48 protein-coding genes, 1 tRNA gene and 2 pseudogenes (2 of these 51 running past the window's edge) are annotated in these 56900 nt (G+C 71.3%); 12 read left to right on the top strand and 39 right to left on the bottom strand.

Annotated features, from left to right (window positions below; translation table 11 throughout):
* Positions 1-574 carry the 3' portion of an SGNH/GDSL hydrolase family protein gene (locus E2170_RS10865; protein WP_133000667.1) on the top strand. The gene continues 179 nt to the left of window position 1, outside the view, so only the last 574 of its 753 coding nucleotides appear in the window; its start codon lies beyond the left edge, outside the window; its stop codon occupies positions 572-574.
* 130 nt (positions 575-704) lie between these two features.
* Positions 705-1217 carry a hypothetical protein gene (locus E2170_RS10860; protein ID WP_133000666.1) on the top strand — a complete coding sequence of 171 codons (513 nt, stop codon included), beginning with the start codon at positions 705-707 and terminating at the stop codon, positions 1215-1217.
* A gap of 78 nt (positions 1218-1295) precedes the next feature.
* Here E2170_RS10860 and E2170_RS10855 read toward each other — a convergent pair whose 3' ends face one another.
* The 10 genes from E2170_RS10855 to nudE all read right to left on the bottom strand — a co-directional run bounded on the left by E2170_RS10855 (position 1296) and on the right by nudE (position 10446).
* On the bottom strand, positions 1296-1961 hold the full coding sequence (locus tag E2170_RS10855) for a LysM peptidoglycan-binding domain-containing protein (RefSeq protein ID WP_133000665.1): 666 nt from the start codon (positions 1959-1961) through the stop codon (positions 1296-1298).
* 105 nt (positions 1962-2066) lie between these two features.
* Positions 2067-3302 (bottom strand): ABC transporter permease, encoded by a 1236-nt coding sequence (locus tag E2170_RS10850; RefSeq protein ID WP_133000664.1) that lies wholly within the window; start codon positions 3300-3302, stop codon positions 2067-2069.
* Positions 3299-4003, bottom strand: coding sequence for an ABC transporter ATP-binding protein (locus E2170_RS10845; protein WP_133000663.1), 705 nt, complete (start codon positions 4001-4003; stop codon positions 3299-3301). The genes E2170_RS10850 and E2170_RS10845 overlap by 4 nt, the downstream gene beginning before the upstream one ends.
* A complete protein-coding gene (locus tag E2170_RS10840; RefSeq protein WP_133000662.1) occupies positions 4000-5496 on the bottom strand; it encodes an efflux RND transporter periplasmic adaptor subunit in 1497 nt (498 codons plus the stop codon). The genes E2170_RS10845 and E2170_RS10840 overlap by 4 nt, the downstream gene beginning before the upstream one ends.
* Before the next feature lie 61 nt (positions 5497-5557).
* Entirely contained in the window at positions 5558-6856 is a 1299-nt protein-coding gene (locus E2170_RS10835; RefSeq protein WP_133000661.1) for a sensor histidine kinase, read from the bottom strand.
* Between the two features lie 17 nt (positions 6857-6873).
* Entirely contained in the window at positions 6874-7587 is a 714-nt protein-coding gene (locus tag E2170_RS10830; protein WP_133000660.1) for a response regulator transcription factor, read from the bottom strand.
* An 88-nt stretch (positions 7588-7675) separates the two neighbouring features.
* Positions 7676-7978, bottom strand: a complete 303-nt coding sequence (locus E2170_RS10825; protein WP_133000659.1) for an Mpo1-like protein — start codon at positions 7976-7978, stop codon at positions 7676-7678.
* Positions 7979-8014: 36 nt separating this feature from the next.
* Positions 8015-8839 (bottom strand): nucleoside triphosphate pyrophosphohydrolase, encoded by an 825-nt coding sequence (mazG, locus tag E2170_RS10820; RefSeq protein WP_279432868.1) that lies wholly within the window; start codon positions 8837-8839, stop codon positions 8015-8017.
* Positions 8840-9080: 241 nt separating this feature from the next.
* Positions 9081-9905, bottom strand: a complete 825-nt coding sequence (gene cysQ, locus E2170_RS10815; RefSeq protein ID WP_133000657.1) for a 3'(2'),5'-bisphosphate nucleotidase CysQ — start codon at positions 9903-9905, stop codon at positions 9081-9083.
* A complete protein-coding gene (gene nudE / locus E2170_RS10810) occupies positions 9892-10446 on the bottom strand; it encodes an ADP compounds hydrolase NudE (RefSeq protein ID WP_133000656.1) in 555 nt (184 codons plus the stop codon). Before nudE ends, cysQ begins: the two co-directional genes overlap by 14 nt.
* A gap of 38 nt (positions 10447-10484) precedes the next feature.
* Between nudE and bioA the strand changes: the two genes are divergently transcribed.
* Positions 10485-11912 (top strand): adenosylmethionine--8-amino-7-oxononanoate transaminase, encoded by a 1428-nt coding sequence (gene bioA, locus E2170_RS10805; RefSeq protein WP_133000655.1) that lies wholly within the window; start codon positions 10485-10487, stop codon positions 11910-11912.
* 293 nt (positions 11913-12205) lie between these two features.
* Positions 12206-12943 carry a 16S rRNA (uracil(1498)-N(3))-methyltransferase gene (locus tag E2170_RS10800; RefSeq protein ID WP_133000654.1) on the top strand — a complete coding sequence of 246 codons (738 nt, stop codon included), beginning with the start codon at positions 12206-12208 and terminating at the stop codon, positions 12941-12943.
* A gap of 18 nt (positions 12944-12961) precedes the next feature.
* Here E2170_RS10800 and E2170_RS10795 read toward each other — a convergent pair whose 3' ends face one another.
* The 3 genes and pseudogenes from E2170_RS10795 to E2170_RS14260 form a co-directional block, all read right to left on the bottom strand.
* Positions 12962-13447: a chemotaxis protein CheW gene (locus tag E2170_RS10795; protein WP_133000653.1), complete on the bottom strand. Its 486-nt coding sequence runs from the start codon at positions 13445-13447 to the stop codon at positions 12962-12964.
* 13 nt (positions 13448-13460) lie between these two features.
* A complete protein-coding gene (locus tag E2170_RS10790) occupies positions 13461-14906 on the bottom strand; it encodes a chemotaxis protein CheB (RefSeq protein WP_133000652.1) in 1446 nt (481 codons plus the stop codon).
* Positions 14899-17190, bottom strand: a pseudogene (locus tag E2170_RS14260) (response regulator); the annotation flags it as partial. The gene E2170_RS10790 and the pseudogene E2170_RS14260, both read right to left, overlap by 8 nt.
* Positions 17191-17357: 167 nt before the next feature.
* On the opposite strand from E2170_RS14260, the gene E2170_RS14255 reads away from it, so the two are divergent.
* The gene (locus tag E2170_RS14255) at positions 17358-18779 is read left to right on the top strand and encodes a pentapeptide repeat-containing protein (protein WP_425477876.1); all 1422 of its coding nucleotides are present in this window, start codon (positions 17358-17360) and stop codon (positions 18777-18779) included.
* 130 nt (positions 18780-18909) lie between these two features.
* On the opposite strand, the pseudogene E2170_RS14250 reads toward E2170_RS14255, so the two are convergent.
* The 5 genes and pseudogenes from E2170_RS14250 to pilG all read right to left on the bottom strand — a co-directional run.
* Positions 18910-21090: pseudogene (locus E2170_RS14250) on the bottom strand (FimL-related protein); the annotation flags it as partial.
* A gap of 11 nt (positions 21091-21101) precedes the next feature.
* Entirely contained in the window at positions 21102-23123 is a 2022-nt protein-coding gene (locus E2170_RS10780; protein ID WP_133000650.1) for a methyl-accepting chemotaxis protein, read from the bottom strand.
* Between the two features lie 30 nt (positions 23124-23153).
* The gene (locus tag E2170_RS10775) at positions 23154-23666 is read right to left on the bottom strand and encodes a chemotaxis protein CheW (protein WP_243708185.1); all 513 of its coding nucleotides are present in this window, start codon (positions 23664-23666) and stop codon (positions 23154-23156) included.
* A gap of 79 nt (positions 23667-23745) precedes the next feature.
* Positions 23746-24111 carry a response regulator gene (locus tag E2170_RS10770; RefSeq protein ID WP_133000648.1) on the bottom strand — a complete coding sequence of 122 codons (366 nt, stop codon included), beginning with the start codon at positions 24109-24111 and terminating at the stop codon, positions 23746-23748.
* An 18-nt stretch (positions 24112-24129) separates the two neighbouring features.
* On the bottom strand, positions 24130-24531 hold the full coding sequence (pilG, locus tag E2170_RS10765) for a twitching motility response regulator PilG (RefSeq protein WP_133000647.1): 402 nt from the start codon (positions 24529-24531) through the stop codon (positions 24130-24132).
* Between the two features lie 179 nt (positions 24532-24710).
* Here pilG and gshB point away from each other — a divergent pair, with 179 nt between their 5' ends.
* The gene (gene gshB / locus E2170_RS10760) at positions 24711-25670 is read left to right on the top strand and encodes a glutathione synthase (protein WP_133000646.1); all 960 of its coding nucleotides are present in this window, start codon (positions 24711-24713) and stop codon (positions 25668-25670) included.
* 25 nt (positions 25671-25695) lie between these two features.
* A complete protein-coding gene (locus E2170_RS10755) occupies positions 25696-26568 on the top strand; it encodes an energy transducer TonB (protein ID WP_133000645.1) in 873 nt (290 codons plus the stop codon).
* Between the two features lie 4 nt (positions 26569-26572).
* On the opposite strand, the gene tsaB is transcribed toward E2170_RS10755, so the two are convergent.
* The 4 genes from tsaB to mrcB all read right to left on the bottom strand — a co-directional run bounded on the left by tsaB (position 26573) and on the right by mrcB (position 32602).
* Complete coding sequence (tsaB, locus tag E2170_RS10750) at positions 26573-27310, bottom strand: tRNA (adenosine(37)-N6)-threonylcarbamoyltransferase complex dimerization subunit type 1 TsaB (RefSeq protein WP_133000644.1); 738 nt, start codon at positions 27308-27310, stop codon at positions 26573-26575.
* 162 nt (positions 27311-27472) lie between these two features.
* The gene (yoaA, locus tag E2170_RS10745) at positions 27473-29566 is read right to left on the bottom strand and encodes a DNA repair helicase YoaA (protein ID WP_243708151.1); all 2094 of its coding nucleotides are present in this window, start codon (positions 29564-29566) and stop codon (positions 27473-27475) included.
* A gap of 91 nt (positions 29567-29657) precedes the next feature.
* A complete protein-coding gene (locus E2170_RS10740; protein WP_133000643.1) occupies positions 29658-30194 on the bottom strand; it encodes a hypothetical protein in 537 nt (178 codons plus the stop codon).
* An 11-nt stretch (positions 30195-30205) separates the two neighbouring features.
* The gene (gene mrcB / locus E2170_RS10735; RefSeq protein WP_133000642.1) at positions 30206-32602 is read right to left on the bottom strand and encodes a penicillin-binding protein 1B; all 2397 of its coding nucleotides are present in this window, start codon (positions 32600-32602) and stop codon (positions 30206-30208) included.
* Between the two features lie 142 nt (positions 32603-32744).
* On the opposite strand from mrcB, the gene E2170_RS10730 reads away from it, so the two are divergent.
* Complete coding sequence (locus tag E2170_RS10730; protein ID WP_133000641.1) at positions 32745-34838, top strand: glycosyltransferase; 2094 nt, start codon at positions 32745-32747, stop codon at positions 34836-34838.
* Positions 34839-34847: 9 nt separating this feature from the next.
* Here E2170_RS10730 and E2170_RS10725 read toward each other — a convergent pair whose 3' ends face one another.
* Together E2170_RS10725 and E2170_RS10720 are read right to left on the bottom strand one after the other, a co-directional pair.
* Complete coding sequence (locus E2170_RS10725; protein WP_243708150.1) at positions 34848-36215, bottom strand: hypothetical protein; 1368 nt, start codon at positions 36213-36215, stop codon at positions 34848-34850.
* A gap of 38 nt (positions 36216-36253) precedes the next feature.
* Positions 36254-38359 (bottom strand): bifunctional (p)ppGpp synthetase/guanosine-3',5'-bis(diphosphate) 3'-pyrophosphohydrolase, encoded by a 2106-nt coding sequence (locus E2170_RS10720; protein WP_133001175.1) that lies wholly within the window; start codon positions 38357-38359, stop codon positions 36254-36256.
* 134 nt (positions 38360-38493) lie between these two features.
* On the opposite strand from E2170_RS10720, the gene E2170_RS10715 reads away from it, so the two are divergent.
* Entirely contained in the window at positions 38494-38976 is a 483-nt protein-coding gene (locus tag E2170_RS10715; protein ID WP_133000640.1) for a hypothetical protein, read from the top strand.
* On the opposite strand, the gene hrpA is transcribed toward E2170_RS10715, so the two are convergent.
* Positions 38969-43006: an ATP-dependent RNA helicase HrpA gene (hrpA, locus tag E2170_RS10710; RefSeq protein ID WP_133000639.1), complete on the bottom strand. Its 4038-nt coding sequence runs from the start codon at positions 43004-43006 to the stop codon at positions 38969-38971. The two genes, E2170_RS10715 and hrpA, sit on opposite strands and share 8 nt — an antisense overlap.
* A gap of 81 nt (positions 43007-43087) precedes the next feature.
* Between hrpA and E2170_RS10705 the strand changes: the two genes are divergently transcribed.
* Together E2170_RS10705 and recQ are read left to right on the top strand one after the other, a co-directional pair.
* Positions 43088-43648 carry a ferritin-like domain-containing protein gene (locus E2170_RS10705; protein WP_133000638.1) on the top strand — a complete coding sequence of 187 codons (561 nt, stop codon included), beginning with the start codon at positions 43088-43090 and terminating at the stop codon, positions 43646-43648.
* Positions 43649-43889: 241 nt separating this feature from the next.
* Positions 43890-45734 (top strand): DNA helicase RecQ, encoded by a 1845-nt coding sequence (gene recQ, locus E2170_RS10700; RefSeq protein ID WP_133000637.1) that lies wholly within the window; start codon positions 43890-43892, stop codon positions 45732-45734.
* A gap of 60 nt (positions 45735-45794) precedes the next feature.
* On the opposite strand, the gene E2170_RS10695 is transcribed toward recQ, so the two are convergent.
* Positions 45795-45870 (bottom strand) — tRNA-Lys (locus tag E2170_RS10695).
* 93 nt (positions 45871-45963) lie between these two features.
* Between E2170_RS10695 and E2170_RS13910 the strand changes: the two genes are divergently transcribed.
* The gene (locus E2170_RS13910; RefSeq protein ID WP_207914966.1) at positions 45964-46524 is read left to right on the top strand and encodes a group III truncated hemoglobin; all 561 of its coding nucleotides are present in this window, start codon (positions 45964-45966) and stop codon (positions 46522-46524) included.
* Here E2170_RS13910 and queC read toward each other — a convergent pair.
* From queC to napA, 13 genes are all read right to left on the bottom strand, one after another.
* A complete protein-coding gene (gene queC / locus E2170_RS10685) occupies positions 46512-47180 on the bottom strand; it encodes a 7-cyano-7-deazaguanine synthase QueC (protein ID WP_133000636.1) in 669 nt (222 codons plus the stop codon). The two genes, E2170_RS13910 and queC, sit on opposite strands and share 13 nt — an antisense overlap.
* Before the next feature lie 64 nt (positions 47181-47244).
* Positions 47245-47931, bottom strand: a complete 687-nt coding sequence (gene queE, locus E2170_RS10680) for a 7-carboxy-7-deazaguanine synthase QueE (protein ID WP_133000635.1) — start codon at positions 47929-47931, stop codon at positions 47245-47247.
* Between the two features lie 43 nt (positions 47932-47974).
* Complete coding sequence (ybgF, locus tag E2170_RS10675; RefSeq protein ID WP_133000634.1) at positions 47975-48814, bottom strand: tol-pal system protein YbgF; 840 nt, start codon at positions 48812-48814, stop codon at positions 47975-47977.
* A 92-nt stretch (positions 48815-48906) separates the two neighbouring features.
* Entirely contained in the window at positions 48907-49416 is a 510-nt protein-coding gene (gene pal / locus E2170_RS10670; protein ID WP_133000633.1) for a peptidoglycan-associated lipoprotein Pal, read from the bottom strand.
* A gap of 70 nt (positions 49417-49486) precedes the next feature.
* On the bottom strand, positions 49487-50830 hold the full coding sequence (gene tolB, locus E2170_RS10665; RefSeq protein WP_133000632.1) for a Tol-Pal system beta propeller repeat protein TolB: 1344 nt from the start codon (positions 50828-50830) through the stop codon (positions 49487-49489).
* Positions 50831-50936: 106 nt separating this feature from the next.
* Positions 50937-51887 carry a cell envelope integrity protein TolA gene (gene tolA, locus E2170_RS10660; RefSeq protein ID WP_133000631.1) on the bottom strand — a complete coding sequence of 317 codons (951 nt, stop codon included), beginning with the start codon at positions 51885-51887 and terminating at the stop codon, positions 50937-50939.
* Positions 51887-52327, bottom strand: a complete 441-nt coding sequence (gene tolR / locus E2170_RS10655; protein ID WP_133000630.1) for a protein TolR — start codon at positions 52325-52327, stop codon at positions 51887-51889. Before tolR ends, tolA begins: the two co-directional genes overlap by 1 nt.
* A gap of 4 nt (positions 52328-52331) precedes the next feature.
* Positions 52332-53135 (bottom strand): protein TolQ, encoded by an 804-nt coding sequence (tolQ, locus tag E2170_RS10650; RefSeq protein WP_133000629.1) that lies wholly within the window; start codon positions 53133-53135, stop codon positions 52332-52334.
* Positions 53132-53578 (bottom strand): tol-pal system-associated acyl-CoA thioesterase, encoded by a 447-nt coding sequence (ybgC, locus tag E2170_RS10645; RefSeq protein ID WP_133000628.1) that lies wholly within the window; start codon positions 53576-53578, stop codon positions 53132-53134. Before ybgC ends, tolQ begins: the two co-directional genes overlap by 4 nt.
* The gene (ruvB, locus tag E2170_RS10640; protein ID WP_133000627.1) at positions 53557-54591 is read right to left on the bottom strand and encodes a Holliday junction branch migration DNA helicase RuvB; all 1035 of its coding nucleotides are present in this window, start codon (positions 54589-54591) and stop codon (positions 53557-53559) included. Before ruvB ends, ybgC begins: the two co-directional genes overlap by 22 nt.
* Before the next feature lie 114 nt (positions 54592-54705).
* Positions 54706-55344: a cytochrome c3 family protein gene (locus tag E2170_RS10635; protein ID WP_133000626.1), complete on the bottom strand. Its 639-nt coding sequence runs from the start codon at positions 55342-55344 to the stop codon at positions 54706-54708.
* Positions 55341-55850, bottom strand: coding sequence for a nitrate reductase cytochrome c-type subunit (locus tag E2170_RS10630; protein ID WP_243708148.1), 510 nt, complete (start codon positions 55848-55850; stop codon positions 55341-55343). The genes E2170_RS10635 and E2170_RS10630 overlap by 4 nt, the downstream gene beginning before the upstream one ends.
* Positions 55851-55872: 22 nt before the next feature.
* Positions 55873-56900, bottom strand: the 3' end of a protein-coding gene (gene napA, locus E2170_RS10625) for a periplasmic nitrate reductase subunit alpha (RefSeq protein WP_133000624.1). 1471 nt of this gene lie beyond the right edge of the window; only the last 1028 of its 2499 coding nucleotides appear in the window; its start codon lies off the right edge, out of view; it ends in the stop codon at positions 55873-55875.

Here is a 56900-nt window from a genome sequence, read left to right as displayed (position 1 = left end):
AGCCGACATGGCGCGATTTGCGGACGAGGACGCCCGCCATCCGCCGCCGGAACGGCCCGTGGTGTTCGCCGGCAGCTCCTCGTTCAGGATGTGGGCGTCGCTGGCCGATGACTTCCCGGGCGTGCCGGTCATCAATCGCGGTTTCGGCGGCTCCCAGGTCCGCGACCTCGCCTGGCACGCCGATGCCGTCGCCATCCGCTACCGCCCGCGGATGGTGCTGCTGTACGCCGGCGACAACGACATCGACGCCGGCCGGAGCCCCGACCAGGTGCTGGCCGACACCCGTGTGCTGGTGTCGCGCCTGCGCGCCTCGCTGCCGCAGGCGACGATCGCCTGGGTGTCCATCAAGCCGAGCCCGCTGCGCATCGACCAGCTCCCCGCCCAGCGCGAGGCGAACGCCCTGGTCGAAGCCTGGCTGCGCACGCAGCCCGGCACGGTCTACATCGACATCACCACGCCGATGCTCGACGCGGACGGCCGCCCGCGCGAGGAACTGTTCATCGCCGACCGGCTGCACATGAACGCCGACGGCTACGCGATCTGGCGCGAGGTGGTGGCGCCCGCCCTGCGCTGAACGGCGTTCACTCCGCGCGCAGGCAACGGCTGCCACGATGCCGCATACACACTGCCGTACCGGGAGCCCGCGCATGCGCAGACCCGCTGCTATCCTCGGATCGATCACCGCACTCGCCATGGGAGTCGCAATGAACCCTTCGTTCGCACAGGCCGCGCCGCAGCCCATGCACGCCGGCGAACCCGGCTACGACATCGTGCTGGAGGCCGCGATCGCGCCGCTGCGCGAGGCCCTGGACGACGCCCGCGTCGAGCTCGACGTCGAGCGCATGGACCGCATCGGCAACTGGGTGTTCCTGCTCGGCAACATGCGCGCGCCCGGCGGCGGGCGCCCCGACTTCTCCGGCACGCGCTTCGCCGATGCCTCGGAACAGGGCGCGATGTCCGACCTCTACGTGACCCTGCTCCGGCGCGAGCCCGATGCGGCATCGACTGGCTCCGATGCCTCCGAAGCTCCTGCCGAGGCCGCGGCGCAGGACCAGGCCGGCCTCCAGCCCGGAGAGGCAGCGCCGGCAACGGACGATGCGGGCTTCCCGGCCGGCGGCACCTGGGTCGTACTCGACCACGCGATCGGCCCCGGCGACGTGGCCTGGCTGGCATGGCCGCAGGAACACGCCGCGCCCCGCGCCCTGTTCGGATTCTGAGGCCGGTTTTCGACCCCGCCTGGAACGACAAAAGGCCGGGGGTAACCCGGCCTTCCGTCACCCGCCCCTGGTCGGAATTCAGCGCGGCGGCGTGATGATCTCGTAGTTGCCCGAGGCACCGCCCCAGCTCACGCGCTGCGAGCCGTCGGCGTTGACGTTGTTGGAGCCGATGAACTTCGGCTGCCCGTTCTCCATGCCCGCGAACAGCACCACATGCGACTGCCCGTCACGCTGCATGAGGACCACGTCACCGGGGCGCGCATTGGCCAGCGACACCGTCTGCCAGCCATCGCCCTTGAGGTTGCTGGCCAGCTGGTCGACCGAGGCGCTGGCCTGGCTGGCATCGATCAGCCCGGCCTTCTGCAGGCAGGCCGAAACGAAGTTCGCGCAATTGACGTTGTTCGGCACCCAGCTCTGCATCGGCAGTTCGTCGCTGTGCTTGAGTTCGCCCGCGTTGCGGCCGATGAACTGCTCGGCAATCGCCGCAGCGTTGTTGCCGCTGACGCTGGAGCTGCCACTGACGCCCTCGGTGCCCGTCGTGCCCGTCGTGCCCTCCGGGCCGCCCGCGCCACCACCGCCCTGGGTGCCGGTCACGCCCGGGATGTTGAGCGAATCCCCGGCGTAGATCAGGTTGGCATCCTTGATCTGCGAGTTCGCGCCCATGAGCGCGTCGATCGTGGTGCCATAGCGCTGCGCGATGTGCGAAAGCGTGTCGCCCCAGGAAGTATTGTGGATGGCGGTCATCTGGTGTCTCCCTCCCGCTGCGCGCGGTGGTTGCGATGAACCGAGTCTCCAGCCCGACGCCGCCGCGGCCAACCCGGGGCCTGCCCCTATGGGGTAGACCCGAGGTCACTGCGAGCGCAGCGCCTCGATCGGATCCAGCAGCGACGCCTTGCGCGCCGGGTAATAGCCGAAGAACAGCCCCGTCGCCACCGAGAACCCGGCCGCCAGCCCCACCACCTGCCCGTTCAGCACTACCGGCAGGTCGCCGAAGCGCCCCACCAGCACCGCGCCGACGACGCCGATCACGATGCCCAGCGCGCCGCCGACCAGCGACAGCAGCATCGCCTCGGCCAGGAACTGCCGGCGCACGTCCGAGGGCCCCGCACCGACCGCCATCCGCAGCCCGATCTCGCGGATGCGCTCGGTCACCGACACCAGCATGATGTTCATGATGCCGATGCCGCCGACGATCAGCGAGATGGTGGCGACCGCGCCGAGCAGCAGCGACATCAGGCGGGTGGTTGCAGTGCGCGTGGCGACGATCTCGGAGATATTGCGCACGCTGAAGTCGTCGTCCGCACCCGGCGCAATGCGGTGGCGCTGGCGCAGCAGCGACTCCAGTTCGCCCTGCACGTAGCCCAGGTCGTCGGCATCGGTGACGGTCAGCGCGATCTGCATCACCGCGCCGGGCGGCAGGCCCATCGAACCCAGCAGCCGGCGGCGCGCGGTCTGCATCGGCACCATCACCACGTCGTCCTGGTCCTGGCCCCAGCCGCCCTGGCCCTTGGGCGCAAGCACGCCCACGACCACGAAGGGCACGCGGCCCAGGCGCACGGTCTGGCCGATCGCGGGCTCGTCGCCGAACAGCTCGCGGCGCACGGTCTCGCCCAGGATCACTTCCTTGGCCGCACCGCCGTAGTCCTGGGCATCGAAGGCCTCGCCCTCGACGAGGGTCCAGGCGTTGATGTCGAAGTAGTCGGGCTGCACGCCCTGCCAGCGGCTGGACCAGTTGTTCTCGGCGTAGACCACCTGGGTGCTGCCGTTGAGCGAGCCGGAGACGTACTGCACCTCGGGGATGTCGCTGCGGATCGCCTCGACGTCGCCTTCGGTGAGCGTGTAGAAGCTCGACGCGCTCTGGCGCACGCCGCCCGGGCCGCGCCGCGAGCCCGGCGAGATGTCCAGGCGCTGCGATCCCAGCCCCGACACCATCTTGTCGATCTCCGACTGGGTGCCCTGCCCCACCGACACCATGACGATCACCGCGGCGATGCCGATGATCACGCCCAGCGAGGTGAGCACGCTGCGCATCCAGTTGCCGCGCAGGGCGTGCACGGCGGTGCGGATGACGTCGCTGAACTTCATGCCGCGGCCTCCGCGTGTTCCGGATGCAGCTCGCCGTCGCGGATCACGTAGGTGCGGTCGGCATGCGCCGCGACCTCGGCATCGTGGGTGATCAGGACCACCGTGTGGCCCTCGTCGCGCAGCCGCTTGAACAGCGCCAGGATCTCCTCGCCGGTCTTCGAATCCAGCGCGCCGGTGGGCTCGTCGGCCAGCAGCAGCGGCGGACGGTTGACCAGCGCGCGGGCAATCGCCACGCGCTGCTGCTGGCCGCCCGAGAGTTCGTTCGGCCGGTGGCCGCTGCGGCCGCCCAGCCCCACCGCCTCCAGCACCTCGGCGGCCATGCGCGCGCGCTCGTCCGGGGGCACGCGGGCATAGGCCAGCGGCATCGCCACGTTGTCGAGCGCGCTCATCCGCGGCAGCAGGTGGAAGCCCTGGAAGACGAAGCCGATCTTCTCCCGGCGCAGCGACGCCAGCTCTTCCGCGTCGAGCGTGGAGACATCGACGCCATCGCAGTGGTAGGTGCCGGTGCTTGGCGTATCGAGACAGCCGATGAGGTTCATCAGCGTCGACTTGCCCGAACCCGACGGACCCATGATCGCGACGAACGCACCGCGATCGATGCGCAGGTCGACATCCTTCAGCGCCACCACCTCGGCCTCGGTGCCCGCCGAATATACCTTGCCCAGGGCGCGGGTCTCGATGATCGGGACGGCGGCAGTCATCGCGCCGCGCGCTCGCCGGTCACCAGCACGTCGCCGGCCTGCACGCCGCCGGAGATCTCGGTCATGGTGCCGTCGGACGCGCCGACGCGGACCATGACGGGCTCCGGGCTGCCGCCCGACAGGCGGTACACCGTCGTCCGCGTGGCGCCGACCAGGCTGGCCACCGCCGCGTCCCAGCGCCGCGCCTGGTCCTCGTCGAGGCTGGCGCGGAAACCGGCGAAGTCGTCGCGGTAGCGCTGCAGCATGCGCTGGCGGATCTGCGAGGACATCGCCGCCGAAGGCGCTCCGCCACCGCCGCGCGGGCCGAAGCCGGGGCCGCCGCCGCTCGGCGCCGCGGGAGCCGCCTGGCGCGCCTCCTGCCGGGCCTGGATCGCGGCGATCGCCTCGTCGAAGGCCGCCTGCTGCGCCGGCGCCAGCGCCAGGGCGGCGGCTTCGCGGCGCAGGTCGTCGGTGACGCCAGCGCGCGCGCCGCGGCCCGACGCCGCGGCCACCGGGCCCTCGGCGCTGGTGGGCTTGTAGCGCAGCGCGGCGTTGGAGACCTTGAGCACGCCGTCGCGGCGGCTGACCTCGATCTCGGCGTTGACCGTCAGCCCCGGCAGCAGCGTGCCGTCGCTGTTGTCGACGGTGACCACGACGGGATAGGTGACCACGTTGCTGGTGTTCGTCGCGGCCAGCCGCACCTGCTCCACGACGCCGGAGAACTCGCGGTCGGCGAAGGCGTCGGCGGTGAAGCTTACCCGCTGCCCGGCCTGGACCTGGCCGATGTCGGCCTCGTCCACGGCGAGCTCGATCTTCATCTTCGACAGGTCTTCCGCGATCGTGAACAGTTCCGGCGCCTGCAGGCTCGCGGCCACGGTCTGGCCCGGCTCGATCGTGCGCGTGAGCACCACGCCGTCCACCGGCGAGCGGATCACCGTGCGCTCGAGGTTGATGCGCGTGGTCTGCGTGGCCGCCATCTGCTGGCCGATCTGGGCCTGCGCCGAGGCCACCTGCGCGCGCGCCTGGTCGAGCGCCGCGCGCGCCAGGTCGACGTCGCTCCGCGCGACCAGCTGGCGGTCGCCGAGCTCCGCCTTGCGGCGGTAGTCGAGCTCGGCGTTCTTCAGGCTGGCCTGGGCCTGGGCCAGGCTGGCCCGGGCGTTGGCGATCTGCGCCGAGCCCTGTTCGATCTGCGCCTGGTAGCTGCTGGGGTCGATCTTCGCGATCACCTGCCCCTGTTCGACCTTGTCGTTGAAGTCGACCAGCACGTCGGTGACCTGGCCCGAGATCTGGCTGCCCACGACCACGGTAGAGATCGCGCTCAGCGTGCCGGTGGCGGAGATCGCGACGCGGATGTCGCCCTGTTCGACCTCGACGGTGCGCCAGGTGCCGGTATCGGCGCCGGCGTCGCGCTGGACGAGGTACCAGGCACCCGCTGCCACGGCCAGGACCACGGCAACGACGACGGCGATCGGCTTGCGGGAGCGCCTGTCGGCGCGCTTGGGACGTGGGCTCATGCGGTACGGGGTCCGGCTGGGGTCAGAAAGCCTAACGCACCAGTGCGGCGGCGGTTGACCGCTAGCGTGCGCGCGGAAACTTCAGCGTGACCCGGGTGCCCTGCCCGGGCGTGCTGTCGATCGAGATCGTCCAGTTGAACCGCCCCGCGAGGCGGCGCACCACCGCGAGGCCGAGGCCCCGGCCGCCCACGTACTGGTCGGCGCGGTAGAACGGTTCGAAGACGCGTTCCAGCACGTCGCGATCCATCCCGACGCCGGTATCGTTGACCTCGACGCGGTCGTCGCCGACGACGACTTCGATGCGGCCGGCAGCGGTGAAGGTGCAGGCATTGCGCACCAGCTGCTCGAGGATCACCGCCATCGCCCGCCGCGACCCGGACAGGACCGGCGCGGCGCGCTCGACCAGCGCCAGGTCGACGACCGCGGAGCTCCCGAGCTCGTCGAGCAGCGTGGCGCCGATGCGGATGGCTTCCGCCGCCACCTCGAGCACCTCGATTTCCTCGGTCGCGACCGGCTCGTCCTCCCGCGCCAGGATCAGCAGGGCATCGACGACCGCCTCCATGTCGCGCGCGGCCACCTGCACCCGGTCCAGCGAGCGCTGCATCCGCGGCGGCAGCTCGGGATCGCGGCGCAGCATGTCGGTCGCCACACGCACCACGGTCAGCGGCGTGCGCAGTTCGTGGCTCGCCTCCCGGGTGAAGTCGCGCTCGCGGCGGATGAACGACTGGCTGCGCTCGGCCAGGCCGCGGATGGCACCGCCCAGCAGCCGGACCTCGCGTCCGACTTCGCCCGGGAGCTGTCCCGGTTCGATGGCACCGAGGTCAGGCTGGCGCGGATCCCAGCGCGCGACCTCGCTCGCCATCGCGGTCACCGGGAGCACCATCCGGCGCGCGATCCGGTAGCTCAGCCAGCTGACGGCGCCGATCGCCCCCATCGCCACCAGGGCCGCGATCACCAGCGACCAGCTGCCCACGCGGTCCATCAGGTGGAAGGTGACCCGCAGGTAGAGCCGGCCGCCGGGACCGTCCTGGACCAGCAGCCGCTGCGACGGCCCGGGTTCGCGCAGCAGGTGGCGGCCGGGCCCTGCCTCGACGAAGGCGGCGGGCACCCCCAGCGCCAGCGCATCGGCGCCCTCGGGCACGAAGTAGCCGTTCACCGACTGCGTCCAGGGCGGCGGATAGGCGGGATCCCGCGCGAGTTCCTGCCAGAAGCGGTCCGCTTCGGCCTGCATCCAGTCGGACGCGATCTGGCCGCGCGCGAACACGGTCGCCACGTACATGCACGTGACGACCGCGATGATCGCCAACACGGCCTGCAGCACGAACACGCGCCGCAGCTTGCGCGGTAGTCCCTGGGGCATCAGCGGATCCGCCGCCCTCAGGCGGGCGGCTGTTCGATGTCGGCGATGCGGTAGCCGGCGCTTTGCACGGTGTGCAGCAGGGGCTTGTCGAAGGGCTTGTCGATGGTCTTGCGCAGGTTGTAGAGGTGGCTACGCAGGGTGTCCGAGTCGGGCAGGCTGTTGCCCCAGATCTCGCGCTCGATCTCCTGGCGGTTCACCACCCGCGGCGATTCGCGCATCAGGATGGTCAGCAGCTTCAGGCCGATCGGCGACAGCTGCAGCTCCGTGCCCGAGCGCGTGGCACGCAGGCTGGCCGGGTCGAGCACCAGGTCGGCGACCTTCAGCACCTCGGATCCCACCTGGCGGCGCTCGCGGCGGATCAGGGCGCGCAGGCGCGCCTCCAGCTCCTGCACCGCGAAGGGCTTGACCAGATAGTCGTCGGCGCCGGCGCCGAGGCCGGTCAGCTTCTCGTCGAGCGTGTCGCGCGCGGTCAGCATCAGCACCGGCGTCGACTTGCGCGCTTCCTCGCGCAGGCGCTTGCAGACTTCGATGCCGTCCAGGCGCGGCAGCATCAGGTCGAGCACCACCACGTCGTAGTTGTTCTCGCTGGCCAGGCGGTAGCCGTCCAGGCCATCGGCGGCGTAGTCGACCTCGAAGCCGCGGCTTTCCAGGTACTCGCCCACCATCTCGGAAATGTTGCGGTTGTCCTCGACGATGAGGACCAGGCCACCGGGTTCCTGCGATCCACGCATTGTGTCCTCCAACGGACGTCTTCAGCTTTGTGAAAGCGTGACCGGAAAACCGTCGAGGCGGCGTGAAGAAAGCGTTGCGGACCCGGGTTCAGAACGGGATCCGGCCGGTGAGGATGTCCTTGAACATCACCCAGTCGCCGGCGAAGGAATAGAAGGGATGGCGGAAGGTGGCCGGGCGGTTCTTCTCGAAGAAGAAATGGCCGACCCAGGCGAAGGCGTAGCCACAGGCCAGGGCGGCCAGCAACCACCACGCGTTGGCGGTTGCCACGGCGATGGCGGCGAACGCCAGCGCGCCGCAGCTGCCGATGAAGTGCAGACGACGCGAGGTGCGATTGCTGTGCTCGTCCAGGTAGAACGGGTAGAACTCGCGGAAGCTGGCGAAGCGGGCCATGGTGCGGTTCCCGGCGGGCCTGCCTCGCATCATGCCTCAGCCGGCGGCGGCGCGCTCGGCGTCCTTGGTACGGCTCCAGTACGCGTCCTGCGCTTCCAGCGGCAGCGAACGCAGCCCCTTGCCTTCGGCCGAGGCCAGCGCCTCCATCGCGCGGAAGCGGCGCTCGAACTTGTGGTTGGCGCGGCGCAGCGCGGCGCCGACATCGACCTTGGCATGTCGCGCGAGGTTCGCGGCCACGAACAGCAGGTCGCCCAGTTCCGCCTCGAGGCGGTCGCGGGCCCCGGCGTCATCCGGCGCGGCAGCGACCGCGTCGAACTCCACGCGCACCTCCTCCAGCTCCTCGAGCAGCTTGTCCATCACCGGCGCCGGCCCCGGCCAGTCGAAGCCGACGCGCGCCGCCCGGTCCTGCAGCTTCACCGCGCGCTGCCACTCCGGCAGCCCGCGCGAGATCCCGGCCAGCGCGGACGTGTCCTCGTCGCCGGCGGCGGCGCGTTCGGCGAGCTTGATCTCCTCCCAGCTCGCGCGCACCGCCTCGGCGTCTTCGCGATCGGCATCGCCGAACACGTGCGGATGCCGCCGCTCCATCTTGTCCGAGATCGCCCGCGCCACGTCATCGAAGCCGAACTCGCCGGCCTCGTCGGCCATCTGCGCATGGAACACCACCTGCAGCAGCAGATCGCCCAGCTCGTCGCGCAGACCGTGCATGTCGCCCCGGTCGATCGCATCGGCCACCTCGTAGGCCTCCTCGATCGTATACGGCGCGATCGTCGAGAAATCCTGCGCCAGATCCCAGGGACACCCGCCCTCCGGATCCCTCAGCCGCGCCATGATCCCCAGCAACCTTTGCAACTGTTCGGACACTTCGGGACTCCTTTGAAAGCTTTTGCCACGGATGGACGCGGATGAACGCGGATTTGCACGGATAAAGCGGAAAAGGCTGAAAAAGCGAAGAGCATTTTTTGCCACGGATTTGCGCGGATTACGCGGATCTGGCTGAGGCCAGTGCCTACACCGTGCTCCGGACCTGCTTATCTCCTTCAGACTGGCTTCCTGCAACAAGACTTGCCTCGGCAAGATCCGCGCAATCCGCGCAAATCCGCGTTCATCCGCGTCCATCCGTGGCAAAACGCTCTTCGACCCACTCTCGCCAAGGCAACCCGGGATCGCCAAGCGCGATGAAGTCGCCGTTGAGGAGGGTGTCGCGCTGGTTGTAGCGGAAGGGGCGGCCCTGGAGGTCGAGGACGCAGCCGCCGGCGGCTTCGAGGATGGCCTGGCCGGCGGCCGTGTCCCATTCGCTGGTCGGGCCCATGCGCGGGTAGGCGTCCATGCCACCTTCGGCAAGCAGGCAGAACTTGAGCGAGGAGCCCAGGCCGATGCTTTCGTGGTCGCCGATACGGGCCAGCAGCGCCGCGGTGCGCGGGTCGAGGTGGGAGCGGCTGGCGGCCACGCGCAGCGGTGTGGTGGCAGGGCGGCGGGTGGCGATGGCGCGCTCGGCGTCGCCGTCGCGGCGGAAGGCGCCCTGCCCCGGCACGCCGTGCCAGATGGCGCCGCTGACCGGCGACTGGATCACGCCGAACACCGCCACGCCATCGTCGATGAGGGCGATGTTGACGGTGAATTCGCCGTTGCGCTTGAGGAACTCGCGGGTGCCGTCGAGCGGGTCGACCAGCCAGTAGCGCGACCAGGCGCGGCGCTCCTCCAGCGTCACTGCGTGCGTCGCTTCCTCGGACAGCACCGGGATATCCGGCGTCAGCTTCGCCAGCCCGGCCACGATGCAGCGGTGCGCGGCCAGGTCGGCGGCGGTCACCGGGCTGTGGTCGGCCTTGGCGCGCACGGCCAGGTCGTCGTCGTGCACGGCCATGATCGCGGCGCCGGCCTCGCGGGCGATGGCGATCACGCCCTCGCGCAGCGCCTCAGCCAGCGGCATGGTGTTCCAGCCAGTCGCGGGCGATGAACAACGCCGCGATCGAGCGGCCTTCGGAGAAGTCCTCGCGCAGGATCAGCTCATGCAGGCGGTCGAGCTTCCATGGCACCACCTCCAGCTCCTCCGGCTCGTCGCCGGGCAGGCGCTCGGGATACAGGTCGCGCGCGACCACGAGGTGGGTGGAGTGGCTCATGTAGGTCGGCGCCAGGGTCAGGCTGCGCAGCACGTCGATGCGTCGCGCGCCGTAGCCGGCCTCTTCCTTCAGCTCGCGGTCGGCGGCCTGCAGGGGGGTCTCGCCGGCGTCGATGCGGCCCTTGACCAGGCCCAGCTCGTAGCGGTGCACGCCGGCGGCGTATTCGCGCACCAGCAGCACGGTCTCGTCGTCGATCAGGGGTACCACCACCACCGCGCCGTGGCCGCGGCCGTGCAGTCGCTCGTAGCGACGACGCTCGCCGTTGCCGAACTCCAGGTCCAGGCGTTCCAGGCGGTAGGGGCCGGCATCGGACTCGGTGACGCCGTGGATTACGGGCAGGCGGCGACTCATGCCCGCGCCCGAGGCGCCCCAGGGGCGATAATGCGGCGATGTCCAACAAATCTTTCCACGATCCCGCCATTCTAGCCGAGGGCGACGCCTGGCGATCCCGCGACCTGTCCGTGCTCTGGCACCCTTGCACGCAGATGCGCGAACACCCCGACACGCTGCCGCTGCTGACGATTTCGCACGGCGACGGCGCCTGGCTGGTCGGCCACGACGGCCGCCGCACCCTTGACGCGGTCAGCAGCTGGTGGACCAACATCCACGGCCACGCCGAACCGCGCATCGCCGAGGCCATCGCGCGGCAGGCACGCAGGCTGGAGCACGTGATCCTGGCCGGCGCCACCCACGAGGGCGCGGTCGAGCTGGCCGAGCGGCTGCTCGCGATCGCGCCGCGCCAGCCCGGCCGCGAGCCGCTGGCCAAGGTGTTCTACGCCGACAACGGCTCGGCCGGGGTCGAGGTCGCGCTGAAGATGGCCTTCCACTGGTACCGCAACCGCGGTGACGAGCCGCGGCGCACGAAGTTCGTCGCGCTCACCAACGGCTACCACGGCGAGACCATCGGCGCGCTCTCCGTCGGCGACATCCCGCTGTACCGGCGCATCTACGCGCCGCTGCTGATGGAGGCGATGTTCGCGCCCTCGCCCGACGCCTGGAACGCGCGACCCGGGCAGTCGGACGAAGCCTGCGCCGAGGAGGCCGCCGATGCGCTCGCGCGCCTGCTCGACGAGCATCCCGGCGAGGTCTGCGCGCTGATCCTGGAGCCACGGCTCCAGTGCGCCGGCGGCATGCGCATGCACCACCCGGTGTACCTCAAGCGCGCGCGCGAACTCTGCGACGTGCACGGCGTGTTCCTCATCGCCGACGAGATCGCCACCGGCTTCGGCCGCACCGGCACGATGTTCGCCTTCGAACAGGCGGGAGTGATGCCCGACCTGATGTGCGTGTCCAAGGGCCTCACCGGCGGCTTCCTGCCGCTGGCCGCGGTGCTGGCCACGCAGTCGATCTACGACGGCTTCCTCGACGACTCGCGAGAGCGCGCCTTCCTGCACTCGCACAGCTACACCGGCAACCCCCTGGCCTGCGCCGCGGCGCTGGCATCGCTCGACATCTTCGAATCCGACGACGTCATCGCCCGCAACCGCGCGACCGCCGCGAAGCTGGCCGAAGCCGCCGCGCCCCTGGCCGCCCTGCCCCACGTCGCCGAGGTCCGCCAGGCCGGCATGGTCGTCGCCTTCGAGCTGGCCCGTGACGGCGACCGCACCACCCCCTTCGCCCCCTCCGAGCGCATCGGCCTGCACGCCTACCGCACCGCCCTCGACCACGGCGTCCTCCTCCGCCCGCTGGGCGACACCCTCTACTGGATGCCTCCCTACTGCATCGACGACGCCCAGATCGGGCTCCTCGCCAGCGCGACGGAGGCGGCTATCGTGGGGGCTACCGGAAAAGCTTTTGCCACGGATTTGCGCGGATGAGGGCGGATTTACGCGGATAGAGCAAAGGCGGGAGAAAAAGCTTTTTGCCACGGATTTACGCGGATTTCGCGGATCTGGCAGAGGCGAGTGCCAGCGCCACGCTCCGCACCTGTTCTCCTTTCTGGATGGGCTTCTCGCAACAATCTTGCCTCGGCCAGATCCGCGAAATCCGCGTAAATCCGTGGCAAAAAAGCTCCTCGCTCTTCAAGCTTTTTCCCTCTTCCCGCCCTTCCCGCTTTATCCGTGCAAATCCGCCCTCATCCGCGTAAATCCGTGGCAAAAAAGGATCTCCCATGCGCCAGAACCGTGAGTACATCGACGCAGCGCTGACGACCGGCGCACGGGTCGCGTTGCCCGAGGCGGCGGCGGCGCATCTGTTGCGGGTGCTGCGGCTGGGCGTGGGCGATGGCTGCGTGCTGTTCAACGGGGATGGCTTCGACTACGACTGCCGGGTCGTGGCCGCGGGCAAGCGGGGCGGCGAGGTCGAGGTGCTGGGTGCGCGGGCGGTCGACCGGGAGTCTTCGCTGCGCATCGTGCTGCTGCAGGGCGTGGCGCGTGGGGAGAAGATGGACTGGATCCTGCAGAAGGCGACCGAACTGGGCGTCGCGGGCTTCGTGCCGGTGAACAGCGAGCGCAGCGAGGTGCGGCTGGACGAGGCGCGCGCGGCCAAGCGGCTGGCGCACTGGCAGGGGGTAGTGGCTTCGGCCTGCGGCCAGAGCGGGCGTGCGGTGGTGCCGCCGGTGGCAGCGCCGACGGGGCTGGCCGAGGCCGCGGCTGCGCTGTCCGTCGATGCGCTGAAGCTGAAGCTGGACCCGACGGCGGACACCAACGTCCGCGGGCTGGCGGATCCGCAAGGGCGCGAGGTGGTGATCGCGATCGGCCCCGAGGGTGGCTGGTCGCCGCGCGATCGCACGGTCCTCGCCGATGCCGGCTTCACCGGGCTGCGGCTGGGGCCGCGCATCCTGCGCACCGAAACCGCGGGCATCGCCGCGATCAGCGCGCTGCAGGCCGCGTTCGGGGATCTCGCCTGAGGACGGAAACGGCGGCGCTCAGGCCGCCATCGCCTCGCGGATCGCGCCTTCGATGGCGTCCACGTCCGGAAGCAGCGCGTGCTCGTTGTTGAGCAACACGCGCATCAGCACCCCCAGCGGCAGTTCGGCCGCGCCTTCGGCGTCGCCTTCGCCGGCGTCGGCCACCAGGGCATCGCGCGACACCGTGACCAGGCGCGGGAAGCCCTTGGTCAGCAGCGCGACGTAAGGCAGGTGGGCGTCGCCGCCCAGGGCCTTCAGTACCACGACCTTGCTGCCCAGGCCGCCGGCTTCCTCGGCGATGCCGGCCAGGCGCGAGAACGAGGCCAGCGGCAGCTGCCAGCCGCGCCAGCGGATGCGGCCCAGCAGCCAGTCCGGCGCGTCGGCCACCGGCTCGGGATCGGCATAGGACAGCACCTCGGCGATCGTGGCGTTGGGCAGCAGCAGGCGCGCGCCCTCGACCTGGATCAGCACGCCGCGGATGTCCTGGATGGCAGGGGAATTCATGGTCGGATCCTCGTCAGGGCCAGCGGTCGATCAGGGCCTGGGCCAGGTCGCCGGGTTCGGCTGTCACCGCACCGCGCCCCACCAGCGCATTGACCGCCGCGGCGTCGTAGCAGCTGTCGGGTGCCTGTGCGAGCACCAGCGCACCGGCCGCGGCCAGCGCCAGCGCGCTGTCGACGTGGCCGGCGTCGGCACCGCTCAGGAACACCAGGGCGCTGTCCGTGGCGACCAGCGAATCGTAGTCGGAACGACTGCCTTCACCGGCGATCGCGAACCGCAGCTTCGAGCGCTCTTCAACCAGCGCGACGTCGGGCGGCAGGAAGTACACCGTCCCGCCCGCGGCCACGCCGTCGGCTTCGGCCAGCGCCACCGGGAGCTGGCTGGCGCGCTGCATCTGCTGCACCAGGCGCTCGTAGCGGCCGCCGTCGAGCTGCAGGCGCACCAGCACCGCGCGCGGGAAGGCTTCGCCCAGGCCGGCCAGGAGCTGGCGGACCGCGTCGGGACCGCCCAACCCCGCTTCGACGACCACTGCGCCGCGCAGCTGGCCGTGGCCATAGCTGTCGGGATCGGCCAGGGACAGGCCGTCCAGACGGGACTCGAAGGCACCGGGATCGACTTCGGCCGCGGGTTCGCGGCTCGTGATCGGAGCATCGTCGTCGACCAGCGAAAGGCCGGACAGACGCGCGTCGAGCGCTTCCAGGTCGATCGCGCCGGTGTCGCTGCGCGTGGCCAGCGGGGAGTCGTCCTCGGCCAGGGACATGTCTTCCAGGTCCGCCACCGGGGGCGGCGCGTCGTCGTCGCCCTGGAGCGCGGCGGTCGAGGACGCAAGCAGTTCGGCCAGGGCTGGATCGTCCGCCAGGCTGCCTTCTTCGCTGTCTGCGGACGACGACCAGTCCATGTCCTCGGCGGCCAGCAGGCCAGCAGGCGGTTCCTGCGGGTCGTCCATCGATTCCGGCGCCGCATCGAAGGATTCGCCACGCGGCACTTCGGCGGCGAGGTCCTGCGCGGCGCCGGCCATCGCGGTGAAGTCCACGCTTCCCGGATCGAAGTCGCGTTCGGGCAGCGCGCCCGGTTCAGGGTGCACGGCATCCGAGGATTCGGTGCCCGGCGGCAGCACATCCTGATGGCCATTGAGCTTGGCAGCCAGGTGGCGCGCCCAGCGCGCGGCGTCCCAGCCGTCGCGGGATGCGGCGACCTCGGCCTCGTCGAACATCACCAGCACGGCGGGGTCCGACAGCAGCGCGTCGTAGCGTTCCAGCGCATCCTCGATCGCCGGTTCGAGTGCGACCAGTACCGCACCGGGCCGCAGCGCGAGGATATCGCCGGGATCGCCTTCGGACGGGTCGACCGAACGCACAAGGTCGGCGCCCGCGTCGGCCAGGGCCGACTCCAGGCGCTGGCGCGCTTCGCCCGCGCGCGCCAGCAGCAGCACCCGCACCGGATTGGCAGCCTGCTCAGCCATGGCGCGCGGTCTTCAGCAGGTCGTTGACGTTGCGCAGGAGTTCGTTCTCCTGGTACGGCTTGCCCAGGTAGCGCTCCACGCCGATGTCGAAGGCGCGCTGGCGGTGCTTCTCGCCGGTACGCGAGGTGATCATGATGATCGGGACGTTGCGCAGGCGCGGGTCGGCCTTCATCGCGGTCGCAAGCTCGTAACCGTCCATCCGCGGCATCTCGATGTCGAGCAGCATGAGGTCGGGCACGCGCTCGACCATGCGCTCCAGCGCGTCGATGCCGTCCTTCGCGGTCGAGACCTCGAAGTTGTTGCGCTCCAGCACGCGACCGGTGACCTTGCGCATGGTGATCGAGTCGTCGACCACCATGACCAGGGGCACCCGGCGCTGCTCCGACTGCTCCACCGGCGCGGCATCGCGCGGCACGGCGACCTGCTGGCGGCGCACCAGCGGCGCGACGTCCAGGATCACGACCACGCTGCCGTCACCCATGATGGTGGCGCCGAAGATGCCCGGCACCGACGCGACCTGCGGGCCGACCGGCTTCACCACGATCTCGCGGTTGCCCATGATCTGGTCCACGGCCACCGCCACGCGCAGGTCGCCGGAGCGGATCAGCAGCAGCGGCATCTGCAGGTGGCCCTCGGCGCGGGCGGCGGCATGGCCGACCAGACCACCGAGGTCATGCACGGCATAGTCTTCGCCGCCGTAGGAATAGCTCGCGGCTTCCTTCTCGAAATCCTCGCGCGCGATACGGCCCACGCCACGAACCGAGGCGATCGGCACCGCGAAGCTGGTTTCGCCGATCTTGACGAACACCGCCTGGGTCACCGCCAGTGTCTGCGGCAGGCGCATGGTGAAGGTGGTGCCCCTGCCGCGCTCGGTGGCGATGTCGAGCGCGCCGCCGAGCTGGCGGACTTCGCTGGCGACCACGTCCATGCCGACGCCGCGGCCAGCCAGGCGACTGACTTCGTCGGCGGTGGAGAAGCCAGGCTGGAAGATCAGGGTGTCCAGGTCGCTGTCGGCCAGCACCGCGTCGTCGCGAATCAGGCCGCGCTCGATGCCGCGGCGACGGATCGCCTCCCGGTCCAGGCCAGCGCCGTCGTCGGCGACCTCCAGCACGACTTCGGAACCTTCGCGGCGGACCGCGATGCGCACCGAGCCTTCGTCGGCCTTGCCGGCATCGCGACGCTGGCCCGGCTTCTCGAGACCGTGGGCCACCGCGTTGCGGAGCATGTGCTCCAGCGGCGCGGTCATGCGCTCGAGCACGTTGCGGTCGAGTTCGCCCTGGGCGCCGTCGAGCTTGAGCTGGGCGTGCTTGCCGGTCTCCGACGCGGCCTGGCGGACCACGCGGCGCAGGCGCGGCACCAGCGAGTCGAAGGGCACCATGCGCGTGCGCATGAGGCCTTCCTGCAGGTCGGAGCTGACGCGCGACTGCTGCAGCAGCAGGGTTTCGTACTGGCGGGTCAGGTCGTCGAGCGTGCCCTGCAGGCTCGAAAGGTCGGCCGCGGACTCCGCCAGCGCGCGCGAAAGCTGCTGCAGGGTCGAGAAGCGGTCGAGCTCGAGTGGATCGAAGGTCGCGTCCGCGGTTTCCTGCTCGCGCTGGTAGCGGGCGATGATCTGCGCTTCGGTCTCGATGTCGAGGCGGCGGAGCTGGTCGCGCAGACGCATGTTCGTCTGCTCCATCTCGCCCATCGCGCCGCGGAAGGCACCGAGCTGCTGCTCCAGGCGGGCGCGATAGATGGCGACCTCACCGGCGTAGTTGACCAGGCGGTCGAGCAGGTCGGCGCGAATGCGCACCTGTTCCTGCGGCGCGCGGATGGCGATGTCGTCGTCGTCGACCAGGGGCGCGTCGCTGATCGGCGCGGTGAGCGGCGCAAGCTCGACCTTCGGCGCCGGCACGCGCGCGCCGGGCGAGGCGATCGCCTCGGGCGTCAGGTCCTCGCCGCGGGCCCGGGTGTCGAACGCGTCGATCAGGGCCTGCGAGGGACTGATCGCGCGACGTTCGCCGACGCGGGTGAGCATGGCATGGAGGCGATCGAAACCGCGCTCCAGCAGCGGAACGTCGCTGCGGGCGAGGTCGAAGCGCTGCTCCGACACTCCTTCCAGCAGCGACTCCATGGAGTGCCCGAGTTCGCCGATCGCGAACAGGCCCGCCATGCGCGCGCCGCCCTTGAGGGTATGCAGGTCGCGCTGCAGGCCCACCAGGGATTCGCGGTCGTCGGCGGATTCCCGGAGGTTGGCGAGCAGGCCGTCGGAGTGGTCGAGCAGGTCGCGCCCTTCCTCCACGAAGATGTCGACCAGTTCGGCATCCAGGCCAGTGAAGTCGAACTCGGCGTCGGGATCCTCGTCGGTCGGGATGGCGGCCAGCATCGCGGCGCTGGCCGCGGCGACGGCGCGATCCTGCTCCATGCGTTCGTGGGCGAGGCGTTCGGCTTCGGCGCGCTCGGCATCGAGGCGCTCTGTTTCGAGACGTTCGGCTTCTGCGCGTTCGGCTTCTGCGCGTTCGGCTTCTGCGCGTTCGGCTTCGAGGCGTTCGGCTTCGAGGCGTTCGGCTTCGGCACGCTCGGCTTCCAGGCGCTCGGCCTCGAGACGCTCGGCTTCGGCACGCTCGGCTTCCAGACGTTCGGCCTCCAGACGCTCGGCTTCGGCACGTTCGGTTTCCAGGCGCTCTGCTTCGAGACGCTCGGCCTCCAGACGCTCCAGCTCCAGGATCTGTGCTTCCAGTTCAGCCAGTTCAATACGCTCGGCTTCAACGCGTTCGGCTTCGAGACGTTCTGCTTCAACGCGTTCCGCTTCGAGGCGCTCGGCTTCGACACGCTCCGCTTCAAGACGCTCGGTCTCGAGACGCTCTGCTTCAACGCGTTCCGCCTCGAGGCGCTCGGCTTCGAGACGTTCTGCTTCAACACGCTCCGCTTCAAGACGCTCGGCCTCGAGACGTTCTGCTTCAACACGCTCCGCTTCGAGGCGCTCGGCTTCGAAACGTTCAGCCTCAACACGCTCCGCTTCCAGGCGCTCGGCTTCGAGACGTTCTGCTTCAACGCGTTCCGCTTCGAGGCGCTCGGCTTCGACCCGTTCTGCTTCAACGCGTTCGGCTTCGAGACGCTCAGCCTCAACACGCTCAGCCTCAACACGCTCAGCCTCAAGACGCTCGGCTTCAACACGCTCCGCTTCGAGACGCTCGGCGTTTCCACCATCCACGTCGCCCGCGCCGACGAAGCCGGCGTATGCGGTCATGTCGACATCGACCAGTTCCGGCGTCGCGGCTTCCAGCGCGGCAACCGGTTCTTCACCCGCGTCCTCGCCCGCCAGCGCGGCGAAGTCCATCGGAGCCGGCTCCGGCAGGCCGTCGCGCAGCGCCACCAGGCGCGCAGCCAGTGCCGCGGCCACAGGAACCTGCGGGGTCGCCGACTGCAGGCCGGCAATCGCGGCGCGTGCCACGGTGGCGAGCTCGCCAATGGCAGCCACGCCTTCGGACGAGGCCGGGCTGCCGGCAGCGACCATGCGCCGCACGTAGCCTTCGCCGGGGGTCAGCGCCTGCGCGACCGTCGGCAGCTCGGTCATGGCGAAGGCGCCGTTCATCGTGTGCAGCGCACGCAGCAGTTCCTCGGAGGCCTGCGCCTGTCCCGCGGACGCACGGGTCACCCATGCATCGACGGTCACCAGGTGGCCGGCGACCTCCGCGTCGAGGATCTCCAGAAGCAGGGCGTCGACCGAGGCCGGCACCATGTCCAGCTGCGCCGCCTCCGCATCCGTCGTGGCGTCGGCCACCGGCTCGGTGGGTGTCTCGACCGGTGTGGCGAACGCCTCGACCGGCATGGGAGCATCCGGCTCGACGGGCGCTGGCGCCATCGGCGCCGTTGGCGCCACCGTTGCGAGACTGACAACCTCCTCCGGCATGCCCTCGTCGCCGTCGGCGATGCGGTCCGCGGAGGCATGCATGCGCTGCAGGTCCGCCTGCACGGCACCGTCGCCGCGCAGGGCCGCCTGCAGCTGCGGCAGGGTGTAGAACGCCTGGTCGACCATGGCGACCACGGCGGGGCTCGCCGGACGCGTGCCATCGAGCACGCGGTTGAGCATGTTCTCGACCTTCCAGCTGAACTCGCCCAGGGTGCGCGCGCCGACCAGGCGGCCGCTGCCCTTCAGGGTGTGGAACACGCGGCGGATCGGGCGCAGGCGCTCCAGGTCCTCCGGCTGTGCACGCCACAGCGGCAGCAGCTGGTCGAGGTTGTCGATCTCCTCGGCGAACTCCTCGAGGAAGACCTCGCGGATCTCGTCGTCGATCTCGTCGCCGGTGATCTCGAAACCGTCCTGCCCCGAGGGCGCAGGCGCTGCGGGAGCCTCGGCGGACGGCTCCGGCGCGGTGGCGGCATCGGCGCCGCCGCGGTCGATCAGCGCGGCCACCGTGCGTTCGATGTCGGCCTCGCTCACCACCGGCGGTGGCGGCGGCGCTTCGGCCGCCAGCGGGGCCTGTTCCGGCAGGCGCTCGGCCGGCAGCGGCCAGTAGCCCAGGCTTTCCAGGCTGTGGCGGCTGACGTCGAGGATCTCGTCGCGGTTGAAGCGGTTCTCGCGCAGCGCCTCAAGGTAGTACTCAAGGCTTGCCAGCGCGTCGGCGAAGGTGTCGAGCTGGCGGCCGTTGGGCACGCGGCGGCTGCCGATCAGCTCATCCTCGATGTAGCGACGGACGCCGGTCAGGTAGGCCGCTGGCTGCGGCAGTTCGAGCATCTGCAGCGCACCAGACACCTCGCGCAGCAGACGCGGCACCTCGGCGAGCTCGCCGTGGTCCCAGCCGGTCTCGATGAAGGCCACGAAGGCCTGCCGGGCGTCGGCGAAGTTGGCGATCGCCTCGCGCGCGAGCACGTCGAGCACCTTCCCGGCCTCGCCGGCGGCGAGGTCGCCCTGCTCGGGCGCGTCCTGGTCGCTGGCGCCAAGGCGCGCGACCTGGTCGTCGAGGGTGGCATCGACATAGAGCAGCGCGCCGGCGACGTCGAGCAACGCGCCCTCGTCGGCGGGCTTGCGGCCGTCGACGATGTCGGCCATGGCCGTGCGCTGCTGGTCCACCACGCCACGGGCCACGCCCAGGCCGAGCATGCCCAGGGTGTCGGCGACGCGACCCAGGGCCTCGACCTGCGGCGAGAGCCGCGACAGGTCGGATTCGCCCGTGCGCAGGTGCAGGTCGAGCGCGTCCTTGACCCGGAGCAGGTCTTCCTTGACCGCGGCGGCCACGGTGTCGAGCAGCGCGCGGTTGCGGCCGCTCATGCTGCCCTGGGCGTGGCTGATCTCGGAATCGGTCGGCAGCTGCTGCTGCAGGTCGAAGGTGTCGTGCAGCGCGCGCAGCGCGGCATGGTCGGTGCTGGCGTGTGCGACGTGGTACAGCAGCTGTCGGGTCGGCTCGAGCGCGGACTCCGCGCGCGGGACCCCGAAGCCGTCGTCTTCGAACAGGCGACGCGATTCGCGCTCGACGCTGCCGAAGGCCTGGCGCAGCGCCGGCGTCGCGTCCACCGCGCCATCGGCCACGGCCGTGGCCACCGACGAGGCTACCCACAGCATGCGGCGGGCCTGTTCGGCCTCGACGTGCGGCAGCAGGGCGTCGAGCGCCGATGCCAGGGCAGCGGCGTCGGCGGGCGCGCCGCCCTCGGGCCAGGCACCCATCGCGGCACGCAGGTCGGCGAGCAGCGGCTGTGCGCGCGCGTTGCGGACCGGGGCCGGGTCGTTGGCGACTGCGGCCGGCGCCAGGTCGCCCGGCAACGGACGCTGCAGGTCGGGCGCGAACAGCACGCTTTCCGACAGCCCCGCTTCACCGCGCGCGGCGCGCAGGTCGTTGAGCAGCGGCAACAGGACGATCGGGATGTCCTTGTGCCCGCTCTGCAGGCGCTCCAGGTAGTCGGGAAGCAGCACCACGCCGCGCATCAGCATCGCGCAGGCGCTGTCGCGGTCGGCCACGGCGCCTTCCTGCAGCGCCTGGGCCAGCCGCTCCATTTCCTCGGCCACCATCGCCGGCGCATACAGCTCGACCATGCGCAGCGTGCCCTGCACCTGGTGCAGGTAGCCCGCGCAGAAGCGCATGCGGCTGGTGTCGGTGGGGTCGGCGGCGAAGTCCTCGATCTCGATCCGCGCCTGGCGCAGGGTCTCGTCGAGCTCCGGCTTGACCCAGCCGAGCGTGGTGTAGTCGATCGCGTCGCGCAATGCGGTCATCGGTCTGCGCTTCAGGCCGGCAGCTTGAAGTCGGCGACCGAGCGACGAAGGTCGGCCGCGAGTTGCGCCAGGTTTCCAATCGACGCAGCGGTCTGGTTGGCACCCTGCGAGGTCTGCGCGGTGATCGACTGGATGGTGTTCATCGTCTCGGTGATGTTCGACGCCGCGGCGGACTGCTGCTGCGAGGCGCTGGAGATGCCTTCAATCAGCGCCGCGAGGCTGGTCGACACGTTTTCGATCTCGCCCAGCGCGGTACCGGCGTCCTCGGCCAGGCGCGCACCGGCGACCACCTCGGAGGTCGTCTGCTCCATCGAGCTGACGGCCTCGTTGGTATCGGCCTGGATGGTCTCGACGAGGGTTTCGATTCGCTTGGTCGCGTTGGAAGCGCGTTCGGCGAGTCGCTGCACTTCGTCGGCCACGACCGCGAAGCCGCGGCCCGCCTCGCCCGCCGACGCCGCCTGGATGGCCGCGTTCAGCGCGAGGATGTTGGTCTGTTCCGAGATGTCGTTGATCAGTTCAACGATCGAGCCGATCTCCTGCGAGCTCTCGCCCAGGCGCTTGATGCGCTTGGAGGTTTCCTGGATCTGGCCGCGGATCGAGTCCATGCCGGCGATCGTCTCGCGCACCACGCCCGCGCCCTTGGTCGCGATCTGCACCGAGCGCTGCGCCACGTCCGCGGATTCGGCGGAGTTGCGCGACACCTGGTTGATGGACTGCGCCATCTCGTTGATGCGGTCGGAGGCGGAGTTGATCTCCTGCGCCTGGTGCTCGGCGGCCTCGGCCAGGTGCATGGCGGTGGCCTGCGTCTCCTGGGCGCTGGACGCGACCTGCACCGAGGTGTCGTTGATGGTCTGCACCAGGCTGCGCAGCTGCTCGACGGCGAAGTTGATCGAGTCCGCGATGGCGCCGGTCATGTCCTCGGTCACCGTCGCCTTGACCGTCAGGTCGCCTTCCGCGAGCGAGCCCATTTCGTCCAGCAGGCGCATGATCGCCTCCTGGTTGCGGTTGTTGAGCTCCATCGTGGTTTCGTAGCGCTCGCGGCGGTCGCGGCTGAGTTCGCGCATCAGGCCGACCAGGGCGGCGGCGGCGAGCACGAGGAAGGCGATCGAGATCCAGATGTTGCCGAGGATCGAGGTGTCCTTCAGCGAACCGAAGGCGGTAAGGGCCTGGAACAGCGACTCGCTGTCGGAAAGCAGCTTGTCGGAGCCGGTGGTCAGCGACGCCGACGCGGACTGCGCGCTGAAGAGGTTCTGGGAGCTGGACAGGATCGCGTCCAGGTCCTTCTTCATTTCCTCCCACTGCGAGTTCGCCTGGGCCAGCGCGGCCAGCGCGGCGGAGTTCGACAGCGGCTGCACGTTCATCGCCTCGTCGCCCGAACGCAGGCCGGTAAGCACCTGCTCGAACACGCCCGCGTCGCGGGCCAGCGCGTCGCCGGCCACGGAGGCGCCGGCACCGCCGGCCTGGATCTCGGTGACGCGGCGCGCCATGGTCGAGGCCAGCACCACCTCGCGCAGGGCGATGTAGATCTGCGACGACGGCGAACCGCTGGCCGACATCGCGCGCACCACCTCGTCGAGCTGTGCCTGCAGCTGCGGCACGCCCTGGGTGAAGCGCTGGGCGTTGCCGGCGAAGGCCACGACCGCGCCTTCGCTGGCGATCACCTGCTCGGCGTTGGCCGCCAGCGGCTCCCAGGTCGCGGCGACGGTGCGGATCTCGCCGGCGACGTCGGCGGTGCCGCCGAAGTTGTTGACCAGCTGCGCGATATCGCTGTCGATGGCGGCCTTGGTGGCCTTGAACGCCGCGTAGGACTCGGTGCTGCCGTCGACCGCCTCCCGGCCCTGGTTGGCCAGCCGCTGCGAGTTCACCTGCAGGGCCGAGGCGGCCGTGCTGGCGCCACCCAGGCGCGACGCCTTCGTCATGGCGTAGATGGTGTTGCCTGCGAATATGGCCAGCGAGACCACCAGCAGCCAGATCCAGACCTTGGCGCCGATGGTCCGGCCCTTGCCGGTCTCGTTGTCGATGACGTTGCTCATGGGTTTACCTCTGGCCTGTCTGTTGCGGCATCAGGCCGCTGCTTGTCTGAATTCGGGAGTGCGGGACAGCCGGTCGAGGCTGAACACGCCCCAGGCATGGCCGCCCACCTTGTAGGCGCGGTCGATGAAGCCGGAATAGCGGCCTTCCGCAATGGCTTCGTGGGCCGACTGCTGCTCCTCGAGGAAGCTGCGCTGGCCGAAGAGCTCGTCGATGGTCACCGCGACGTTGCCGCCGGGCTGCCGGACCACGAGCACGCGCTGCCCCTCGTGGATCACCGTGCGCTCGCCCTCGAGGAACAGGCGCAGGTCGACGACCGGCAGCAGGGTGCCGCGGATGTTGGCCACGCCGAGCATCCACGACTGCGCGCCGGGCACCGGGGTCAGCTGCGGGAGCGGCAGGATCTCCAGCACCTCGTCGAAGCCGGAGGCCAGCAGGTGCGAACCCACGCGGTAGCCGACGCCGCGCCACAGGCCCGGTGCATCGAGCTGCTCGGGCAGGCCGACCACGTGCGCGAGGCTGCGCTCCTCGAAGCCGGCCAGCACGTCGAACGGCTGTTCCGGCCCCGCGTGCGATGGCGCCTGCGCCTGCGCGGATCGCCGATGGGCGTTGCGCTTGCCCACTTCAGCCGCCCAGCAGCGCGTTGATGCGCTCGACGAGGTCGGACTCGACCGGCGGCTTGACCACGTAGCCCCGGGCGCCCTGGCGCATGCCCCAGGCCTTGTCGGTCTCCATGCCCTTGGTGCTCACGATCAGCACCGGGATGGCGGAGGTGGCGGCGTCGCGGGACAGCGCGCGGGTGGCCTGGAAGCCGTTCATGCCGGGCAGCACCACGTCCATCAGGACGAGGTCGGGCAGCTCGGCGCGCGCGGTCTCGATGCCGTCCTCGGCGTTGGAACGGGACAGCACCTCGTGCCCGTTGCGCTCCAGGAGCTGGGTCAGCACCGCGGTGTCTGTCGGCGAATCCTCGATCAACAGGATTTTTGCCATGTGTACCTGTCCCCCCGGTCAGGCGTTGACGTGCGTTCGGATCGCGTCGAGGAGTTCCTCGCGCGTGAAAGGTTTGGTGACGTACTGCTCGGAGCCGACGATGCGGCCGCGCGCCTTGTCGAACAGGCCGTCCTTCGAGGACAGCATGATCACCGGCGTCTGCTTGAACAGCTGGTTGTTCTTGATCAGCGCGCAGGTCTGGTAGCCATCCAGGCGCGGCATCATGATGTCGACGAAGATGATCTGCGGCCGCTGGTCGGCGATCTTGGCCAGCGCTTCGAAGCCATCGGTGGCAGTGACCACGTCTGCGCCTTCGCGACGCAGCAGGGTCTCTGCAGTGCGGCGGATGGTCTTCGAGTCATCGATCACCATCACGCGCAGGCCGTCGAGATTGCCGGCGCGGCTTTGGTCCTGCGTCATCGTGTCTCCCCGGTGCATGTGGCCTACACTTCGCGGCCCATTGCGAGCGCCCTATCTTGCAGCCCGCTGCTGCGGTGTCAAGCACGATTTCCAGCGTTCTGCGCAAGCGATCAGGTTATCGGCGCCCGGGGCCGATGCCAGCTGATAACATTTGTCACTAACTGCCGTGGATGGCCCATATGCCGCTTGATGTCGTCGTCGTGATGGATCCGATCGGGTCGATCAAGATCGCGAAGGACTCGACCTTCGCCATGCTCCTCGAGGCACAGCGCCGCGGCCATCGGCTGCACTACGTTGTACCGGGCGGACTGTCGATGGACGGGGGCCGCCCGCGCGCCCTGGCCGCGCCGCTCGAGGTCCGCGACGACGCCTCAAGCTGGTTCGAACTGGGAACTGCGTCACATCGCGAGTTCACGACCGGCGACGTGGTGCTGATGCGCACCGACCCCCCGGTCGACGCCGACTATATCCACGACACCCAGATCCTCGACATGGCGCGCCTGGCCGGCGCCAACGTGGTCAACGACCCGCGCGGCCTGCGCGACCTGAACGAGAAGCTCGCGGCCCTGCTGTTCCCGCAGTGCTGCCCGCCGACCCTGGTCAGCCGCGAGGCCGCCGCGCTCAAGGCCTTCGTCGCCGAGCACGGCCAGGCGGTGCTGAAGCCGCTGGACGGCATGGGCGGGCGCTCGATCTTCCGCGCCGCGGCCGGCGAAGCGAACCTCAACGTGATCCTGGAGACGCTGACCGGCGGCGGCCGCCACCTGGCCATGGCCCAGCGCTACCTGCCGGAGATCAGCGAGGGCGACAAGCGCATCCTGCTGATCGACGGCGTGCCGGTGGACTACTGCCTGGCGCGCATCCCGCAGGGCGACGAGTTCCGCGGCAACCTCGCCGCCGGCGGCCGCGGCGAAGGGCGCCCGCTCAGTGATCGCGATCGCTGGATCGCCTCGCAGGTAGGCCCGGAGATGGTCAGGCGCGGCATGCGCTTCGTCGGCCTGGACGTGATCGGCGACTGGCTGACCGAGGTCAACGTCACCAGCCCGACATGCATCCGCGAGCTCGACGCGCAGTTCGGGCTGAACATCGCCGGCCTGCTGTTCGACGCCATCGAGCGCGGCGCACCGGGCGCCGCCGCCTGATGCAGCCGCGGGCGGGACATCTGGAGTGAGCACGGCGACGGCACCGGGCGGGGTCGGCGAGCGCGAGCGCCTGGGCGCGACCATGGTGCTGTCGGTGCTGCTGCACGGCATGCTGGTGCTCGGCGTCGGCTTCGCGCTTGAGGACGCCGCGCCGGTGCTGCCGACGCTGGACGTGATCCTCACCCGCACCACCAGCCCGCTGACCCAGGCCCAGGCCGACTTCCTCGCCCAGGCCAGCAACCAGGGCGGCGGCGAGGACGATCTCAGCAAGCGGCCGCGCGACGCCCAGGCCGGGCAGCTGCCGCAGGACGAAGCCGGGGTCGCCCAGCGCGCTGCGCGCGCACAGTCGCCGGACGTGGCGCCGCCGCCCGAGGCGCGCGTGGTCGCCAGCCGCCGCGGCGAAGAAGCGGTGCCCACGCCCGAGGCCACCCCGCAGGTCGAGGAACGCGTGCTGCCGCGCGGGCCGGAGAAGATCGAGCGCGACCTCGCCATGGCCCGCCTGGCCGCCGAGATCCACCTGCAGTCCGAGCGCTACGCCAAGCGCCCCAAGCGCAAGTTCGTCTCCGCCAGCACCCAGGAATGGGCCTATGCGACCTACCTGCGCGCCTGGGTGGACCGGGTCGAGCGCGTGGGCAACCTGAACTACCCCGACGAGGCGCGCCGCCGGCAGCTGTCGGGCACCCTGGTGATCAGCGTCGCCATCCGCCGCGACGGCTCGGTGGAGCGCGCCGAGGTGATCCAGTCCAGCGGCATCCGCCTGCTCGACGACGCCGCGCTGCGCATCGCCCGCCTGGCCGAGCCCTACCCGCCACTGCCGCGGACCGAGGAGGAGATCGACGTCCTCCACGTCACCCGCACCTGGAACTTCCTGCCCGGCGGCGAGCTGGTCGACGACTGAGGGCTCAGCCGCGGCCCTCGCGCGCGGCGGCCTGTTCGGCGAGGGTCAGGGCGACGTTGTTGCGCAGGTAGGCTGGTTCGACCAGCTCCGGTGCGACCGCACCGCCCGCGGCCAGTGCGAGCGCGCCCAGGCGCGCGAGATCCGCGGCGTGCGGCAGCGCAGCGGCATCGACCGAGGCCAGGCGATCGCCGAGATGCCGGGCCAGCGCGCCTTCCGCTGCGGCGAAGCCGGTCCCGGCCCCATGCCAAGGGCCTGCGTGCGGCAGTTCGACCACGTCCGGCGCCACCACCACTTCGGGCGAAAGCGCGCGCACGCCGTCGCCGTCGCGCGCGAAGGCGCCGGCATAGACCTCGCCCATGCGCGCATCGATGGCGGCAAGGATGTCCCCTACGCCCCCGAGTCCGCCTGCGGCGTCCCCGCCGTCCAGCGCGCGCACCCGTCCGAGCGCGAGGACGGCCAGCGTCGACACCGGCACCAGCGGACGGTCCAGCGCCAGCGCGATGCCCTGGGCGATCGAGATGCCCAGGCGCACGCCGGTGAAGGCGCCCGGGCCGCGGCCGACGGCGATGGCGTCAAGATCCCCGCGGCGCAGGCCGGCTTCGGCCAGCAGCGCCTCGGCCCAGGGCAGCGCCAGCTCCGCGTGCCGCCGCGGCGCCAGCTCGACGCGTTCGCGCACCTCGCCGTCGACCATCACGGCGACGGAGCAGGCTTCGGTGGATGTCTCGATGGCAAGCAGGTGCATGGGTGACGGCGGGGGTCGAGGACGGGACAGGGTACCCGGAAGTGGGAGCCGGACAGCACGGATGCCGGCTGGGCATCCCTTGCAGCCATGGCGGGTGCCGCAGCACCGATCGCGGCTGTAGCCGCTCCCACGGATCGGGGTTGCTGCTACCGCTGAACGAGGTCAGTCGGCTGCGAAGAATGCGACGGCGTCGGCGACCTCGCGGGTACGCGGGAACGGCGGCAGCGAGTCGAGGAAGCGCCGGCCGTAACCCTTGCCGAGCAGGCGCGGGTCGCAGAGCACCAGCACGCCGCGGTCGGTCTCGGTGCGGATCAGGCGGCCCACCCCCTGCTTGAGCGCGATCACGGCCTGCGGCACCTGCTCGTCGCGGAAAGGATTGCCGCCGGCCCGGCGGATCGCCTCCAGCCGGGCCTCGAACACCGGATCGTCGGGGGCGGCGAAGGGCAGCTTGTCGATCACCACCACGCTCAGCGCGCCGCCGGCCACGTCCACGCCCTCGCGGAAGCTGGCCGCGCCCAGCAGAACGCCGTTGCCGGACTCGCGGAAGCGTTGCAGCAGCACGTGGCGCGGCGCCTCGCCCTGCACGAACAGCGGCCAGGGGCCACCGCGCAGCGTTTCCGCCGCTTCGCGCAGCGCCCGGTGCGAGGCGAACAGCAGGAAGGCGCGGCCGCCGGAGGCCTCCAGCACCGGGCGCACGGCATCCGCGATCGCGGCGGTGTAGCTGCGCGAGGACGGTTCCGGCAGGCCCGGCGGCAGGTAGCACAACGCCTGGCTGGCCCAGTCGAAGGGGCTGGGCACGAGCAGGGTCCGCGGCTCATCCAGGCCCAGCCGGCGCGAGAGGTGGTCGAAGCGGCCCTCGACCGCCAGCGTCGCCGAGGTGAACACCCAGGCCGCGCGCGAACGCTCGCGGTGCACGCGCAGGGGGCCCGAGACATCGAGCGGAGTGCGCTGCAGGCGGAAGCCCCGGGGGGACAGTTCGTACCAGCGCACGTCGTCGTCGCGCGTGGGGGCGGCGTCTTCGGCGCCGTCGCAGTCACCCGCCGCCACGCCGGCTTCGCCCTCGTCGTCCTGTCCGGCGTCGCGGCCGCCGTCGTCGAGGTCACGCCAGCGCTCCAGCCGACCGCGATGGTCGCGCGCACGCAGCAGGCAGGCCTCCAGCCCCGGCGCGGCGTCGGCCAGCGGCGCCAGGGCATCGGCCAGTGCCAGCAGGGCGGCCGCCAGCGCGTCCAGGCCCTCGGCCACTTCAGGCACCGCGAGCAGCTGCGGCCGGGTCCCACGCACCGGCAGCACGTCCATCGCGGCGCGCAGCAGGCGCGTGGCCTGCTCGACCGCGCGGGCGGGCTCCTGCAACGCGGCCAGCGCGCCGTCGACGCCACGGCACTCGGCAATGGCGTCGCGCGAAAGCTCCACCAGCGGCCGTGCCGACAGGCCTTCGCCGAAGAACTGCGCCGCCAGCTCCGGCAGCTGGTGGGCCTCGTCCACCACGAAGGCCTCGGCGCCGGGCAGGATCTCGCCGAAACCCTCCTGTTTGAGCGCGAGGTCGGCCAGCAGCAGATGGTGGTTGACCACCACCACGTCGGCCTCCTGCGCGCGCTGCCGCGCCTGGACCACGAAGCACTCGCCCCAGAACGGGCACTCGCTGCCCAGGCAGTTGTCGCCGGTGGAAGTAACCATCGGCAGCAGCGGCGAATCCTCGGGCAGGGACTCGAGTTCGGCGAGGTCGCCGAAGCGGGTGCGCCCGCCCCAGGCGACGATGCGCTGGAAGTGTTCGGCCTGGGCCGGGGTCTGGAAGCGGTTCTCGCCGCGCGCGCGCTCCAGCCGGTGGCGGCAGAGGTAGTTGGCGCGGCCCTTCAGCAGCGCGGTGCGCAGGCCCTTGCCGAGCGCATCGCGCACGCGCGGCAGGTCGCGGTGGTAGAGCTGGTCCTGCAGCGCGCGGGTGCCGGTGGAGACGATGGTCTTGCGCCCCGACAGCAGCGCGGGCACCAGGTAGGCGAAGGTCTTGCCGGTGCCGGTACCGGCCTCGGCCAGCAGGGCGGCGCGGTCTTCGAAGGCGGAGGCGACCGCGACGGCGAGGTCCTGCTGCGCGCGGCGCGGGCGGAAACCGGGCAGCACCCCGGACAGGGTGCCGCCTTCGGCCAGCGCCCCGCGGCTGTCGCGCGCGAGCGCGCACTCGCGCGCGGCACCGGCCGGCAGCGGCCCGGGGGCAGGATCGACCGGGACGGCGGGTTCGGCCGCCATGGACTCGGGAAGGCTCATCAGGCCGCCATGATCGCCGCAAACCGCGGCCGGCGGGGTCGTCGGATGGCGGATGCGGTCGTCAGGCTTGTCGCCCACACCCCGCCGCGCGTCACCAGCGCGGCGGGCGCGCCACCCGGCAGGCTTCGATCGCGGCCTTCGCCTCGGCGGCACCCGCGGCATCGCCCTGCACCAGGCTGACCTGCTCGCGGGTGGCCTGGTGGCGGCGGCACAGCGGGCCCACGCCCGAGCCCAGGGCCAGGGCGCGTTCGGCAAGCTCGCCGGCCTGCGCGTACTCGCCCAGGAACAGGGCGGCCTCGGCGCGCTCCTGCAGCAGCGCCGGGTCGTCGGCGACCAGCGCGATGGCCTGGTCGAGCGCCGCGGCGGCATCGGCGTGGTGGCCCTGCTGCTGCAGCCGCTCGGCGCGCTGGCGCAGGTCCTCGACCTGGCTGTCGCGCAGCGGTTGCACGTCCAGTTCACCGTCACCGTCGCCGGCGGCGGCGCGGACGTGCTCGACCATCTGCGCGGGAGTGGCCGAGGTCAGCGGCGGCACGGTCGGCGCGTCGGGCGTGGTCGTGGCGCAGCCGGCGAGCGCCAGCACGAGGGCGATGGCGGGAAGGCGCGGCGCGTGGGGGAAACGGTGGTTCATGCGGTCAAGACTCATCGACGGGGGTTCTGCGGTTCCTGGCTGGACGGCTGCGGCTGGGCGGCGGGATCGCGGCCGCGGCCGATGCCGAACCATTCGCGCCAGCCGCCGCTGGACTGCTCCTCCGGGGGCGGTTCGCGCACGCAGGGTTGCCACGGCGGCGCGAAGCCCTCGGCGAAGGCGAAGCGACGCGCGCCCTCGCAGTCGGCATCGGTGCTGTTGCCGCCGGCCACCCAGCTCCACTCCAGGCCCTTGGCCTGCACCCGCAGCGGCGCGGTGGGCAGGCGCGCGAACATCGCCGACCAGATGCGCATCGCGCCGGTGGCGCCGTACAGGCCGGTCTGCTCGTTCTGGTCGTTGCCGACCCAGACCACGGCCAGGTGGTCGCCGGTCCAGCCGGCGAACCAGCTGTCGCGGCCGTCGTTGCTGGTGCCGGTCTTGCCTGCGGCATTGAGCCGGCCCAGGCCGTCATTGACCAGTTGCCGCCCGGTGCCGGAACTGACCGCGTGCTGCAGGGCCACGGTCACCAGCCGCGCCGCGGTGCGGTCGCCGTCGTCGGGCTGTGGCGGTGCCTTGTCGTAGCGCTTGAGCACGCGGCCTTCGGAATCGAGCACGCCGCGCACGGTGTACAGCGGCTGGATCTCGCCGTCGGAGGCCAGGAACTGGTAGAGCTGGGCCATCGCATACGGGCTCTGGTCGACCGAGCCCAGGATCAGCGCTGGATTGGCCTCGGCCTTGATGCCGGCGAGCTGCTGCACCAGGTTCGCCAGCCGCTCGGGGCGCACCGCCATGCCCACGCGCACCGTGGCCTGGTTGTACGAACGCGCCAGGGCGTCGATCAGGCGCACCGTGCCGTGGCTGCGGCCATCGGAGTTGCCCGGGTTCCAGCGCTTGCCGTTCTGCAGGGTCACCGTGACCGGCGAGTCGTCCACCCACGACGCCAGCGAGTAGCGATCGGGCAGCGCCAGCGCCAGCAGGTAGACGAAGGGCTTGAGCAGCGAACCCACCGGCCGCTGCGCCTCCACCGCGCGGTTGAAGCCGGGCATGGCGACGTCGCGGCTGCCGACCACGGCCACCACTTCGCCGGTGTGGACGTTGGTGACCACCAGGCCCGACTCGAGCGCCGGCCGCTTGCCGCTGGCCAGCGATTCCAGGGTCTTCGTGACCGCCGCCTCCGCATAGGCCTGCGCCGAGGGCGCCATGCCGGTCATCACCGCCAGGCCTGCGCCCTGCAGCTCGTCGGCGGAGTAGTCGCTGGCGAGATGCCGGCGCACCAGGTCGACATAGGCCGGGAAGCGGTTGGCGGCGATGCTGCCCGGCGCGCTGGTCACGCCCAGCGGCGCGGCCAGGGCGCGGTCATGCTCGGCCTGGTCGATGAGGCCGGTTTCCAGCATCTCGCCCAGCACGAAGTCGCGGCGCGACTTCGCCCGCTCCGGATGGCGGCGCGGGTCGTAGTGCGAGGGGCCGCGGATGATGCCGACCATCAGCGCCACCTGCTCGGTGGACAGGTCGTCGAGCCGGCGCCCGAACCAGTATTCCGAGCCGGCGGCGACGCCGCGGATGGCCTGGTTGCCGCGCTGCCCGAGGTAGACCTGGTTGAGGTAGGCCTCGAGGATCACGCCCTTGCCGTAGCGCGCTTCGATGATCAGCGCGTACAGGATCTCGTTGATCTTGCGCGTCCAGGTCTGCTCGCGGCCGATGCCGAGCAGGCCGCTGCGCGCGAGCTGCTGAGTCAGCGTGCTGGCGCCCTGCCGCGCCTCGCCGGCCTTGAGGTTGATCCAGGCCGCGCGCGCGATGCCGCGCACGTCGATGCCGTGGTGGTGGGCGAAATCACGGTCCTCGACCGCCTGCAGGGCGTCGGTGAGCTGCTGCGGCACGTCCTGCACGCGCACCAGCCGGCGCTCCTCCTGCTGCCGCCCGTAGAGCGTGGCGATGCGCGCGGGGTCGAAGCGCACGGCCTCGGCGTCACGGTCGCCGACCAGGTCGCGGAGCTTCGCGACCTCGCCCTGGGCCAGGCGCACTTCCACCCGGCTGGCCGGGACTGTGCCGGCGACGTCGGTGAAGCCACGGCTGGCTATGGTCCAGCGGCCGTCGGCCTCGGCCCAGGTGCCGGGGCGCTGGCCGTCGCCTTCGCGGTAGCCGGCGGCTTCCAGCTCCAGCTTCAGGGTGCGCGCATCCATCGCCGTGCCGGGGGCCAGGGCCAGCGGGCGCGCGTAGACCCGCGTCGGCAGCTGCCACTGCAGCTGGCCGAAGCGCTCGCCGACCTGGTGGTTCAGGTACAGCATGTAGGGGATCAGGAAGCCGAGGCCCAGGCCGGCCGCGGCCAGCACCCAGGTCAGCAGCGTGCGACGCCAGTCGCGGCCGGGGCCGGCATCGTCGTGATCGTCTTCGTCGTATTCGATTCGTGCCATGTGGGCTCGGCGGCCAGGGAAGCGGGGCGCCGGGACGCGGCGCGGTGCAGGAATGCGAGAATGGGGGTCCGTGCGAGTCTAGCCCAGCGCCCGCCATCGGCCAGGCCGCCCGTGATCCCCCTTCAGCCGGAGTTGTCGCAGGATGCCCTACACGCTCGCCGACGCGCGCTTTCTGCTCGCGCGCGCCGCCGGCCTCGCCCACCGCAGCCTGCTGAGCCTGCGCACCCGCGGACTGCGCGCCAGCTGGGAGCGGGCGCGGGCGCAGCTGCTGCCGCCGCCGCAGGCGCTGCGCGAAGGGCTGTACCTGCCACCGGCGACGCCCTTCGAGCCCTTCGCGCTGACCACCAGCGAACGGCCGGTGGCCAGCATCGTGATCCCGGTCTACGGCCAGTTCGCGCACACCCTGGCCTGCCTGCGGGCGCTGGCGGCGCATCCGCCGGAAGCACCGTTCGAAGTGATCGTGGTCGACGACGGCTCGGCCGATGAAACCCCGGAGCGGCTGCCGCGCGTGGACGGCCTGCGCTACCACCGCCGCGCGGCCAACGGTGGCTTCATCGCCGCCTGCAACGACGGTGCCGTGCTGGCCCGCGGCGAGTACCTGGTCCTGCTCAACAACGACACCGTGCCGCAGCCGGGCTGGCTGGATGCGCTGCTGGCGACCTTCCGCGACCACCCCGACGCCGGGCTGGTCGGCGCGCAGCTGCTCTACCCCGACGGCCGCCTGCAGGAAGCCGGCGGCGTGGTGTTCAGCGACGGCAACGCCTGGAACTACGGCCGCTTCGGCGATCCTGAGGATCCGCGCCATGCCTACGTGCGCGATGCCGATTACGTCAGCGGCGCCGCGATCGCCCTCCCCCGGCAGCTGTTCCTCGATCTCGGCGGCTTCGATGCGCGCTACGCACCGGCCTATTACGAGGACACCGACCTCGCCTTCGCGGTGCGCGCGGCGGGCCGACGGGTGCTCTACCAGCCGGCCGCGCGCGTGGTCCACGACGAGGGCACCAGCTCCGGCACCGACACCGGCAGCGGTGTGAAGGCGCACCAGGTACGCAACCGCGAGGTGTTCCTCGCCCACCGCCGCGAGGCCCTCTCGAAGCTGCGGCCGCCGCACGAACCTTCGCCGGCGACCCTCCACGTCGGGCAGCGCCAGGTGCTGGTGATCGATGCCCTTACCCCGCAGCCCGACCGCGACTCCGGCTCGCTGCGGTTGTTCAACCTGATGCGCCTGCTGCGCGCGGAAGGCGCGCACGTCGTGTTCCTGCCGTCCAACCGCCGATACGACGGCCGCTATACCGACGCCCTGCGCCAGCTCGGCGTCGAGGCCTGGTGCGCGCCGCACGGTGCGCGCGCGCCGGCCTGGCTGGCGGAACACGGGGCGCGCTTCGACGTGGTCATGGCCTGCCGACACTACGTCGCCAGCGAGTTCCTGCCGCTGCTGCGCCGCCACGCGCCGCAGGCGAAGCGGGTGTTCGACAGCATCGACCTGCACTACCTGCGCGAGGCGCGAACGGCCGAGGTGTCCGGCGATCCCGCGCTGGCCCGGGCCGCGCGGCGCACCCGGAGCCAGGAACTCGCGGTGATCGCGGCCGCGGACACCACCCTCGTGGTCAGCGAGGTCGAACGCGGGGTGCTGGCAGAGGACGCGCCGGGCGCGCGCGTGGAGGTACTGTCCAACCTCCACAGCGTGGTGGGGCCGGGCCTGCCCTATGACCAGCGCCACGACCTGGTCTTCGTCGGCGGCTTCCGGCATCCGCCCAACGTCGACGCCGTGCGCTGGTTCGTGACCGAGGCGTGGCCGAAGGTACACGAGCGGCTGCCCGACGTGCGCTTCCACTGCATCGGTGCCGATGTGCCGCCGGAGATCGAGGCGTTGGCCGCGATTCCCGGCGTGCAAGTACACGGCTACGTGCCCGACATCACGCCGTACATGGACGGCTGCCGACTGGCGCTGGCGCCGCTGCGCTACGGCGCCGGGGTCAAGGGCAAGGTCAACCTGAGCATGGCCCACGGCCAGCCGGTGGTCGCCACCAGCTGCGCCGCCGAAGGCATGCACCTGGCCGACGGCCACGACGTGCTGGTGGCCGACGACGCCGCCAGCTTCGCCGACGCGGTGGTCCGGGCGTACGGCGACCGCGCGCTCTGGGAGCGGCTGGCCGCCAACGGGCTGGACAACATCGATCGCCACTTCTCCGCGGACGCGGCGCGGGATGTGGTGCGGAGGGTGTTCTTCGACTGAAGCCGATGCTCAGTCGAAGCGGAGCGCGGCCGCCGCCGCACGCACCCGCAGTTCGAACTCGGCCAGGCCCGGAACCCCGGGATCGAACCGGCGCGCGGCGGCCAGCGCGCTGCGCGCATTGGCGACCTCGCCCGCGCCCAGGCGCTCATCGCCCACGGCCAGCCAGCGTTCGGCCAACTGCCGCCGCGCCGACGCCAGGTCGGTATCTTCTTCGCCCAGGGCCGCGCGCGCATCCAGGCAGTCACCGGCCCGGCGGAGGCTGTTGGCGCGAAGCTCGCGCATGTGGCAGTCGCGCACCAGGGGCAGCAGACGGGCCACCGCCCCGGCCACTTCCGCTGAATCCGGCGCCAGCCTCAGCGCCTCGGCCAACTGGTCGACGGCGCCCTCCCCCTGCGGGGCCAGCAGGCGGCCGGCGGCTTCTGCGGCCCGGGCGGACGCAAGCAACGCGGATACGCGGCGTGACCGCTCCGCCGCATCCATCGGGGCCGCATCCGCGCCGGCCTCCGGCACCGCGCCGGCCCCCGCTTCCGCCTGCCGCCCGGCTTCACCGGCCAGCAGGCGCGCAAGCCCTTCGGCATCCAGCCGGGTTTCCTCCATCAGTCGCGCCAGGGTGTCCGGCAGGTCGACGTGGACGGGATCGTAGGTGCGGACGATGGCGACCAGCCGCGCGGCCTCGCCGGTGTCGCCCGCGCGCAGCGCCTCGCGCGCCTGCGCGAGCAGTTCGGCGAGCGCGTCCTCGCGCCCACGCAGCGCGCCGGCGTGGGCGGGCTCCAGGGCCAGCACGTGGGCATACAGCGGCAGCGCGCTGCCGACGCCGCCCTCGATCAGGCCCTGGGCATGGGCCTCCTCGGCGTGGGCGAACAGGCCGTCCACGCCCACGTGGCCCGCCTCGCGCTGGCGCAGCACGGCGGCAATGGCGTCGGCCTCGGCGCGCGGCACGGCCAGCGCGCGCGCCAGCGCCAGCTGCCTGCGGGCATCGTCGAAGCGGTCTTCGGCCAGCGCCGCGCTGGCCTGCTCCAGCGCGGCCAGCGCCACCCTCGCGAGTCCCTGGCGGGCCTCGGCGCGATCGGGATCCATGGCCAGGGCGGCCTCGTACAGTTCGCGCGCGCCGCTGCCGTCTTCCGCGCTCAGGCGGCCTTCGGCCAGGGCCTGCTCGGCCTCGGCGTACAGGGCCTGGGCCCGGGTCTGCGGCCACAGCCAGGTCGCGACCGGCACGCGCAGCATCGCCAGCGCGACCACCGCCAGCATCGAGCCGATCAGCCAGGCCCGCCAGTGGCGGCGCATCCCCAGGCGCTCCGGCAGCGCGGCCAGCCAGCGCGCGATGGCACCGGCACCGGGCGGATCGGGGAAACGGTCGGCGTGCCTGCGCGAATTCACGCGCGGAAGCATAGACGGCCGGCGATGAACGCGCCGTCTCAGGCGCGCTGCGCGCGCTCCACGCCCGGCAGCGCTTCCAGCCGTCCCAGCAGCCGCGAGAGCTGGCCGAAGTCCGACACCCTCAGCCCCAGCCGCAGCTGGACCCGGCCCTGCCCGCGCCCCACGCCACCACCATCGATCGACAGCACGTGCGCGTCCTCCTGCGCGATCAGGTTGGTCACGTCCTTCAGCAGGTGCTTGCGGTCCACCGCATCCAGCACCACGGAGGCGTCGTGGCCGCTGCCCGGGCCGCCCCACTCCACCGCCAGCACGCGCTGCGGTTCCTTCGCCGCCAGCCGCGCGAACGAGGCGCAGTCGGCCCGGTGCACGCTGACGCCACGGGCACGGGTCAGGTAGCCGGCGATGGCCTCGCCGGGCAGCGGCTGGCAGCAGCGCGCGATCTGCGCCAGGAGGTTGTCGACGCCGACCACGGTGAAGTCGGGACCGCCACCGCGGCGCACGCGGCGTGGCGCGCGCAAGGCGATGACGCCGTCGTCGGGCTCGCCGGCCGCGGCCTCGCGCTGCGCCTTCTCGTGCTCGGCCAGCGCCCGCGCCACCTGGTGCGGGCCGACATCGCCCAGCGCCACCAGCACGTGCAGGTCGTCCACGGCGTCGACATTGAAGCGCTTGAGCACCGGCGCGAGGTCGGCCTGGCCCAGGCCCACGCGCTTGAGCTCGCGTTCAAGCAGCTCGCGGCCGTCCTGCAGGTTGCGCGCGCGATCGAGCTTGTGGAACCAGGCCCGCACCTTCTCGCGCGAGCGCGCGCTGGCGAGGTAGCCGTTGTTGGCCAGCAGCCAGTCGCGGCGCGGCTCGGCGACCTTGGCGGTCATGATCTCGACACGGTCACCGCTGCGCAGCACGTGGTCCAGCGGCACGATGCGGCCGTCGACCTTGGCGCCGCGGCAGCGGTGGCCGACCTCGGTGTGCACGCGGTAGGCGAAGTCCAGCGGGGTCGCACCGCGCGGCAGGTCGACCACCTCGCCCTTCGGAGTCAGCGCGTAGATGCGGTCCTCGACCAGTTCGGTGTCGAAGGCGCCGGCCAGCGCGCTGTCTCCGGTCTCCGTGGTGGCCTCCAGCAGGCTGCGCATCCACTCGATCTTGCGGTTGACCGCGGCCTCGCCGGCGGCCGAGCGCTGCGAGCCGCCGCTTTCCTTGTAGCGCCAGTGCGCGGCCACGCCGCGCTCGGCCTGCTCGTGCATCTCGCGGGTGCGGATCTGCACTTCCAGGGTCTTGCCCTCGGGCCCGACCACGGCGGTGTGCAGGGAGCGGTAGTCGTTGTTCTTGGGGCGCGCGATGTAGTCGTCGAACTCGCCCGGCACCGGCGTCCACAGCGCATGCACCGTGCCCAGCGCGGCGTAGCAGGCCTGCACGTCGTCGACCAGCACGCGCACCGCGCGCAGGTCGTAGAGTTCGCCGATGGGCACGTCCTTCTTCTGCATCTTCTTCCAGATGCTGTAGATGTGCTTCGGGCGGCCGGCGATGTCGCCGTCGATGCCTGACGCGCGCAGCGCCTCGCCCAGGACCGCGGTCACTTCGGCGATGTAGCGCTCGCGCCCGGCGCGCTTGTCGTCGAGGAGCTTGGCGATGCGGCGGTAGGTGTCGGGCTCGAGGTGGCGGAAGGCCAGGTCCTCGAGTTCCCACTTCAGCTGCCAGATGCCCAGGCGGTTGGCCAGCGGCGCGTGGATGTCGCGGGTCAGTCGCGCCAGCGCCAGGCGCTCGTCGTCGGCAAGCGTGGTGGCCGCGCGCATCCGCGCCAGCTGCCGTGCGAGCAGCACCAGCACCACGCGCAGGTCGCGCACCAGCGCCAGCAGCAAGCGGCGCAGGCCCTCGTGGCCGCGGCCGGAGGCCTGTTCGGCGTGCAGGGCCCAGACCTGGTTGGCGGCCTCCTGGCCTTCAAGCAGGGCCGGGATCGCCGCGCCCGGGCCCTTGCCCACGGCTTCGAACCGTCCCGCCCAGGCCGGCACCGCGTGCAGGATGGCGGCGGCCATCACCTCGCCGTCGGCCTCCAGCAGCGCCAGCGCCTCCAGGGTGTCCTGGAGTACGGGCCAGGCGTCGATGCAGGGCGCCGGGGCGCCGTCCGCGACCTCGCGCAGCCGCGCGGCCATCGACGCCGGCAGCGCACGCAGCGCCGGCAGCGCCAGCAGGGCCTCGATGTCCACGGTGTCGACCACGACGCAGCGCCAAAGCGGGGGGTGGGACGGTCTACACTAGCCCGACCTCGCCATCGGGAACAGACGCCATGCCGGTACGCAGCATCCTCCTTGCCGCCCTGCTCTTCGTCGCAGCGCCCGCCGCCGCCCAGCAGCAGGCGATCGAGAGCCAGATGACGCCCGACGAGTTCAAGGCCGCGGGCCTGGACAAGCTCAGCGCCGACGAACTCTCGCGCCTCAACGCCTGGCTCAACCGCACCATCGAAGACGAGACCGCCAAGGCCACCAGCGACGCCAAGGCCAAGGTCGTCGAGGAGCACCGCGGCTTCGCCACCTTCGGTTCGAGCGAGCCGATCGATTCGCGCATCAGCGGCGAATTCCGCGGCTTCGCCACCGGCCGCGAGTTCACCCTGGACAACGGCCATGTGTGGAAGCAGGTGGACGACTCCAAGCTGTCGGGCGTGCGCCTGGACAACCCCGCGGTGCGCCTGAACTCCAGCGTCATGGGCAACGCCTGGTACATGAAGGTCGAGGGCTACAACACCCGCGCCAAGGTCGTCCGCATCAAGTAAGGGCGGCCAGCCGCGCGGCCAGCTTCTTCGGCGACACCCCGCCCTTCGCGCCCAGTTCCTGCGCGAAGAGCTGGACGCGCAGTTCCTCCAGGTCCCAGCGCAGGGCCTGCCAGCCCGGATCGCCCTCGTGGCCCCCGGCGCGCGCGCGCGCCAGGGCGTCGGCGAAGGGCTTGATCTCGAGCATGCGCTGCTGGTCGCGCGAGGGGTCGTTGAGCGCACGGGCGGCGCGGGTCGCCAGCGCCTTCAGGTAGCGCGGGTAGTCGGCCAGCGCCGCCGCGGGCACGTCGCGCAGGAAGCCGGCGGGCACCAGCGCCGCCAGCTGCGCCTGCATGTCGTCGAGATTGCCGCGCGCCCAGCCCATCAGCTGGCCTTCCAGCGCGGCGCGCACCTCGGCCACGCGGGCGAGGATCGCCTCGGCCTGCTGCAGGCGGCGCATGGCTTCGGGGAACAGGGCCTTGCCGACCGACTCCACCTTCGCGGCAAAGACGGCGGGATCACGGACCTCGACCAGACCCTCGGCGGTGAGCGCGGCGAAGGCACCGTCCACCAGGTCCTCGCGCAGGGTATCGGCCGGGCGGCTGCCGCCGGCTTCGCGCGGCGCCGTGGATTCGATCGCGGCGTAGAGCAGCGCCGTCTTCGGCTGCACGGGCAGTTGCTTGCGCGCCTGGCGCATGCGGTCGGCGAGCGCGATCGTGAGCAGGCGACGGACGCCGGCGGGATGCCGGCGCGCGGCCTCGGCGCGGTCGGCGTGCACGTCCAGCGACACACCATCGCCATCATCGTGCAGCGCCGGGAACGCGGGCACGCCGCCGGCGCCCGGCACCGAGACCGGAATCGGCGCGTCGGGGAAGGTAGTCAGCGCCTCGCGCGCGAGGCCGGCGGCGGCGTGGCTGGCGAAGGCGTCGGCGGCGCGGGCGCCGAAGCGCGCGCGCAGTTCGTCCAGTTCGCGGGATTCGGCCAGCACCCTGCGGCCGTCGGCGTCGAGCAGGCGCAGGTTGGCGCGCAGGTGCGGCTCGACCGCCTCTGCGTCGAAGTCGGTGGCGGCGATCTCCACCCCGGTCAGGCGCTTGAGGAAGCGTGCCAGGGCGCCGTCGATGCTGTCGGCCGCCGCATCGGCGCTGCCATGGGCCTCGGCGAAGGCGCGGGCGAAGTCGGGCGCGGGCACGAAGTTGCGGCGCAACGCCTTGGGCAGGCCGCGCAGCAGGGCGGTGGCCTTCTCCTGCACGAAACCCGGTGCCAGCCAGCCCAGGCGCGGCGCGTCCAGGGCGTTGAGCAGGTGCAGCGGCACCACCACGGTCATGCCGTCGTCGGGCGCACCGGGTTCGAAGCGGTAGTGCACGGCCAGGCGCGCGTCGCCCAGCGCGAAGTAGGCCGGGAAGCGGTCGGCGTCGCTGCCGTCGGCAACCAGCAGCTCGTCGCGGGTCCACTGCAGCGTGCGGCGCTGCTCCTTCGGCAGCTTCGAATACCAGGCATCGAGCGCCTGCGCGCTGATGACTTCGGCCGGGATGCGGTCGCGGTACCAGCGCAGCATCCACTCCTCGTCGACCACCAGGCCGGTGCGGCGCTGCTTGGCCTCCTCCTCCTCCGCGGAGGCCAGCGTGCGCCGGTTGCGGGCGACGAAGTCGGCGCGCAGGTTGATCTCGCCGGCGACCAGGCCATCGCGCAGGAACAGTTCGCGCGATTCCTCCGGGTAGTGGACGCCGTAGTGGAAGGGCCGCGCCGCGGCCAGCACCAGGCCGAACAGCGAAACCTGCTCGCTGCCGACCACCCGCCCCTGCTTCCGCGACCAGCGCGGGTCGAAATGGCGGCGCGAGAGCAGGTGCGTCAGGCCGGCTTCGATCCATTCCGGCTCGATGGCGGCATTGGTCAGGGCCCAGACCTTCTCGGTGTCGAGCAGGGTCGCCGACAGCACCCACGGCGGCGGCCGCGAGGACAGGGTCGAACCCGGGAACAGCTGGAAGCGCCGCCCGCGCGGGCCTTCGTAGGTGGCCTGCCGGCGCTTGTCGCGCTCGGGCAGGGCGTGGCCGACCTGGGTCGGCAGGCCAGCCAGCAGCGCAAGATGAAGCGACGCATAGGCCTCGTCTCCCTCCCCCGCCTGCGCAGATCTTCGCGAGGTTGCCCCCATCTGCCCTTCGGGCGTATTCCCCCGCTCGCGGGGGAAGAGGTCGCGCGCGGAGAGGTCGAGGTCGGGCCAGAGGGCTTCGCACTGCAGCTTCAGCTGCCGGTGCAACTCGCGCCATTCGCGCATGCGCAGGAAGCCGAGGAAGTTGCGGTCGCACCACTTGCGCAGCTGCGACTGGGTCAGGTCCTCGTGCGCGTTGCGGTAGGCCTCCCATAGCCGGAGGATGGCTACGAACTCCGACTTCGGGTCGCTGAAGGCGGCGTGGGCGGCGTCGGCCGCGGCGCGCTGGTCGGCCGGGCGCTCGCGCGGGTCCTGGATGCCCAGGAAGGCGGCGATCACCAGCAGCTCGCGCAGGCAGCGGCGTTCGTTCGCGGCCACGAGCATGCGCGCCAGCTTCACGTCCACCGGCAGCTTCGCCATCAGCCGGCCGGTCGCGGTGAGCTTGCGCGCAGCGTCCACGGCGCCCAGCTCGGCCAGCTGCTGCCAGCCGTCGGCGATCGCGCGCACGTCGGGCGGCTCGAGGAAGGGGAAATCCTCGATGTTCCCCAAGCCCAGCGACAGCATCCGCAGGATCACGCCGGCCAGCGCGGCGCGGCGGATCTCGGGATCGGTGAACTCCGGCCGGGCGGCGAAATCGAGTTCGTCGTAGAGCCGGTAGCAGGTGCCCGGGGCGATGCGACCGCAGCGGCCGGCGCGCTGGTTGGCGCTGGCCTGGCTGACCGGTTCGATATGCAGGCGGTCGAGCTTCTGCCGCGGACTGTAACGCTTCACCCGCGCCAGACCCGGATCGACCACGTAGTGGATGCGCGGCACCGTCAGCGAGGTCTCGGCGACGTTGGTGGCGAGCACGATGCGGCGCTGCGGTCCCGGGTTGAACACCCGGTCCTGGTCGCGCGCCGACAGCCGCGCATACAGCGGCAGCACCTCGGTGTGGCGGTACTTGCGGCCTTCCAGCGCGCGGTGCGCGTCGCGGATCTCGCGCTCGCCGGGCAGGAACACCAGCACGTCGCCGCCCATGCCCTGGCCGCCGCGCATGATCTCGTCGCAGGCGGCGACGATGCCTTCGCTCACCGACTTGCCGTCGCCGTCCTCGCCGCCGCTGCCGTCCAGCGGGCGGTAGCGCATCTCGACCGGGTAGCCACGGCCTTCGACCGAAACCACCGGGGCATCGTTGAAGTGCGCCGCGAAGCGCGCGGTGTCGATGGTCGCCGAGGTCACCACCAGCTTCAGGTCCGGCCGCCGCGCCAGCAGCTGCTTCAGGTAGCCCAGCAGGAAGTCGATGTTGAGGCTGCGCTCGTGGGCCTCGTCGATGATCAGGGTGTCGTATCGCGACAGCCAGCGGTCGGACTGGATCTCGGCCAGCAGGATGCCGTCGGTCATGAACTTGACCGCGGTCTGTTCGCCCACGTTCTCGGTGAAGCGCACCTGGTAGCCGACCGCGCCGCCCAGCGGCACCTGCAGCTCCTCGGCCACCCGGCGCGCCACCGCGCGTGCGGCGATGCGCCGCGGCTGGGTGCAGCCGATCATGCCGGCGGCGCCACGGCCTGCGGCCAGGCACAGCTTGGGCAGCTGGGTGGTCTTGCCCGAACCGGTTTCGCCGGCCACCACGACCACCTGGTGCGCACGCAGCAGCTCCACGATGCGCTCGGCCTCGCCGGCGATCGGCAGCGACGGGTCGACCATCGCCCGGGGCAGGTTCGCGGCGCGCGCCTCGCGCAGCGCCAGCGAGCGCGCCAGCGCCTGCTCGAAGGCCTTGCGCGCGGCATCGTCGCCGCGCGCCTGGTCCCAGCGGCGCCACAGCCCGAGCAGGCGGCCACGGTCGCGGCTCAGGCCACCGTCGATGGCCTTGCGCGCCGCCCGTCTTGACGCCGGACTTGCATCGGCAGGACTAGACTCCATCTCATTCATGCAATTTCAGACATACCTGATCGCGTCATTTCCCCTCCCTATCGCGCCCATTGTCGCGCGCTGAACAGAAAGGACACAGTGATGGCCAAGAGCAAGCCCAAGACCACCAAGCGCGCCGCGAAGACGGCCACGCCGGTCGCCTCGCCCTCCACCGCCTCGATGGCCCCGGGGGTCGATATCGGGATCGCGGACAAGGATCGCAAGAAGATCTCGCAGGACCTCGCCCAGTTCCTGTCCGACAGCTTCACCCTGTACCTGAAGACCCACAACTTCCACTGGAACGTGACCGGGCCGATGTTCAACTCGCTGCATGCGATGTTCATGGACCAGTACACCGAGCAGTGGAACGCGCTGGACGAGACCGCCGAACGCATCCGCGCCCTGGGCTACAACGCGCCGGGCTCGTACGCCGAGTTCATCAAGCTGTCCTCGATCGTCGAGGAGCCGGGCCTGACCAAGGCGCCGGACTGGAAGGACATGGTGCGCCAGCTGGTGGAGGGCAACGAGGCCGTCTGCCGCACCGCGCGCAGGGCCCTGTCCCACGCCGACAGCGCCGGCGACGATCCCACCGTCGACCTGCTGACCCAGCGCCTGCAGGTCCACGAGAAGAACGCCTGGATGCTGCGCTCGCTCCTGCAGTGAAGTCGCATCCGCTGCGCGTCTGACGACCACGGGTTTCGCGGTGCGAAACCCGTGCACTGCACATTGCGCCCCCGATCCCCGCGCCGTTGGCGCGCCCCCTTACCAAGGGGGCTTTCCTCCAGAACGATCGAGGTAACGAGTCAGCCGGGCCGCAGTCTGGCGCACCATCGCGGCGCCTCCTGACACGAAGCCGGGGATCCGCGAATTGGCCGGTGCCTGGATCGCCGGTATCCTTGAAGACATGTCGTCAGCACACGAGCAGTCGCCACTTGAAGTTCTGCGGCGTGTCTTCGGCCACGAGGCCTTCCGCGGCGAGCAGGCCGCGATCATCGAACATGTGGCCGCCGGCGGCGACGCCCTGGTGCTGATGCCCACCGGCGGCGGCAAGTCGCTGTGCTACCAGGTGCCGGCCCTGCTGCGCGAGGGCTGCGCGATCGTGATCTCGCCGCTGATCGCGCTGATGCAGGACCAGGTCGAGGCGCTGCGCCAGCTGGGCGTGCGCGCGGCCTTCCTCAACTCCACCCTCGAGGGCGCCGAGGCCGCGGCGGTCGAGCGCCAGCTGCGCGAAGGCACGCTCGACCTGCTCTACGTCGCGCCGGAGCGGCTGCTGACGCCGCGCTTCATGTCGCTGCTGGATGCCAGCCGCATCGCCCTGTTCGCCATCGACGAGGCGCACTGCGTCTCGCAGTGGGGTCACGACTTCCGCCGCGAGTACCGTGAGCTGACCGTGCTTCACGAGCGCTGGCCGCAGGTGCCGCGGATCGCGCTCACCGCCACCGCCGACCCGCCGACCCAACGCGAGATCGCCGACCGCCTCCAGCTCGACGGCGCCCGCCGCTTCGCCAGTTCCTTCGACCGCCCCAACATCCGCTACACCGTCGTCCACAAGGACAACGGCCGCCGCCAGCTGCTGGACTTCATCGAAGGCCACCGCGGCGAGGCCGGCATCGTCTATTGCCTGTCGCGCAACAAGGTCGAGAAGACCGCGGCCCTGCTGGTCGAGGCCGGCATCGACGCCCTGCCCTACCACGCAGGCCTCGACGCCTCGGTGCGCGCCGCCAACCAGCGCCGCTTCCTGCTCGAGGACGGCGTGGTGGTGGTGGCGACGATCGCCTTCGGCATGGGCATCGACAAGCCCGACGTGCGCTTCGTCGCGCACATGGACCTGCCCAAGTCGATCGAGGGCTACTACCAGGAGACCGGCCGCGCCGGCCGCGACGGCGACCCCGCCGAGGCCTGGATGTGCCAGGGCCTGGGCGACGTGGTGCTGCTGCGGCAGATGATCGACCAGTCCGAGTCCGGGGAAGACCGCAAGCGCCTGGAGCACCGCAAGCTCGACGCCCTGGTCGGCTACTGCGAATCCACCCGCTGCCGGCGCCAGGTGCTGCTGGCCTGCTTCGGCGAGGACTATGCCGGCCAGGGTGCCGGCCAGCCCTGCGGCAACTGCGACAACTGCCTCAATCCGGCCGAAACCTGGGACGCCACCGTGGCCGCGCAGAAGGCGCTGTCCTGCGTCTACCGCACCGGCCAGCGCTTCGGCGCCGCGCACCTGATCGACGTGCTGCGCGGCTCGGAGTCGGAGCGGATCCGGCAGTTCGGGCACGATGCGCTGAGCACGTATGGCGTCGGCACCGAGCTCGATTCACGCGCCTGGCGCGGCGTGTTCCGCCAGCTTGTGGCCGCGGGCCTGCTCGAGGTCGACAGCGAGGGCTATGGCGGCCTGCGGCTGACCGCGGAAAGCCGCGATGTGCTGCAGGGACGGCGCGAAGTGCTGCTGCGCAAGGAGGCGCCGCGGCCGCGCGGGCGCGGGCGCGACGGCGACGCACGCGCCGCCCGGCCGGTGGTCGAGGTGGCTCGCGCCGACCAACCGCTGTTCGAGTCCCTTCGCGCAATGCGCACCCGACTGGCGCGCGAGCAGGGCGTGCCGCCCTACGTGATCTTCCACGACGCCACCCTGCGCGAGATCGCCCGCCTGCGCCCGCGCACCCCAGGGGACCTGTCCCTGATCGGCGGCATCGGCGCCGGCAAAATCGAGCGTTACGGAGACGAGGTGCTGGACGTCGTGGCGGAGGCGGAGGCGGCCTGAGATTCCCTGGATCACCGCGGGACTGTCGCCCGGGGCTCGGAGGCAGGCGATCAGGTTTGTTGGTGGGCCGTGATGGATTCGAACCATCGACCAGCGGATTAAAAGTCCGATGCTCTACCGACTGAGCTAACGGCCCACGGAACGCGGAATTATGTCATGCCCCCGAGGGCCTCGCAGCGCATGACCCGGGTCAAGGCCGGCCGCGGCCCGGCGGGCCCATACTTGCCGCATGGCCAGTCCCGACACCGGCGCCCCCGGCGCGCCGGCTACCCGCCCCGGGCCCGCACACGACGCGGGCCACCTCCCCGACGAGGCCGGCATCACCCGCCTCGTCCACGCCTTCTATGCGCGCGCCCGCACCGACTGGCTGCTTGGCCCGGTCTTCGCGGCTGCGGTTGACGACTGGGACGAACACCTCGACACCCTGGTGCGCTTCTGGTCCTCGGTGCTGCTGCGCGCGGGCAGCTATCGCGGCAACCCGATGGCCGCGCACCGGCCGCTGGGCCTGGACGACCCGCACTTCGCACGCTGGCTTGCGCTCTGGGACCGCACCGCGCACGAAGTGCTGCCGCGCGACCAGGCCCGCCACGTGTTCGAAACCGCCGAGCGCATCGGCCGCTCGCTGCGCATCGGGCTCGAGATCGACCCGCTGCGCCGCCTGCGCCGCGCCGACGACGCGCCGGCCTGCCTGCATCGGAGCCCGGAACCGCCATCGTCACCCACCGACCCGGACCGCGGTGACGCATCCGGCGCAGGCGCCCCTGCTGGCAGCGGGCCTCAGCCCGAGTAACGGGTCGGATCGGCCACGCCTGCGGCCGCGAAACCCTCCGCGCGCAGCGCGCAGGCATCGCAGTGCCCGCAGGCACGCCCGTCAGTATCGGCGCTGTAGCACGACACCGTCTGCGCGAAGTCCACGCCCAGGCGCAGGCCCTCGCGCACGATGTCGGCCTTGGACAGGTGCTGCAGCGGCGCGTGCACACGGATGCCGGCGCCATCCACGCCGGCCTTGGTCGCCAGGTTCGCCAATTGCTCGAAGGCGGCGATGAACTCCGGGCGGCAGTCCGGGTAGCCGGAATAGTCGACCGCGTTGACGCCGCAGAAGATGTCCGCTGCGCCCAGCACCTCGGCCCAGCCCAGGGCGATCGACAGCATGATGGTGTTGCGCGCCGGCACGTAGGTCACCGGAACGCCGGCGCTGCCCGGCTCGGGCACGTCGATGTCGTCGGTCAGGGCCGAGCCGCCGATCGCCCGCAGGTCCACGCCCACCACCTTGTGCGCGACCGCGCCCTGCCCCGTCGCCAGCGCGGCCGCGGCGTCGAGCTCGGAGGTATGCCGCTGGCCGTAGGCCACGCTCAGCGCGTGCACGGCGAAGCCCTGCTCGCGGGCGATGGCGAGGACGACGGCGGAATCCATGCCACCGGACACGAGGACGACTGCTTTTTTCAACGAAGACTCCAGGGATCGGGTGGGCGCGGGCGCGGTGCCCGCGTAGCGGATCGCCGGCGCAGGCTCAGCGCCCGGGCTCGTCGTTCCAGAGGATCTTGTGCAGCTGCATCTGGAAGCGCACCGGCAGGCGGTCGCCGACGATCCAGTCGGCCAGTTCGCGCGCGCCGACCTCGGACTTGCTCGGCGAGAACAGCACGTCGCAGCGTTCGTGGAGCGCATGCTCCGCCACCACGCCACGCGCCCAGTCATAGTCCGCGCGGCTGCAGATGACGAACTTGACCTGGTCGTGCGCCGTCAGCAGCGGCAGGTTCGACCACAGGTTGCGCGCCTCCTCGCCCGAGCCCGGGGTCTTGATGTCGAGCACCCGCGACACGCGCGGATCGACCGCCGCGATGTCGATCGCGCCCGACGTCTCCAGCGAGACCACGTATCCGGCATCGCACAGGCGCCTCAGCAGACCGATGCAGCGCTTCTGCGCCAGCGGCTCGCCGCCGGTCACGCAGACGTGGCGCACACCGTGGCCGGCGACTTGATCCAGGATCGCGTCGATGTCCCGCCATTCCCCGCCGTGGAAGGCGTAGGCGGTGTCGCAGTAGGTGCAGCGCAGCGGGCAGCCGGTCAGGCGCACGAACACGGTCGGCCAGCCGGCGTCGCGCGCCTCGCCCTGGAGCGACAGGAAGATCTCGGTGATGCGGAGCCGGTCCGGGGCCACGGCCGTGGCCGCGCCGGACTCGGCGACTGGGGTGTCCATGGCCGTGATTGTATCGCGGGCGCCGTCGCGCCCCGGGGGCCCCTCAGCGCAGGCTGTTGAGCTGGATCGAGCGCAGGCGGTCGTCGGCGGTCCGCGCGGCATCGGTGCCGGGGTACTGCTCGGCGACGCGTGCCAGCGTGGCCTCGGCGGCCATCAGGTCGTTCTGGCCATACTGCGACAGGCCGATCTTGAGCAGGGCGCCGGGCACCTTGTCGTGCGTGGGCCAGCGCTGGAGGATCGCCTGGAACTGGGCCTGCGCGTTGCCGTAGTCCTGGACCAGGTAGTAGCTCTCGCCCAGCCAGTACGTGGCGTTCGGAGCGTAGGAGCCGGTCGGGTACAGGCGCAGGAACTCGTTGAACAGCCTGACCGAGGTCTCGTAGTCGCCCCCGCGCAGGGCGGCGAAGGCGGTTTCGTAGGCACCACGCTCGTCGGCGGCGTTGGCCAGCAGGCCGGCGTCGCCGAACACGATCGGCGCACTGTCGGAAGCCGTCGGCGCGGCCGACGGCCTGGCGGGCGTCGAGGCGGTAGCGGCAGGCGCCGCGGCGGCAGCGGGCACGGCCGCGCCGGGCTGCGCACCGGCCCCACCCTCGAGGGTGTTCAGGCGGTCGTCTACGTCGAGGTACTGGTTGCGGACGCTGGTTTCCAGCGCCTGGTTCTGCTGCTGCAGCTCCTCGACCTGGCCGCGCAGGGCACGCACTTCCTCGCGCAGCGCGGTGAGCTGGTTGAGCAGGTCGACATTGCCCTGGTTGTTCGAGGCCTGTGCCTCGAGCGCGGCCACGCGCTCGCCCAGGCTGGCGCGCTGGGCCGCGGCCGGCGGCGACACCAGGGTGGCCGAGGCGGCGGTGGCAAGGACGAGGCTGGCGATCAGATGGCTGCGGGTCATGGCGTTGGCATCGTGTTTTCGGACTCTGGAAAGACAATCGGCAGCTGGCGGGGTTCCCGCCAGCTGCCGACGTGCCGCGTTCGCGCCGCCGATCAGCGGGCGGTGTAGGTGATCTCGACGCGGCGGTTCTTCGCCCAGCAATCCTCGTTCGAGGCGGTGCAGGTCGGGCGCTCTTCGCCGTAGCTGGTCACCGTCTGCTGGCCGGCCGAACCACCGTTGGCCTGCAGCGCGGACGACACCGCGTTGCCGCGGCGCTCGCCGAGGCCCAGGTTGTAGTCGCGGCTGCCGCGCTCGTCGGCGTGGCCTTCCAGGGTGATGCGGGCCGACGGACGGTCACGCAGGTACTTGGCGTGGCAGGCCATCGCGGCCTGGAACTCCGGACGCAGCGCGTCCTGGTCGAGGTCGAAGTAGACCGTGCGCTGGCGCAGGCAGGCGTCGGTGTCCAGGTCCTCGGGGCCGTAGGCGCCCGGGGTGGTGGCCGGCTGGGTGGTGGTCGGGGTGGTCGGGGTGGCAGGCGGGGCCTCTTCCTTCACCTTCTTGGAGCAGGCAACGGCGGCCGTGCAGAGCAGGGCCGTGAGCAGTACGCGGGTTGGGGTGTTCATCTCGTCGATCCTTCTGCAGGGTATGGCACAGTGAATTCACATTGCTGTATCGGCCGTGCACGCGGCGTCATCATCGTTCGCGGTAGGGCCCCCACGCCGGCTCACGGACGTTGCCGTCAGCGAGTACCAGCCGCTGGCGCACCCGCCCGTCGGCAGAGACGGCATACAGGACTCCCCTGCTTCCTTCCCTGCCCGCATACAGGACCATGCTGGCGTTCGGAGCGAAGCTCGGCGATTCGTCGAGCGACCCCGGCGACAACGTGGACCAGCGCGGCGTCCCCAGGCTGCGATCCAGCAGTGCAATACGGTATACGTTTCCTGAACCCTGCGCCACGGCGATCTTCGTGTCGTCGAAGGACACGGTGGGGCTTGCGTTGTAGTTGCCCTGGAAGGTCACGCGGGTGGCGCTCCCGCCAGTGGCCGGGACCTGGTAGACCTGCGGCCGACCGCCGCGGTCGGAGGTGAAGTAGATGCTGCGGCCGTCGGCGCTCCACACCGGCTCGGTGTCGATGCCCATCTGGCTGGTCAGCTGGGTCAGCGCCTTGCTACCGAGGTCCATTACGTAGATCTCGGGGCTGCCGTTGCGCGACAGGGTCAGGGCCAGGCGGTTGCCGTCGGGCGAGAACGCCGGCGAGCTGTTGATGCCGCGGAAGCTGGCCACCCGCTCGCGGGCGCCGGTGCCCAGATCCTGGATGTAGATCGCGGAATTGTTGTTGTGCTCGAAGGAGACGTAGGCCAGCTTGCGGCCGTCCGGGCTCCAGTCGGGCGACATCAGCGGCTCGGTCGAGCGCACCACCACCTGCGGGTTGTGGCCGTCGGCGTCGGCGACCATCAGCGCATAGCGGGTGCCGTCGCCGGTGCCGGTCGAGGTCACGTAGGCGACGCGGGTCCAGAACGCGCCGCGCACGCCAAGGATCTTCTCGTAGATCGCGTCGGCGATCTGGTGGCCGACGTCGCGCATGGCGTTGGCGCGCCCGGTCATCGCGATCCCGAGCAGGCGCTCCTGCTTGGCCACGTCGAACAGCTCGTACTCCACCCGATAGGCGCCGCCGCCGGCGTCGACCACGCGGCCGACCACCAGGAAGTCCTGCCGGAGGGTGCGCCAGGTGGCGTAGTTGACCTCGCCGCCGCGGGTGGGCCGCTCGATCATGTCCTGCTCGGGCAGGCCGCGGAACTGGCCGGAGCGGGCCAGATCCTCGCGCACCACGCGGGCGACGTCGGTGTCCGGGGCCGCGCCGCTGCCCTGGTAGGGCATGGGCACCACCGCGATCGGCAGCGCCTGGGCGTTGCCACCGACGATGTCGATCTCGAGGCCGCCCTGCTGCGCGCTGGCGGCGAACGGCAGGAGGAGTGCGAGGCAGGCGACCAGCCACGCACGCGTGGTCAGGGCCAGCCGACGTTGGAATCGGGTCATACCGGGACTCCGGGGACGGGGTGGGAAGGGTGACAGGATGGCCGTGAAGGCGCTCACAAGGATGAACGGATGCCTGCGGCCCGCGGAGCGGGAAGGCCTGCCGGCCTCAGCGGTCCTGGGCCTCGAAGTTCAGGTTCAGGTTGCGATTGAATACGGCTTCGAAGCCCGCATAGGGCAGCGGTTGGGCCTTGAGCACCGCGGCTTCCACCGAGCGCCGGCCCAGTTCGTCGAAGGGACACGACGGCGCGACCTCGGCCCTGACCACCGTACCGCCGCGGACCTGGGTGATGTTGATCCGGCAGCGCTGTCCCAGCGGCACGTTCTCCGGGCGCGTCCAGTTGCGCAGGATCGCCTCCTGGATCGCGGCCGCGTAGCGCGCGCTCAGTCCGGGATCGACGCCTTCGTTGCCCGGCGGCGGCGTGCCCGCCGACGCGGCCTGGTCGGAGGCCTCCTGCGCCCGGCTCTGAGCGATGCGTTCAAGGCGGCGCTCGGCCTCCTGCGCCTCGCGGCGCGCCTGCTCCTGTGCGCGGCGCAGCTCGGCCAGCTTCTGCTCGGCCAGGCGGCGCTTCTGCTCGGCCTCCTCCTGCCGCTTGCGTTCGGTGAGGTCGATCTGCTCCTGGCGGCGCCTCTCCTCCTGCTCGCGCTCGGCGGTCTCGCGCGCGATGGCCTCGCGGCGCACCTCGTCCTGGTCCACCGGCGAAGGCTCGGGTACCTGCACCTGGGGCGTGGGCTGCGGCTCGACCGGGGCATCCTCGGGCAGCGGCACCGGGATCGGTTGCGGCTCGGGCACCGCGTCCTCGACCACGACCGGATCTGGCTCGGGCACCGGTTCGGGCGTGGGCGGGATCGGCTCCGGGCGTCTCTGCAGCGTGCGCTGCATCGCCGCCGACAGGTCGCTGGCATCGATCAGCTCGGCGCTGATCGGGGAGCCCGCGGCCGAGGGCGGCGCCGAGGTCCGCGACCACCACAGGCCGGCGAACATCAGTGCCAGCAGCGCCACGTGGAGCAGCACCGCCAGCACCACCGCGCGCACGGTATCGGCGCGTTGCTCTCGCATCAGGGAGCGCCGTCCTGCCTGGGGTTGCTCATCAGGCCCACGCGCTCGACGCCGGCACGCTGCAACAGCACCATCGCGTCCATCACGTTCTGGTAGGCGCCCGCGCCATCAGCGGCGACATACACCGCGACGTCGGAGTTGTTGGCCACCAGCGCACGGACCCGGGCAGCCAGCGTTTCCTCGTCCACGGCCTCGTTGTTGCCGGCCTCGATCGCGAGGAAGTAGTTCCCGCTGGAATCGACGCTGACCACCACCGGATCCTTCTGCTCGGTGATCGACTTGGCGTTGGACTCGGGCAGCTGCACGTCCACGCCCAGGTTCATCAGCGGCGCGGTGACCATGAAGATGATCAGCAGCACCAGCATCACGTCGATGTAGGGCACGACGTTGATTTCGTTCTTGAGCTTGCGGCGCTTGCCGCGGCGGGCACGGACGCTCATGGGATCAGGCCTCGCCGGCCGAGGACTGGCGCTCCAGGATCGAGGAGAACTCCTCGGAGAAGGCGTCGTAGCGGCCGGCCACGCGCTCGACCTTGGTGGCGAAGCGGTTGTAGGCCCAGACCGCCGGGATCGCCGCGAACAGGCCCATGGCGGTCGCGATCAGCGCTTCGGAGATGCCGGGCGCGACGCTGGCGATGGTTGCTTCCTTGACGTTGGCCAGGCCGTGGAAGGCGATCATGATGCCCCACACCGTGCCCAGCAGGCCGACGTAGGGCGCGATCGAGCCGACGTTGGCGAGGAACTCGAGGTTGTGCTCCAGGCCGTCGAGCTCGCGCGAGCTGGCCACGCGCATTCCGCGCTGGGCGCCCTCGAGCTTGGCCCGGCTGTCGCCGCCGCGGCGCTGGCCACTGCGGCTGTATTCGCGGAAGCCGGCCTCGAAGATCGCTTCCAGGCCTTCCACCTCGCGGTTACGCTCGCTGGCGGCGCTGTAGAGCTTGCCGAGGTCGGCGCCCGACCAGAAGCGCTCCTCGAAGCGGTCGGCCTCCTTCTCTGCGCGGTCGAGCATGCGCTTCTTGCGGAAGATGATGACCCACGAGGCGATCGAGGCCAGCAGCAGGAGCAGCATCACCAGCTGCACCGGGATCGAGGCGTGCAGCACCAGCTGGATCAGATCGAGTTCGCCGCCGGTCACCGGCGCGCCCGCGGCCTGGCCGGCGGCGTCCGCGGCCAGCGCGACCGTATCCGCCGGCGCGTCCTCGGGCAGGGGTTCCACGGTGCTCACCTGCATCAGGAGGGCCGTTGCACTCATCGATCTTGCTCCGCGTTTGATTCGAGGGGTTTGAGTTGTCCGTACAGCGCGTCGGGGATGGCCCGGGGCCGGAAGCCGCCGGCGTCCAGCGCCGCGACCCGCACCCGCGCCGACACCAGCACGTCGCCGCCGCGCAGCACCTGCTGCGCGAATTCCACGCTGGCCCGGCGCACCCGCGCCAGGGCCACGGTGACCTCCAGCGCGTCATCCAGGCGCGCCGGCCTGTGGAAGTCCAGGTGCATGTCACGCACCGCGAACACCAGGTCCAGGCCATCGATCAGGGCCTGCTGCCCGTGCCCGACGCTGCGCATCCATTCGCTGCGCGCGCGTTCCAGGAAGGCCACGTACCGGGCGTGGTAGACCACGCCACCAGCGTCGGTATCTTCCCAGTAGACCCTTGTCGGCAGGCTGAACAGAGGCACTACGGCGGCGCGCAAAACAATCCCTCCGCCGCAGCCCCGCGGGGCTGCAGGCCCAGGTGGCGCCAGGCTTTCTGCGTGGCCATGCGACCGCGCGCGGTGCGCACCAGGAAGCCTTGCTGGATCAGGTACGGCTCAATCACGTCCTCCAGCGTACCGCGCTCCTCGCTAAGCGCCGCGGCCAGCGATTCCACGCCCACCGGGCCGCCGTCGAAGTTCTCGATGATCAGGTTCAGCAGCCGGCGGTCGAGGTCGTCGAAGCCCTCCGGGTCGACCTTCAGCATCTGCATGGCCGCGCCGGCCACCTCGTGGTCGATGCGGCCGCCGGCGCGGACCTGGGCGTAGTCGCGCACCCGGCGCAGCAGGCGGTTGGCGATGCGCGGGGTCCCGCGCGAGCGTCGCGCGATCTCGTCGGCGCCCTCGGGCACGCAGTCGATGCCGAGGATCTGCGCCGAACGCCGCACGATCCGGGTCAGTTCGGCGGCGCTGTAGAACTCCAGCCGCTGGACGATGCCGAAGCGGTCGCGCAGCGGCGCGGTCAACAGGCCCGCGCGCGTGGTGGCGCCGACCAGGGTGAAGGGCGGCAGGTCGAGCTTGATCGAGCGCGCGGCCGGGCCCTCGCCGATCATGATGTCGATCTGGAAGTCCTCCATCGCCGGGTACAGCACCTCCTCGACCACGGGCGAGAGGCGGTGGATCTCGTCGATGAACAGCACGTCGTGCGGCTGCAGGTTGGTCAGCAGCGCGGCCAGGTCGCCGGCCTTCTCGATCACCGGGCCGGAGGTCACCCGCAGGTTGACCCCCAGCTCGTTGGCGATGACGTGGCTGAGCGTGGTCTTGCCCAGGCCGGGTGGGCCGAAGATCAGGACGTGGTCCAGGGCCTCGCCGCGCTGCTTCGCCGCCTCGATGTAGATCCCGAGCTGCTCGCGCACCGGCTGCTGGCCGAGGTAGTCGGCCAGCCGCTGCGGCCGGATCGAGGCCTCGATGGCGGCGTCCTCGCGGGTCGCCGCGGCGGCGATGATGCGGTCTTCGTCCATCACCCTATGGTCGCAAGCCCGCAGCGATCCCGCCAGACCGCCTCCACCCCCGCAAGCCTCGCCCCCACCCGCCCTTCGGGCATTTTCCCCCGTGGGCGGGGGGAAGAACCCTGTTCAGTGGGGGGATGGCAGGGAGCTCGCGGCCTGCAGGCCCTGGGGCACGCCGGTCATGTCTGGCAGCTTGTGGGCGATGCCCTTGTGGCAGTCGATGCAGGTGGCCTGCCCGGTCGCCAGGTAGTTGCGGTGGATGAAGGCCGAACGGCTGGCCTGGCGGGTCAGGTCCATCGAGTCGTAGTCGTGGCAGTTGCGGCACTCCAGAGAATCGTTGGCCTTCAGCCGTGCCCATTCGTGCTGCGCCAGTTCCAGACGCTTGTCGAGGAACTTCTCGCGGGTATCGATGGTACGGAAGATCTTGCCCCAGACCTCCTTCGAGGCCTGCATCTTGCGACCCATCTTGTCGGTCCAGTCGTGCGGCACGTGGCAGTCCGGGCAGGTCGCGCGCACGCCCGAGCGGTTGGTGTAGTGGATGGTGGCCTTCAGCTCCTCGAAGACGTTGTCCTGCATTTCATGGCAGCTGACGCAGAAGGTCTCGGTATTGGTCGCCTCCAGCGCGGTGTTGAAGCCGCCCCAGAACACGATCCCGGCGATGAAGCCGCCCAGCGTCAGGAAGCCGAGGCTCAGGTGCCTCGCCGGCCGGCTGACCTGCCCCCAGAAGCCGGCCAGCACCTCCCAGGCGCGCCGGACCGGCTTCATTGCGGGCGCTCCGAGCGCAGCACCGCGTCGATGTCCATGAAGCCGTTTGCCACCAGCGGCTGGGCGTCGGTCTGCACCACGTGGCACTGCACGCAGAAATAGCGCCGCGGCGAGACCTCGGCCAGGAACTGGTCGTCGCGGTCCATGTAGTGGGTGACGCTGACCGGCGGGGCCTGGAACGAGGCCGCAGCGCTGCGCGCGTGGCAGAGCATGCACCGGTTGGAGTTCAGGTCGACCTGGTAGCCGTCGATCGAATGCGGGATGGTTGGCGGCTGCATCGGGTAGGCGCGCTCGCGGGTGCGGTCGAAGTTCTCGACCCGCGCCATCGGCAGCGGCGTGATCTCGACATCGACCGGCACGTGCCGGCGCATGCCGTCGAGCTCACGCGCGGGATTGCCGCGGGCGCTGATCGGCGGGGCCGGCGGCTTGATCTCCGGCTCGGGGGCACGCTCACCGCAGGCGGCGAGCGACAGCGCCAGCGCGGCGGCCGCCAGCAGCAGGGACACGGTTATCGGGATCCGGTGCATGTCAGGCTCCCACCGCGGCGACCCTGGCCGCGCATTTCTTGAAATCGGTCTGCTTGGAGATCGGGCAGGTCGCGTCCAGGGTGACCTTGTTGATCAGCTGGGCCGCGTCGAACCAGGGCACGAAGATCACCCCGCGCGGGACCCGGTTGCGTCCGCGCGTCTCCACCCGCGTGCGCATGGCGCCGCGGCGCGAGGACACCTCGACCTCGTCGCCGCGCTTGAGCCCGCGCGCGCGCGCGTCGTCGGGATGCATGAACACCACCGCCGAGGGCACCGCGCGGTACAGCTCGGGCACGCGCATCGTCATGGAGCCCGAATGCCAGTGCTCCAGCACGCGGCCGGTGACCAGCCACAGGTCGTACTCGCCGTCCGGCGATTCGGCGGGCGGCTCGTAGGGCAGCGCCCAGATCACCGCCTTGCCGTCCGGGTTGCCGTAGAACTCGAAGCCGGTGCCCGGCTTGACGTAGGGATCCTCGCCCTCGCGGTAGCGCCAGCGCGTCTCCTTGCCGTCCACCACCGGCCAGCGCAGGCCGCGCTCCTGGTGGTAGCGATCGAAGGGCGCGAGATCGTGGGCATGGCCGCGGCCGAACTCGGCGTACTCCTCGAACAGGCCCTTCTGCGGATAGAAGCCGAAGGCCTCGGCCTCGCGGTTGGCATAGCCCTCCTCGATCTCTTCCACGCCGAAGGCGTCGACCTTGCCGTTGCGGTACAGCACGTCGAAGAGCGTCTTGCCGCGGAACTCCGGGTTGGCCGCCAGGATGTCCTCCGGCCAGCACTCGTCGGTGGTGAAGCGCTTGGAAAACTCCATCAGCTGCCACAGGTCGGAGCGGGCCTCGCCGGGTGCGTCCACCAGCTGGTGCCAGAAGTGCGTGCGGCGTTCGGCGTTGCCGTAGGCGCCCTCCTTCTCCACCCACATCGCCGAAGGCAGCACGAGGTCGGCGGCCTGGCAGGTCACGGTGGGATAGGCGTCGGACACCACGATGAAGTTGTCCGGGTTGCGGTAGCCCGGCCAGCCCTCCTCGAGGATGT

Origin of the sequence: Luteimonas arsenica (assembly GCF_004352825.1) — a bacterium.
In the GTDB taxonomy this organism is placed as follows: domain Bacteria; phylum Pseudomonadota; class Gammaproteobacteria; order Xanthomonadales; family Xanthomonadaceae; genus Luteimonas; species Luteimonas arsenica.
Note: the sequence above shows the minus strand (reverse complement) of the source record. Positions and strands in the feature narration are given on the sequence as shown.

Coding starts and splice junctions, on each gene's coding strand:
- E2170_RS10860 (WP_133000666.1), top strand. CDS start 705: ATGAACCCTTCGTTCGCACAGGCCGCGCCGCAGCCCATGCACGCCGGC.
- E2170_RS10855 (WP_133000665.1), bottom strand. CDS start 1,961: ATGACCGCCATCCACAATACTTCCTGGGGCGACACGCTTTCGCACATC.
- E2170_RS10850 (WP_133000664.1), bottom strand. CDS start 3,302: ATGAAGTTCAGCGACGTCATCCGCACCGCCGTGCACGCCCTGCGCGGC.
- E2170_RS10845 (WP_133000663.1), bottom strand. CDS start 4,003: ATGACTGCCGCCGTCCCGATCATCGAGACCCGCGCCCTGGGCAAGGTA.
- E2170_RS10840 (WP_133000662.1), bottom strand. CDS start 5,496: ATGAGCCCACGTCCCAAGCGCGCCGACAGGCGCTCCCGCAAGCCGATC.
- E2170_RS10835 (WP_133000661.1), bottom strand. CDS start 6,856: ATGCCCCAGGGACTACCGCGCAAGCTGCGGCGCGTGTTCGTGCTGCAG.
- E2170_RS10830 (WP_133000660.1), bottom strand. CDS start 7,587: ATGCGTGGATCGCAGGAACCCGGTGGCCTGGTCCTCATCGTCGAGGAC.
- E2170_RS10825 (WP_133000659.1), bottom strand. CDS start 7,978: ATGGCCCGCTTCGCCAGCTTCCGCGAGTTCTACCCGTTCTACCTGGAC.
- cysQ (WP_133000657.1), bottom strand. CDS start 9,905: ATGCCGCTGGCTGAGGCGCTGCGCGAGGGCGTGATCGCCATCGCCCGC.
- nudE (WP_133000656.1), bottom strand. CDS start 10,446: ATGAGTCGCCGCCTGCCCGTAATCCACGGCGTCACCGAGTCCGATGCC.
- bioA (WP_133000655.1), top strand. CDS start 10,485: ATGTCCAACAAATCTTTCCACGATCCCGCCATTCTAGCCGAGGGCGAC.
- E2170_RS10800 (WP_133000654.1), top strand. CDS start 12,206: ATGCGCCAGAACCGTGAGTACATCGACGCAGCGCTGACGACCGGCGCA.
- E2170_RS10795 (WP_133000653.1), bottom strand. CDS start 13,447: ATGAATTCCCCTGCCATCCAGGACATCCGCGGCGTGCTGATCCAGGTC.
- E2170_RS10790 (WP_133000652.1), bottom strand. CDS start 14,906: ATGGCTGAGCAGGCTGCCAATCCGGTGCGGGTGCTGCTGCTGGCGCGC.
- E2170_RS10780 (WP_133000650.1), bottom strand. CDS start 23,123: ATGAGCAACGTCATCGACAACGAGACCGGCAAGGGCCGGACCATCGGC.
- E2170_RS10770 (WP_133000648.1), bottom strand. CDS start 24,111: ATGGCAAAAATCCTGTTGATCGAGGATTCGCCGACAGACACCGCGGTG.
- pilG (WP_133000647.1), bottom strand. CDS start 24,531: ATGACGCAGGACCAAAGCCGCGCCGGCAATCTCGACGGCCTGCGCGTG.
- gshB (WP_133000646.1), top strand. CDS start 24,711: ATGCCGCTTGATGTCGTCGTCGTGATGGATCCGATCGGGTCGATCAAG.
- tsaB (WP_133000644.1), bottom strand. CDS start 27,310: ATGCACCTGCTTGCCATCGAGACATCCACCGAAGCCTGCTCCGTCGCC.
- yoaA (WP_243708151.1), bottom strand. CDS start 29,566: ATGAGCCTTCCCGAGTCCATGGCGGCCGAACCCGCCGTCCCGGTCGAT.
- E2170_RS10740 (WP_133000643.1), bottom strand. CDS start 30,194: ATGAACCACCGTTTCCCCCACGCGCCGCGCCTTCCCGCCATCGCCCTC.
- mrcB (WP_133000642.1), bottom strand. CDS start 32,602: ATGGCACGAATCGAATACGACGAAGACGATCACGACGATGCCGGCCCC.
- E2170_RS10730 (WP_133000641.1), top strand. CDS start 32,745: ATGCCCTACACGCTCGCCGACGCGCGCTTTCTGCTCGCGCGCGCCGCC.
- E2170_RS10720 (WP_133001175.1), bottom strand. CDS start 38,359: ATGGCCGCGCGGCTGCGCGAGGTCGCGGACGGCGCCCCGGCGCCCTGC.
- E2170_RS10715 (WP_133000640.1), top strand. CDS start 38,494: ATGCCGGTACGCAGCATCCTCCTTGCCGCCCTGCTCTTCGTCGCAGCG.
- hrpA (WP_133000639.1), bottom strand. CDS start 43,006: ATGAATGAGATGGAGTCTAGTCCTGCCGATGCAAGTCCGGCGTCAAGA.
- E2170_RS10705 (WP_133000638.1), top strand. CDS start 43,088: ATGGCCAAGAGCAAGCCCAAGACCACCAAGCGCGCCGCGAAGACGGCC.
- recQ (WP_133000637.1), top strand. CDS start 43,890: ATGTCGTCAGCACACGAGCAGTCGCCACTTGAAGTTCTGCGGCGTGTC.
- E2170_RS13910 (WP_207914966.1), top strand. CDS start 45,964: ATGGCCAGTCCCGACACCGGCGCCCCCGGCGCGCCGGCTACCCGCCCC.
- queE (WP_133000635.1), bottom strand. CDS start 47,931: ATGGACACCCCAGTCGCCGAGTCCGGCGCGGCCACGGCCGTGGCCCCG.
- ybgF (WP_133000634.1), bottom strand. CDS start 48,814: ATGACCCGCAGCCATCTGATCGCCAGCCTCGTCCTTGCCACCGCCGCC.
- pal (WP_133000633.1), bottom strand. CDS start 49,416: ATGAACACCCCAACCCGCGTACTGCTCACGGCCCTGCTCTGCACGGCC.
- tolB (WP_133000632.1), bottom strand. CDS start 50,830: ATGACCCGATTCCAACGTCGGCTGGCCCTGACCACGCGTGCGTGGCTG.
- tolA (WP_133000631.1), bottom strand. CDS start 51,887: ATGCGAGAGCAACGCGCCGATACCGTGCGCGCGGTGGTGCTGGCGGTG.
- tolR (WP_133000630.1), bottom strand. CDS start 52,327: ATGAGCGTCCGTGCCCGCCGCGGCAAGCGCCGCAAGCTCAAGAACGAA.
- tolQ (WP_133000629.1), bottom strand. CDS start 53,135: ATGAGTGCAACGGCCCTCCTGATGCAGGTGAGCACCGTGGAACCCCTG.
- ruvB (WP_133000627.1), bottom strand. CDS start 54,591: ATGGACGAAGACCGCATCATCGCCGCCGCGGCGACCCGCGAGGACGCC.
- E2170_RS10635 (WP_133000626.1), bottom strand. CDS start 55,344: ATGAAGCCGGTCCGGCGCGCCTGGGAGGTGCTGGCCGGCTTCTGGGGG.